This window comes from Shewanella sp. OMA3-2, assembly GCF_021513195.1.
Classification (GTDB): Bacteria; Pseudomonadota; Gammaproteobacteria; order Enterobacterales; family Shewanellaceae; genus Shewanella.
The window spans coordinates 1,182,743-1,240,413 of the sequence record NZ_CP090974.1; the positions used below are offsets into that span (position 1 = coordinate 1,182,743).

At 40.6% G+C, this 57,671-nt stretch carries 42 protein-coding genes and 3 pseudogenes (1 of these 45 cut by a window edge); 22 read left to right on the plus strand and 23 right to left on the minus strand.

All coding sequences use genetic code 11. From position 1 onward, the window contains the following. The 7 genes from L0B17_RS05255 to L0B17_RS05285 form a co-directional block, all read right to left on the minus strand. Positions 1-833, minus strand: partial view of a GGDEF domain-containing protein gene (locus L0B17_RS05255; protein WP_235088128.1) — the 5' portion only. The gene continues 169 nt to the left of window position 1, outside the view; the window shows 833 of its 1,002 coding nt (coding positions 1-833); the start codon lies at positions 831-833; its stop codon lies off the left edge, out of view. 199 nt (positions 834-1,032) lie between these two features. Then, positions 1,033-2,238 (minus strand): serine hydrolase domain-containing protein, encoded by a 1,206-nt coding sequence (locus L0B17_RS05260; protein ID WP_235088130.1) that lies wholly within the window; start codon positions 2,236-2,238, stop codon positions 1,033-1,035. 136 nt (positions 2,239-2,374) lie between these two features. Next, positions 2,375-3,160 carry a polysaccharide deacetylase family protein gene (locus tag L0B17_RS05265; RefSeq protein WP_235088132.1) on the minus strand — a complete coding sequence of 262 codons (786 nt, stop codon included), beginning with the start codon at positions 3,158-3,160 and terminating at the stop codon, positions 2,375-2,377. Positions 3,161-3,177: 17 nt separating this feature from the next. Continuing rightward, a complete protein-coding gene (locus L0B17_RS05270) occupies positions 3,178-3,858 on the minus strand; it encodes a PilZ domain-containing protein (protein WP_235088134.1) in 681 nt (226 codons plus the stop codon). Between the two features lie 99 nt (positions 3,859-3,957). Then, positions 3,958-4,461 (minus strand): GDYXXLXY domain-containing protein, encoded by a 504-nt coding sequence (locus L0B17_RS05275; protein ID WP_235088136.1) that lies wholly within the window; start codon positions 4,459-4,461, stop codon positions 3,958-3,960. Beyond that, a complete protein-coding gene (locus L0B17_RS05280; RefSeq protein WP_235088137.1) occupies positions 4,458-5,621 on the minus strand; it encodes a DUF4401 domain-containing protein in 1,164 nt (387 codons plus the stop codon). The genes L0B17_RS05275 and L0B17_RS05280 overlap by 4 nt, the downstream gene beginning before the upstream one ends. Beyond that, positions 5,614-6,795, minus strand: a complete 1,182-nt coding sequence (locus L0B17_RS05285; RefSeq protein WP_235088139.1) for a DUF2157 domain-containing protein — start codon at positions 6,793-6,795, stop codon at positions 5,614-5,616. Before L0B17_RS05285 ends, L0B17_RS05280 begins: the two co-directional genes overlap by 8 nt. Before the next feature lie 367 nt (positions 6,796-7,162). Here L0B17_RS05285 and L0B17_RS05290 point away from each other — a divergent pair, with 367 nt between their 5' ends. Beyond that, positions 7,163-7,411: a DUF3297 family protein gene (locus L0B17_RS05290; protein ID WP_235088141.1), complete on the plus strand. Its 249-nt coding sequence runs from the start codon at positions 7,163-7,165 to the stop codon at positions 7,409-7,411. A gap of 445 nt (positions 7,412-7,856) precedes the next feature. Here the strand turns inward: L0B17_RS05290 and L0B17_RS05295 are convergent, their stop codons facing one another. Further along, positions 7,857-10,013, minus strand: coding sequence for a M3 family metallopeptidase (locus L0B17_RS05295; RefSeq protein ID WP_235088142.1), 2,157 nt, complete (start codon positions 10,011-10,013; stop codon positions 7,857-7,859). A 287-nt stretch (positions 10,014-10,300) separates the two neighbouring features. Between L0B17_RS05295 and L0B17_RS05300 the strand changes: the two genes are divergently transcribed. Beyond that, on the plus strand, positions 10,301-10,561 hold the full coding sequence (locus L0B17_RS05300) for a DUF5062 family protein (protein ID WP_235088144.1): 261 nt from the start codon (positions 10,301-10,303) through the stop codon (positions 10,559-10,561). Between the two features lie 260 nt (positions 10,562-10,821). Here L0B17_RS05300 and L0B17_RS05305 read toward each other — a convergent pair whose 3' ends face one another. Beyond that, on the minus strand, positions 10,822-12,813 hold the full coding sequence (locus tag L0B17_RS05305; RefSeq protein ID WP_235088146.1) for a methyl-accepting chemotaxis protein: 1,992 nt from the start codon (positions 12,811-12,813) through the stop codon (positions 10,822-10,824). Between the two features lie 243 nt (positions 12,814-13,056). Between L0B17_RS05305 and L0B17_RS05310 the strand changes: the two genes are divergently transcribed. Next, positions 13,057-13,689, plus strand: a complete 633-nt coding sequence (locus L0B17_RS05310; RefSeq protein WP_443019924.1) for a LysE family translocator — start codon at positions 13,057-13,059, stop codon at positions 13,687-13,689. Between the two features lie 104 nt (positions 13,690-13,793). Here the strand turns inward: L0B17_RS05310 and L0B17_RS05315 are convergent, their stop codons facing one another. Both L0B17_RS05315 and L0B17_RS05320 read right to left on the minus strand, forming a co-directional pair. After that, a complete protein-coding gene (locus L0B17_RS05315) occupies positions 13,794-14,402 on the minus strand; it encodes a protein-disulfide isomerase (protein ID WP_235088147.1) in 609 nt (202 codons plus the stop codon). Between the two features lie 424 nt (positions 14,403-14,826). Next, positions 14,827-15,954, minus strand: coding sequence for a Na/Pi symporter (locus tag L0B17_RS05320; protein WP_235088149.1), 1,128 nt, complete (start codon positions 15,952-15,954; stop codon positions 14,827-14,829). A gap of 242 nt (positions 15,955-16,196) precedes the next feature. Between L0B17_RS05320 and L0B17_RS05325 the strand changes: the two genes are divergently transcribed. Further along, complete coding sequence (locus L0B17_RS05325) at positions 16,197-16,586, plus strand: ribosome recycling factor family protein (protein ID WP_235088151.1); 390 nt, start codon at positions 16,197-16,199, stop codon at positions 16,584-16,586. A 110-nt stretch (positions 16,587-16,696) separates the two neighbouring features. Here L0B17_RS05325 and L0B17_RS05330 read toward each other — a convergent pair whose 3' ends face one another. Both L0B17_RS05330 and L0B17_RS05335 read right to left on the minus strand, forming a co-directional pair. Continuing rightward, positions 16,697-17,575 carry a substrate-binding periplasmic protein gene (locus tag L0B17_RS05330; protein ID WP_235089600.1) on the minus strand — a complete coding sequence of 293 codons (879 nt, stop codon included), beginning with the start codon at positions 17,573-17,575 and terminating at the stop codon, positions 16,697-16,699. Positions 17,576-17,969: 394 nt separating this feature from the next. Next, entirely contained in the window at positions 17,970-18,830 is an 861-nt protein-coding gene (locus L0B17_RS05335; RefSeq protein WP_235088153.1) for a PA4780 family RIO1-like protein kinase, read from the minus strand. Between the two features lie 465 nt (positions 18,831-19,295). Between L0B17_RS05335 and L0B17_RS05340 the strand changes: the two genes are divergently transcribed. The 5 genes and pseudogenes from L0B17_RS05340 to L0B17_RS05360 all read left to right on the plus strand — a co-directional run bounded on the left by L0B17_RS05340 (position 19,296) and on the right by L0B17_RS05360 (position 24,785). Further along, positions 19,296-19,793 (plus strand): VF530 family DNA-binding protein, encoded by a 498-nt coding sequence (locus L0B17_RS05340; RefSeq protein ID WP_235088155.1) that lies wholly within the window; start codon positions 19,296-19,298, stop codon positions 19,791-19,793. A gap of 575 nt (positions 19,794-20,368) precedes the next feature. Then, the gene (cspE, locus tag L0B17_RS05345) at positions 20,369-20,578 is read left to right on the plus strand and encodes a transcription antiterminator/RNA stability regulator CspE (RefSeq protein ID WP_226411051.1); all 210 of its coding nucleotides are present in this window, start codon (positions 20,369-20,371) and stop codon (positions 20,576-20,578) included. 491 nt (positions 20,579-21,069) lie between these two features. Next, entirely contained in the window at positions 21,070-22,002 is a 933-nt protein-coding gene (gene rluF / locus L0B17_RS05350; protein WP_235088157.1) for a 23S rRNA pseudouridine(2604) synthase RluF, read from the plus strand. Between the two features lie 188 nt (positions 22,003-22,190). Next, on the plus strand, positions 22,191-22,421 hold the full coding sequence (locus tag L0B17_RS05355) for a hypothetical protein (protein ID WP_235088158.1): 231 nt from the start codon (positions 22,191-22,193) through the stop codon (positions 22,419-22,421). A 183-nt stretch (positions 22,422-22,604) separates the two neighbouring features. Then, positions 22,605-24,785: pseudogene (locus L0B17_RS05360) on the plus strand (OsmC domain/YcaO domain-containing protein). Between the two features lie 241 nt (positions 24,786-25,026). Here the strand turns inward: L0B17_RS05360 and L0B17_RS05365 are convergent. Beyond that, a complete protein-coding gene (locus L0B17_RS05365) occupies positions 25,027-27,129 on the minus strand; it encodes a winged helix-turn-helix domain-containing protein (RefSeq protein WP_235088160.1) in 2,103 nt (700 codons plus the stop codon). 119 nt (positions 27,130-27,248) lie between these two features. Between L0B17_RS05365 and L0B17_RS05370 the strand changes: the two genes are divergently transcribed. From L0B17_RS05370 to L0B17_RS05385, 4 genes are all read left to right on the plus strand, one after another. Beyond that, positions 27,249-28,202, plus strand: coding sequence for an alpha/beta hydrolase family esterase (locus L0B17_RS05370; protein WP_235088162.1), 954 nt, complete (start codon positions 27,249-27,251; stop codon positions 28,200-28,202). A gap of 225 nt (positions 28,203-28,427) precedes the next feature. Then, a complete protein-coding gene (locus tag L0B17_RS05375; protein ID WP_235088164.1) occupies positions 28,428-29,246 on the plus strand; it encodes a hypothetical protein in 819 nt (272 codons plus the stop codon). Positions 29,247-29,665: 419 nt separating this feature from the next. Beyond that, positions 29,666-31,249: a methyl-accepting chemotaxis protein gene (locus tag L0B17_RS05380; RefSeq protein ID WP_235088165.1), complete on the plus strand. Its 1,584-nt coding sequence runs from the start codon at positions 29,666-29,668 to the stop codon at positions 31,247-31,249. 171 nt (positions 31,250-31,420) lie between these two features. Beyond that, positions 31,421-32,080, plus strand: coding sequence for a nitroreductase family protein (locus tag L0B17_RS05385; RefSeq protein WP_235088167.1), 660 nt, complete (start codon positions 31,421-31,423; stop codon positions 32,078-32,080). Positions 32,081-32,429: 349 nt separating this feature from the next. On the opposite strand, the gene L0B17_RS05390 is transcribed toward L0B17_RS05385, so the two are convergent. Continuing rightward, on the minus strand, positions 32,430-34,499 hold the full coding sequence (locus L0B17_RS05390; RefSeq protein ID WP_235088169.1) for a M13 family metallopeptidase: 2,070 nt from the start codon (positions 34,497-34,499) through the stop codon (positions 32,430-32,432). A gap of 210 nt (positions 34,500-34,709) precedes the next feature. Further along, on the minus strand, positions 34,710-35,303 hold the full coding sequence (locus L0B17_RS05395; protein WP_235088171.1) for a hypothetical protein: 594 nt from the start codon (positions 35,301-35,303) through the stop codon (positions 34,710-34,712). A 419-nt stretch (positions 35,304-35,722) separates the two neighbouring features. Here L0B17_RS05395 and L0B17_RS05400 point away from each other — a divergent pair. The 3 genes and pseudogenes from L0B17_RS05400 (at position 35,723) to L0B17_RS05410 (ending at position 39,987) form a co-directional block, all read left to right on the plus strand. After that, positions 35,723-37,554, plus strand: a pseudogene (locus tag L0B17_RS05400) (DUF885 domain-containing protein). Positions 37,555-37,706: 152 nt separating this feature from the next. After that, complete coding sequence (locus tag L0B17_RS05405; protein ID WP_235088172.1) at positions 37,707-38,678, plus strand: LysR family transcriptional regulator; 972 nt, start codon at positions 37,707-37,709, stop codon at positions 38,676-38,678. A 97-nt stretch (positions 38,679-38,775) separates the two neighbouring features. Then, a complete protein-coding gene (locus L0B17_RS05410) occupies positions 38,776-39,987 on the plus strand; it encodes a dicarboxylate/amino acid:cation symporter (RefSeq protein ID WP_235088174.1) in 1,212 nt (403 codons plus the stop codon). A gap of 364 nt (positions 39,988-40,351) precedes the next feature. Here L0B17_RS05410 and L0B17_RS05415 read toward each other — a convergent pair whose 3' ends face one another. The 3 genes from L0B17_RS05415 to L0B17_RS05425 all read right to left on the minus strand — a co-directional run bounded on the left by L0B17_RS05415 (position 40,352) and on the right by L0B17_RS05425 (position 45,781). Beyond that, positions 40,352-41,827, minus strand: a complete 1,476-nt coding sequence (locus L0B17_RS05415) for a hypothetical protein (protein ID WP_235088176.1) — start codon at positions 41,825-41,827, stop codon at positions 40,352-40,354. Between the two features lie 146 nt (positions 41,828-41,973). Continuing rightward, a complete protein-coding gene (locus tag L0B17_RS05420; protein WP_235088178.1) occupies positions 41,974-43,434 on the minus strand; it encodes a hypothetical protein in 1,461 nt (486 codons plus the stop codon). Positions 43,435-43,951: 517 nt separating this feature from the next. Further along, positions 43,952-45,781 (minus strand): monovalent cation:proton antiporter-2 (CPA2) family protein, encoded by a 1,830-nt coding sequence (locus L0B17_RS05425; protein WP_235088180.1) that lies wholly within the window; start codon positions 45,779-45,781, stop codon positions 43,952-43,954. A 172-nt stretch (positions 45,782-45,953) separates the two neighbouring features. Between L0B17_RS05425 and L0B17_RS05430 the strand changes: the two genes are divergently transcribed. After that, on the plus strand, positions 45,954-46,334 hold the full coding sequence (locus L0B17_RS05430) for a hypothetical protein (protein ID WP_235088182.1): 381 nt from the start codon (positions 45,954-45,956) through the stop codon (positions 46,332-46,334). A 122-nt stretch (positions 46,335-46,456) separates the two neighbouring features. Here the strand turns inward: L0B17_RS05430 and L0B17_RS05435 are convergent, their stop codons facing one another. Then, positions 46,457-48,007, minus strand: a complete 1,551-nt coding sequence (locus tag L0B17_RS05435; RefSeq protein ID WP_235088184.1) for a DEAD/DEAH box helicase — start codon at positions 48,005-48,007, stop codon at positions 46,457-46,459. A gap of 296 nt (positions 48,008-48,303) precedes the next feature. Between L0B17_RS05435 and L0B17_RS05440 the strand changes: the two genes are divergently transcribed. From L0B17_RS05440 to L0B17_RS05460, 5 genes and pseudogenes are all read left to right on the plus strand, one after another. After that, a complete protein-coding gene (locus L0B17_RS05440) occupies positions 48,304-49,371 on the plus strand; it encodes a DUF3626 domain-containing protein (RefSeq protein ID WP_235088186.1) in 1,068 nt (355 codons plus the stop codon). Between the two features lie 202 nt (positions 49,372-49,573). Beyond that, positions 49,574-51,334 (plus strand): heme ABC transporter permease/ATP-binding protein CydD, encoded by a 1,761-nt coding sequence (cydD, locus tag L0B17_RS05445; RefSeq protein WP_235088187.1) that lies wholly within the window; start codon positions 49,574-49,576, stop codon positions 51,332-51,334. Continuing rightward, positions 51,334-53,060 (plus strand): annotated as a pseudogene (gene cydC / locus L0B17_RS05450) (heme ABC transporter ATP-binding protein/permease CydC). The gene cydD and the pseudogene cydC overlap by 1 nt, the downstream one beginning before the upstream one ends. Positions 53,061-53,512: 452 nt before the next feature. Next, a complete protein-coding gene (locus L0B17_RS05455) occupies positions 53,513-53,941 on the plus strand; it encodes a hypothetical protein (RefSeq protein WP_235088189.1) in 429 nt (142 codons plus the stop codon). A 2-nt stretch (positions 53,942-53,943) separates the two neighbouring features. Continuing rightward, positions 53,944-54,375 carry a hypothetical protein gene (locus L0B17_RS05460; protein WP_235088191.1) on the plus strand — a complete coding sequence of 144 codons (432 nt, stop codon included), beginning with the start codon at positions 53,944-53,946 and terminating at the stop codon, positions 54,373-54,375. Between the two features lie 434 nt (positions 54,376-54,809). On the opposite strand, the gene arsJ is transcribed toward L0B17_RS05460, so the two are convergent. The 3 genes from arsJ to L0B17_RS05475 form a co-directional block, all read right to left on the minus strand. Further along, positions 54,810-56,027: an organoarsenical effux MFS transporter ArsJ gene (gene arsJ, locus L0B17_RS05465; RefSeq protein WP_235088193.1), complete on the minus strand. Its 1,218-nt coding sequence runs from the start codon at positions 56,025-56,027 to the stop codon at positions 54,810-54,812. 104 nt (positions 56,028-56,131) lie between these two features. Next, on the minus strand, positions 56,132-57,148 hold the full coding sequence (locus tag L0B17_RS05470; protein WP_235088195.1) for an ArsJ-associated glyceraldehyde-3-phosphate dehydrogenase: 1,017 nt from the start codon (positions 57,146-57,148) through the stop codon (positions 56,132-56,134). A 143-nt stretch (positions 57,149-57,291) separates the two neighbouring features. Then, positions 57,292-57,639, minus strand: a complete 348-nt coding sequence (locus tag L0B17_RS05475; protein ID WP_235088196.1) for a metalloregulator ArsR/SmtB family transcription factor — start codon at positions 57,637-57,639, stop codon at positions 57,292-57,294. Between the last annotated feature and the right edge of the window lie 32 nt (positions 57,640-57,671).

Sequence of the window (57,671 nt, forward strand, 5' to 3'; positions counted from 1 at the left end):
ATTTGTTGACGAATCGATTCAGCTAATGCTAATGCCTGGGCGAGTTCTTTGGTTTCAACGATGACACAAAATTCTTCGCCGCCAATTCTAAAAGTACAATGATGATTAGCGATTAAGCTAATTTTTGCTGCACACTCTTTAAGAATAATATCCCCTGTTTCATGACCATAACTGTCATTTATTTCTTTAAAGTAATCAAGGTCTAACATTAGCATGTACATTGACATGTTAGGTTTTGTGGACATTTTTTGAAACTGTTTTGCTAACGCTAAGCGGTTATAGCTTTGGGTGAGAGGATCGAGCAAAGCTAATTCTTGTAGTTCTCTTTCTGAGTTTTCTCTGTTAGTTTCATAGACATAAGATACAATCCACACCATAAGATAGCTGCATGTAAAATTAACTATCATGGACGAGAACATCACTGCTGATTTTACACTGATATCGAACAGTGAAAACACCAGTAAAATACAGGTAGGAATAGTGGCTGACTTTTTACCCAGTATAAGGAAAAACAGAATAGGAACAACCAGTGCCCAACAAAATCGAAAACTAGTTAAGTCCGCAATATAAATAGCAAAAATAATCAGTGCTGTCAGGCCGTAAACATATAGATGTACTTCCCAAATTTGATGGCGATCGTTTAATGCACGGAACATTAATAGCAGCGACAACAAAGAGTATATAAGCTCAAATATCGCTAATACTGGGCTAGCCTCTATCTTGAGTAAATTAAAAAAACCTAAAAATATGCCAATGATACTTAATAAACCACAGGCGCCTATTAACACTTTTTTTCTAAGGCGATAGGTTTTATCCAACTCTATCCTATGCATAGCGCTTCCATATCAGACTAATTACCATCATATTATTTCATCATAGCGTTATTTGGAACAATGAGTTAGTGAGCGTGTATAAAAGTAGGTTTTTCCTTTGTTAAACGCTGCAAATAAGGTGCAAATTTGATGGCTCGCCGCCTTTATTATCTGAATGCTGATCTTATTGACTTCAATTGCCAACTTTTCTGATAAACACCTATCGATGAGGTGACTCCAATGACGCGACAATTTCTCGGAAAAAGGCAATGGTTTCATGCTTAGAGATTAAGCTGTCTTGAAAGCCTAAATCGGCGCTGTTTTTGACTATGACGACATTGTGCTGTTGGTTTACATAAATATATTGTCCGTAAACACCGACGCAAAAAAACTCACCGGCTTCTGCGCCTGGTGGTAGCCAAATTTGGTAGCCATAACCGAGCTTATCTGCTTGTGGTTGTAAGTAATCAGCCTGCGCTGTTGTGGCGGCCTTTATCCAGTCTTTTGAAATAATCTGTTGGCCATTGTAAACGCCATTATTAAGTAATAAACGGCCAAAGCGGGCATAGTCACGGGTCGTTAAATTTAAACCGCCTAATGCGAAAGCAGAGCCTTGGGAGTCGGTTAGCCAATAAGCATCGCTTTCCATGCCTATTCTGTCCCACATAGTGGTTTGTAAAAGCTCGACTAATGACTTACCAGAAACACGCCTTGCTATCATACCAATGACATGGGTATCCATACTGACATAACGAAACACTTTACCTGGCGGGGACTGATTAACCCGTTCACTGGTCATTTGATCTAACGATCCTCCAATGGCTAGCACGCGGCCCATTTTATTAATGTCAGAATAGAAGTCCTGATAATCCTCATTCCATTTAACCCCTGATGACATTTGTAAAACGTGTTTGACTTTCACATTGGCATAACCCGAGTTTGCCAGTTCCGGTAGATAAAAATCGACGCTTTTTTCGATATCAATTTTGCCTGCATCAACCTGTATGCCGAATAATATCGACACGAATGATTTTGCCATTGACCATGAGATACGTTTGTCATCACTTTGGGTGCCTAGAAAATATTGCTCGTAGGTGATGTTGTCGTCTTTAACTACCAGCAAGGCTGTTGTTGCTCGGCGCTTTAGAAATGCTTCAGCGTTGGTGGTGGTGTTTCGATAATTAAATGTCTTTGGTAACGGCGTTAAGTTGACACCAAAGGGGGAAGGTTTGCCGTGTTGGTTAATTTTCTGGTTAAAGAATATATCATTCATGTGTGAAAAATTATCGACGATTAATGTGTCATCAAATAGTGTAATAACACTGTATAAGCGATTAACGCTTTGCCAATTAAATGCAACTAGCAAGCCGATAACAATCACAATACTGACTACTGCAGCTTTGATGTACTTAAACCAGTTAGACATCGAGGTTTCCCAATAGGTAAATTAATGCTTGTTAAGTAACCTATCGTCATACCTAAGATAAATCAATTGATTCATATATATGGGGGCAACTGGCAATGACTATAGCGGTGTTTTCCCTGAAACGGGTTGAGGTTAGTTAGTTTTTGGCGGCATACTTCATCAAATTAATATAGCTGTCGACATAGTAAATATTATTATTTAGGGCTAAAAAATTCACTAGCTCAGCATGAGCTTCGGCTGATACCGATAAGTAGTCGCTTCCTACACCATGAAAAATCATATTTACTAATAAGGTATCACTTGGTAGCTGTTGAATATATTCGATAAGTTGCTTACCCGTTTCGCCAGTGGGATAAATGATTGGCGAAAACCTAAGGTTACTATTATGACCTTTTATGGCGACAAAAAGGTGCCTGATTTTATCGAGGTATGGCTTATCCCCAATCAATAAATCACCGCAGGGCACGGTATAAGTCCGTTCTGTTTTTCCATCAATGGTGGTTAAAAAGGCATTTGCCTGTTCGAGTTCTGTCAGCATCTGCTTAACAGTGTAGCGGTCAAGATTTTGTGCCTGCTGTACCCACTCTCGGTTGGGTAATGAAGCGCTGCAAGGGTGGTTTACGCTATGGTTGCCAAGCTCGTGGCCATTCAAAGCAGCGGCTTGCCATTCGGCTTTACGTTGCAGCAGTACTGGTGAGCCAGTCACCACATAAAATGAAGCTTTGAGATTATATTGATCCAATACAGGAATAACATTATCTAACTGACTATTTAAGGCATCATCATAGGACAGACTCACGGCTAGCTGACTGCCATTGGGCCAGGTGAATTTATTGTCTGGCACCTCGGCATAGCTAACGGCAGAGCACATCAAAGCTAAGGCAATCAGTAAACACGGATTTATTTTAGTGATGTTGAACATTAGGTTATCCGACAACATTATTTTTCCGATAACAGGGCTAGACGGATAATAGACTCGATAGAGGCAGATTGCTCCGCTTCAAACTCGACCCCAAACTCAACGCCTTGCTTAAAAGGTTTAAGGTTACATACTTTGCAAGATACGGTGAGGGTGGCTTCTTCGTCATCGTGTTCACAAAATTTGACGCTGATTATTATGTCTTCTGTAATGCTATCGGCGCCGCCCATGGCAAGGCTAATATGACACCCCGATAATGACACATCTGTCATTACAGCTTCATACTCTTTACCATTGACAATCACTGAACAGGCAAGTGCGGTGAGCACTCGTTTAGTGGAACGTAAATTATGGATCATCATAGTGTCGGGAAAATCTAACACTAACATTTTGCTCGGGGTGCTTAAGGTCTGCCTTAAGGTAGTTTGAAAGGCGATGACTGAGGCTTCGTGTCCCTCAACTAATCCCCGCACTGTAATAGGGGCGTTTTTAACAATGTATTGTTCATGTTTGCCAAGCTTGGTTGAGTCGGGAGATTGGATAAGAATGAATTGTTGTGGCAGATAACCAATAAAGGTGGTTCTAAAGCGCCCGAGTTCACCCGTTGGTGTGACGATATCAATATTAACTGACGTGCCCGCTAATAAAAACTTAAATGCGTTAGTGTGATTATTGTTGGTGCTGACTTGTTTGGTAGCCATATTTTGTCCATTTTGGGCTGACACGTTCGGAGCATTCGCTCAGTGTATAAATCCTAGCAGATAATGAGTATCACTTTGCTGGATTAATATGGGCGGCAATTAAATCCGTTTAAAGTCTTTATCTATCATATTGCTTAATAACAATTGTCCCGCCTGGTTGACTCTAAACTCGCCATATCTTGCTTGTTCAAATTCTTCAGCTCGACCTTCTTCAAAGAAAAAAGCGTTACTGGCAAGTTTTACCCTGCCTTGGCGAATGCGGTATTGAATAAGTCGCTGATCAGCGGTGAGAGTGCCGCCGCTGTAAAGACTATCGAATCGGGCAATGCGATGGTTGTCTAGAGTGACGACCAAAAAACCATCTTGATTATCTTGAGCGTTTGGGTATGGATCAACTGATAAACCAATGGCGGTGGCGATGTCATAATTCAGCGCCATATAATCGCCCTGCATTAACGACCGTGGATCGACCGGTGCTAGTTCAAATAGTATGACTTCACCATTGGCGAGTAACTGTTCTTGCTGGTAAATATTGTAGTTAATGAAGCCGAGTATGATGAATGCACTGGCTAATACCGCCAGCGAGCTTTTACTGATTGTCATTCGCTTAGCTCCTTACTTGTTGTTCTGGTCTTCACACCTATTGTTATCTTCATGCCTATAACTAATCTCATCAGCAAGAGCATCACGCCGCTAGCAATTAACCACATCGATTTTTCAAATAAGTCTATGTGAAGTGAGTAATAATATAGGCCGATAAAGGCGAGTAAGGCACATACTGACAACATGATCAGCTTACGTTCATTATAGAAGTAACCTAGCAATAACATTAATAGTGCGGTACTTAGTCCGCTCATGACAATGGACAGCAGGCTAATTAATATTGCGCTCAGGATAATCATTAACGTGGTGCGAGTGAGTGGAGCCAGAGTTTTATGATTATTGATATCGCGATTGAGCGAATTAATGATGTTATTCATTAACCACAGTGCAGACAGTAAGGTGATTGTTATCGCAATATAATGGCTAAGGTTTGAGTCTAATGCCATTAACACAATGGGCAGATCCATTATTTGGCCCAGCCCTGTTAACGATAAATTAACCATTAGTATGTTGATGGCTATCGCGTAACCTAGCATTCTAAGACGCTGATAATGCCAAGGCCATCGATACATTTGTGTCCAAATCGAAATGATACTTAGCACTAAAATAGGCAAAACAAGAAGTGATAATTGGTTCAATACGAGTATTGCTAATAGGCTAGGCACCATGCCAAAAGCTGCTACAAACTGGTTAGTTCTGTGGGGGATAACCGCCCAGTGTATGGCAAACGTTAACACGTAAATCAACGCGACTAGGGTGTCGTTGTGTGATTCTAAACTGTCATAAACTCCCAATAACCACATGATTTGGCCACATAGACTGAATGCAAACATCATTTGCACAACAAATTCTTGACGGTTGTCGCTTAGGCGATAATACAGTAAACACCCTAGCATTAACGCTGCACCAAAGCCGATAAACGATTCGTTAATATCTCCTATGATAGAGCCACTGACCAGCACACAGGCCAGTAAAAATAGCGCTGCCACCCAGCCGCCAATCATTTGTGCCACCATCATATACCAAGGGTTGGTTAATACCGTTGCTGGTGGGCTATCGGTGCTGACGAGTGCTTGATCAAATAATGACTGCCATAGTTTGCCCTTAATATTGAGGTTAGCTTCAGTATTGAGGTCTCCCCTAGCATTGAAATTACTCATGGTCGGCCTCCTTATTGTTAGCATTACCGCCAGTGTTGGCGCCCTTAAGTATTACTGGCTGATTGAACTCTTTTTGTAATTTTTTTAGCCAATGCAAACAGCCACTGGTTAAGCCGATCACGACCATAGCAATGACAAAAAACATCGGTATAGGGTCATTTGAGTCTAATAAGGCTCTGGATAATAGTGCAACAATAGCAGCGCTTATACTCGTTAAGACTAAGGTGAGTGGGTATAAGGCCGGCGCTTTGTATCGATACCAGGCAAATACTCCAGCAAGCGTAATGAGGTACAGTAGCGCATAATGAGTTTCATTTACGCTATTGTCAGCGTAGAAACTGAAGTCAAAAATGACCCAGATGATTAACCAACTGAAGCCGATAATGCTAGCCAATAAACTACAGGCTTGCACAATAGGGCTTTTAAAACGGAGTTGTCCGCGCCATTGGCAGCGATTAGCGACGGTAAATACCAAGTGAATCGCTAAGTTAGCTAAGCTAAACGCAGCGATTTGTTGTAGGCCTTCAACTAAAAAACCAAATAAAGCGTCAAAGGATGCTAAATAAAGCCCTAAGCTTACATTGAGTAACACAGCCACAAGTAACCACAGAAGGTCAAAGCCTGCAATGTAAGCAAAGGGTAAAATTAACACTGCCCATATGGCAAACAGTTGCCAAGGGTCTGCGCCGGTTTGGTATGTTTGCCCAACTAACGCCAGTAAAGCCCCAAGCATAATGCTGGCACCTAGTAACATCGCATTGGCGACGTTCCAGCCGTACTTATTTGGAGTATTTTCAATAAATTTACTTTTGGGGAGACCGCTAGGGTTAGCGCTTGGGTCATTATGCTGTTTATTTGGCAAGCCAGATGTGGAGTGTGATTTATGTTGAGCGCAGTTAACTAAATAGAATCCTGCGATAAATAGGCAAAATAAGACTTCGACTATGGCAAACTTATTCAGGTGGGATAATGCATCCCAATTGAATGCCATGAAAAATATTACCCCTGCACCCAGTAACAATACTCCGAGATAAAGCAATATATTGGCGATTAATTGCAGCCACTCTATTTTGCTTGGATAAGGAAAGGCGACTAACATTGCTGGGTTAAAGTCACTGGGATTTATTTTTCCGTCAATAAACCAGTGCCAAATGTCTGAACGTTTTTGAGTCATGGTCCCTTTTCCTTGGGTTGTTATCTATTGCGTAAGTGTAGGGAAAGGTTTTACTTAGCCCCTAATGTAAACTCAGTTTATTTATTGCGACACATATTGAAAAATCTATGACAACTTGAAAATAGGAATTATATGTCGCCCATCATTACTTAGCATTAAATGCGCCTTAGCCTGATTAGGTGTGACTTATGTGGTTCTGACCTTAACCGATATAGATTACCGCTATCAATCACTATTTACTAATATCAAGCAAATTTGGCTAACCATACCATTGTGCAATAATGGCGACATTTATGAAGGTCGCTCTTGAGCATAAGGCGGGTATTGCCTACAATAGCGCACGCATTATTCAAAGCAGACCATAACCATGACCGACACTACATCTAAACCCGCTTTACCCGATCGTCTTTCTATCAACCCGCGTAGCCCACATCATGTTGCTGCAATTTTCGAGCACGAGATTGGAATTATGTTCAACGGCAAAGAGCGTGCAGATGTCGAAGAATATTGCATTAGCGAAGGCTGGATTAAAGTCGCATCGCATAAAGCATTAGACCGCCGCGGCCAACCGCTAACGGTTACAGTAAAGGGTAAGATAGAAGCATTTTATAAGTAGGATTAACTTACTATTCTACTGTTAAAAGCTAAAGGCTAGTCGTTATTATTTAAAAGCGTATCAATACGTTTTTTCATTATTGATGATGTTTGTGAACAGAAATGTTAGTCGATTAAAAAAAGCGAACCTTTGGGGTTCGCTTTTTTGTGTGAATAAATCACGTTATTCAGCGCTAGTTAACTCTTGCAGTCACTTTTTGTCAGGATAGTACTCACTAACCTCAGTTAGGGATAATAAGCGTTTATCAAACAGCCGCTTGCCTTGCTAACTGCGTTATTTTTTACGCAAAAGTACGTGCAATAGGCCAGCGATTGACGTGTTAGTACGCCTTGTTTCCAAAACCAATAACAAGTTTGCTACAAAATAAGCTAAATCTGTTGAATTTAGCTTATTGAGCCCATCTTTAAACCCGAGTTGAGGTTAACTAGAGTGGGCGCTAGAGAAATTAGTTAACTAAACCACGACGCTTTAATAGCGCATCAGTTGAAGGTTTTTTACCGGCAAAGTCGATATAACTTTGCATAAGATCCTGGCTATTACCTTTTGACAACACTGCATCACGGTACTTTTGGCCATTTTCTAGAGTTAAGCCACCCTCTGACATCATGTGCGAAAACGCGTCTGCGGCAAACACTTCCGTCCATAAATACGCGTAATAGCCCGCTGAATAACCGCCGCCGAAGCTGTGGCTAAAGTAGGTCGTTTTATAGCGAGGTGCTACTGGCGTGTAATCTAAACCGTGTTTAGCCAACGCTTGTTTTTCAAAGGCGGTAACATCAGTAATTTCAGTCTCCGCGGCAATTGAGTGCCATTCCATATCAAGTAACGCTGCGGCTAAATATTCAACCGTACCAAAACCTTGGTTAAAGGTATGCGACTTTAATACTTTGGCAAGTAGCTCTGCTGGAATAGGCTCGCCGGTTTGATAATGCTTAGCGTAGTTTGCTAGTACTTGTGGCTCTATGCTCCAGTCTTCGTTGGCTTGCGATGGAAACTCAACAAAGTCACGCGCGGTTAAGGTGCCTGCTAAGCTTGGGTATTTTACCTGTGAGTATAGACCGTGAATAGCATGACCAAATTCATGGAACATGGTGCTCACTTCGTCAAATGTCATCAGTGTAGGCTGACCTTCGGCAGGCTTTGGGATATTCAGTACGTTATAAACCACTGGTTTGGTATTTTTTAAGAATGACTGGCTAACTAATTCATCCATCCAGGCACCGCCGCGCTTACCTTGGCGTGCATATGGGTCTAAATAGAATAGGCCAATTGAACTGCCGTCTTGATTAAATATTTCATATGCAGTCACATCTTTATGCCACACAGGTAAATCAGTGCGTGGTTTAACTGTGATGCCATAAAGCTTATTCATCGCGAAGAATAAGCCGTCATTTAATACGGTGTTCATCTCAAAATAAGGTTTAACTTGAGCGTCGTCTAGGTCATATTTAGCAGTTCGTACTTTTTCTGCGTAGTAAGCCCAGTCCCATGGTTCAAGGGTAAAATCTTTACCGTCTTTAACAATTTCAGCTTGAATATCAGCTGCTTCAATTTTGGCTTTTACCAGTGCTTTTGGGGCTAAGTCGTCAAGTATGCCGTAAACCGCTGCTGGATTTTGGGCCATTTGGTCACCTAGGGAGTAAGCAGCCCAGGTTGGATAACCTAATAATTGCGCTTTTTTTGCCCGTAGCTGCGCTATTTTAATGTTTAACGGCGCGTTGGTTTCCATGGCGCGATAAGCAGACGTTTCCCATAGTTTTTTACGTAAATCACGGTTTTTAAGGCTAGATAAAAGTGGCTGAGTTGTGGTGTTCACTAAGGTGATCATGTAACCCGTTTTACCCGCAGCTTTTGCCGCAGAGGCTAATGCTGCAATGTCACTATCTGATAAGCCATCAAGCTGAGCTTTATCTTCAACTAGGATCACGTCATCTGTGAATGATTTCAACACGTTTTGTGAAAAGCTGGTTTCAAATTTAGCTAATTCACCGTTTAACTGACGCATTGTGCTTTTATCTGCATCAGACAATTCAGCGCCTGAGCGTACAAAGCGGTCGTAATAAACTTCTACTAAGCGTAAGTCTTCGCCTGTGAGCGTGGCTTTGTTTTTATAAATAGCTTGAATGCGGGCGAAAAGCTTTTCATCAAGATAAATATTGTCTTGGTGTGCCGTTAGCTTAGGGACAATTTGTTTTTCAACGCTGATGAAGTTATCGTCTGAAATGACTCCGGTAAGATTAAAAAAGGCACGTTGAGTGCGGTCTAAAATTGCGCCAGTTTTTTCTAATGCCACTATGGTGTTGTCAAATGTCGCAGCTTCAGTGTTATTGGTTATCGCAGCAATTTCAGCTTTGTGCTCTTGCATACCTTGTTCAAATGCAGGTAAGTAATCACTTGCTTTTAGCTTGTCGAACTGCGGTGCCATATATTGTAAAGGGCTTGGCGTTAATAGCACGTTGTCGGCAGTGGCAGGCGCTTTTGTCATTGTTGTTGATGCCTCTGCGGTCGTTTTACTGGTCATTGCTGTGTCTGCAGGTTGTTCTGAACACGCGCTAAGCATTAGTGCTGCGCTTACTGCTGTTGTTATAAGGGTTTTACGCATTGAAATATCCTTGGGTCTTTGCCCGATTGAGGTGTTTTACGCCTATTCAAAAAGTGATCGTAGCGTTGAATAGTGGCCGTAAAAACATAAAATAATAACCCTCATACAATACCAAGCCTTCGCCTTATCGCATAGGGTAATGATATTAACTAAGATTAATTTTTAAAATCTATGTCACCAAGCGGTGATATTTATTCTCTTTTAGGTCGTTAAGCCACAATTATAGTGGTATTACACAGATATTCGCGTACTTTAATGGTAATAGATAAACGGTATAAGGGTGTTATATGAAAGCGGGTAAGCATGATACAAAACTGCTCAAACTTGCAATGGAAATAGGCATGGGCTATGCACACAAACGCGGTTTTGCTGACTTTGGTAAGGGCATATCACCTAAGGATAAAGTGGAGTGTATTTATCGGTTACTGGTTGAAGATAACTTGATTCAACCTTTAGCAGAAGATAAAGATGATGGCCCGAATCGCAAGCATAAGTTGATATTATGGATCAGCAAACAACTGCCTAAAGAACATGAATTACTTAACTGATTTTCTCCAAGTAAGGGTTAATTAATTATCGGTACTGCTATTGTTACATTGTAGCGATTTTAAATTTCAGTAAAAAAGCGAGCCTATAAGAGCTCGCTTTTTTGTGAGACGACTTATGGTGCCTCTCACCTTGAGTTACCGATAACTAAAAGGTGAGGGCATTTAATAATCGTCTATTTACTTTATGTTACAGCCGGTTTTATCGCTTATGAGAGCTAAGCTATTTGTGCTAAATAACCTTGGCGCTCAATTGATTAATACTAAGCATAACCTTTACTTAATTCATACAAACGATTTGACAGCTCTGACGATGAACTACTGACTTTTGCTAATTCAAGCGCATCTTTAGCATTTAAGTCATTACTGACTCGGATGTTCTCAGCAAGTTGGTTAATTTCTCCCGATACGTTTGATTGCTCACTGGCTGCCACCGCTATTTGCGAAGTACTGCGGCTGATGCCGCTAAACACCTCGATAATTTCATTAAACCCAGCGATCACTTTGTCTGACCGAGTTAAAGACTCAACCGATAACGATTGTGAGCTGATAATGATATTCACACCTTGGGTAGCTGAGCTTTGTAGCTGAACTATCATAGCTTCAATCTTACTCGCAGACTCTTGAGAGCGGCCAGCTAGGGTTCTTACTTCATCGGCGACCACTGCAAACCCTCGTCCTTGTTCACCCGCTCTAGCGGCTTCAATTGCAGCATTTAATGCCAACAAGTTAGTTTGCTCTGAAATACTCTTGATCACATCTAATATGGTGCCCATATGTTGGGCGTCCGATGCAAGGCGATTAATGATGTCAGCCGTTTGTTGTAGTACTTCCGACAATGCTTGGTTAGCTTTACTATTTTCTTTGACATCCTCCATGCGTCGTTGAACGAGACCTTGTGATTCGTCGACTGTTTCAGAGGTTGATCTTGTATTGCGTGCAACCTCGGCAGCGCTGGCTGACATTTCTGTGATAGCAGCAGCTAGCATGTGGTTTTCTGTTAGTTGTGACTCCGCGCGTTGTTTAAGCATAGAAGACATATCATTTAGTTGTTTGGCTCGGTCTTTAGCCTCTACCGCTTCGTTTGCTATCTGACCAAGCAAGTCTTTTAGATGTTCGCTGTATTGGTTAACAGCTTGTTTTAAATTACCTATTTCGTCATGACGCTCTATCTTAAGCGTGGCTGCAGAACCACCACTAGTTAACATACGAATTTGCGCCGTGGTTTCATTCACCCATTGCATTACTTTATTAGCATTAAAAATCAGAATACCAACAAAGATGAGCAGCATTGGAATAAGTGTGGCATATAAGCTTAAGCTCAGATCACTGATTGGTTTTTGAATAATTGGATCAGGTAAAATGATACCAATTTTCATGCCTTCTTCTGCCATATTCATTATGGCCAACATTGAACCACTGCCTTTGACAACACCATCTGGCAGTTGGATTATAGACTGGCCGCTGTTAATAGCGCTTAATAATGGTTGTAAGCTGCTATCTTGTGCGGCAACATCACTGAGCTTTTTCATATCAAGAGAAGATGAACGAATACTTGGAAAACTGATAATTTGATTATCTTGGCCAAGCACAAAGTTGAACCCGCTCGATTCTTGGTTTTGGTGCTTAACCAGTTTATCTAAACCTGCTAGCATTAAATCAACGGTAGCGACTCCCCAAAACTGACCAGCACGATTAATTGCCACGGTACAGGTGACCATGGCAGTACCACTGACCGGATCTTCATAAGCTTCAGACCAACCGCATTGCCCGGTCTTCAGTGAGCGACCAGTAAGATACCAAGCTTCATTGTGATAACCTGGACCATTTGGTTTATTGTAATCATCAATTTTTTCCAATTGCCCTGCAGTATTTCGTGCCCAAAAAAAGGATTTTAGTGCCGTACTTGAGCTAAAAGCGTTAGGTTCTGGCCAAATACCACCGCCAGCGACATTGGCATTACCAAATTGATCAATTATGTGAGGAAATAACAGTGAGAATTGTTGTTCATCTAAAGGCAATGTTTCTGCTAACGAGGCTAAGCTTTGGGTTAAGACAGAACCTTTACTGAGTTCAATTTTTACCTCGTTGACACTGGCTGAAATGCGCAGTAATTCTTTCTTTTCAACTTCTTTTTGAATAACCGGTAGTGCTAATGTTTGCATTACTACATAAATAAGCACAATGACGGTGACTAATAAGCCTACACTCAGATATGCTGCTTTTTGTGCAATCAATAACGTTTTTTTTTCCATTAGGAATACCCTGTACAAGTTCACTGAACCGAATGTTATTTTCGCTTTGGCAGCGCGAATTAACCCTAGTCACATTATAGTCGCTATCTTTTATCCTGTTGGTTATATCGCCGAATATACTGATACGCGTAAGCAAATTTACCAAAGTCACTTTTTACTTTTAGTTGAAGATGATTTTAATTCATCTTGGTTAGCTGTAGAATCCGCCCCTTCTTTTGCTGTTCACCTATTATTTGTGCATTTATGATGATTGACTTCGCTTTACTGCCTGTTTATTTAACCACTGTTATCGCTCTTTTATTAATCCCAGGTCCTGACATGCTGCTGATCGCCAGCTCTAGCCTCAGCTATGGCCGCAAAGTAGGGGTGTATGCCAGCTTAGGTAATGCAACTTCTGGGCTTATTTTAACTCTGCTTGCGGCTATGGGCGTATCTGCATTGGTTGCCATGAATCCGATGGCGTTAGAGTTATTACGCGTATTGGGTGGTGCTTATTTACTGAAAATGGGCTGGGACTGTATGCGCAGTGTTGCGACTGAAACTCCTGAAATAGAACAGCAAAATAACTTGGCTAAATTACTTTATCGCCGTGCCGTTACCAGTAATCTGCTTAATCCTAAGGCTCTGCTGTTTTTTGTGCTTTTTTTACCGCAGTTTGTGTCTACTCAGCTCAGTGCCAGTTCAGGCGAACAGATGCTGGCATTAGGATTATTACTTAATGTGATGGGATTGTTGTTTAATCTGTTGCTGGTCGCTTTAGTGGGCAGTTTAGGCAAACCCCTGTTGAAAAATGAGAAGTTTCGCACATACCAAAACAAGTTTATGGGGCTGATATTTTTTGCTTTGGCTATTTGGTTACTGGCCTCTCAAATATAGGGGACGGCTAAACGCTGTGTCAGTTGCTAAATAATAAAAAAACCACGGCTTATAACCGTGGTTTTTTATTTTTGCTTACGTTAAAGGTATTGATTTCTTACTGACTATTTAATTGCCGCGATTTCTTTTTCAACTGCAGCGACTACAGCGTGAGGGCTGCTTAGGTATTGTGAGTGGTCGATAAAAATAGCGTTGTCATCGACAGTCATTACCATAACAGGGAAGCCTGCAGTGCCGATCACTTGTTGAATTTCTTCAATACTTTCTAGGACGTGCTCTGCATCGATACTCAGCTCATCTTTAAACACTTTATTTGATGGTGACAGTTTAAATTTTTCGACAATAGCATTGAAATCGTGTTTGTTATCTAACGGGTTGCCTTCAATGAAGTGGGCCCTTTGTATTGCATTTAACACATCCAATTGTTTGCTAGCTTGTTTGCTTTGAACCCATCCCATTAGATTTGCGGTTTTTACAGAGTTTTTAGGGCTGTTTACATAGCGAATATGATCTCTGCCAAACTTAAGCCCACTGATCCGTGCAGCGGCTTCCATCTGTTCTTCGCCAGCACTGTCTTGGCCTATGTAATGTGCGCTGTGCAATAAGTGAACAATCATTTCAGGGTAGGCTGCTTGCAATGCATTTACCAAAGGTGTGGCTGCATAGCTCCAAGGGCAGTGTGAGTCGTAGATAAAATAAAGCTCGGTGGTCATTAAAGTCATTCTAGTTGGCGGCTGATAAACCGATCCTAAATAGTTTATTGGTATTATTCAATCATTGAATCAGTGGTGATTGTGCAATGACTCACTCTATTGATTGGGCAGGGTCATTACCATTTGATTATTTATACGATTTGAACATCTAATTATTTTAATCGTGCGACGACATATTATGAATTTTTTAGTATTTCTAAGAGTGATAATGTCGCTGATTTTTAATAACAAATAGGTGCTTTAGTCTTAGGGTGTTGCTTGGCGATGGCGATGGCGATGGCGATGGGATATCTGGTTTGGTTTTCTTCTAGTACAGCGACTTAAGAGTCAAACTAAGTTAAAAGTGGGGGTCAGATTTTTTGTTTGAACCCCACCAATATACAATAAGCTTAACTTACCTCAACTCAACTCAACTCAACAAGGGTCAATGCGTCATTGTAATCAGCGCTGCAGGAATAATGAAGAATACTGTAGCGATATAAGCTACTACAGTTAATTTATTTTGCTGGGCTTTTTCAGCTAACCATTCGGCACAATGAATCGGAACATTACGGAACAAAGGGATGCCGTAAAGTACGAGTACGCCTAATACGTTAAAACACAAATGCACCAGTGCGATTTGTAATCCTAATATTGCGTGCTCTCCCGATACCGCCATTGCAGCTAATAGCGCGGTAATACAGGTGCCAATATTTGCGCCTAGGGTGAAGGGATAAGCCTCTTTAAGAGTAATAATATTATTACCTATAAGGGGCACTATCAAACTTGTGGTAGTGGATGAAGATTGTACTAGCACAGTGACCGCTGTACCGGCGGCAATCCCATGACAAGGGCCACGACCCAGCGCCGTTTTTAGTATTGTTTCAGCACGTCCAACCATTAAGGTTTTAAGTTGTTGCCCCATAAATAGCACAGCAAAGAACAGAATGAATATCCCTAACCCAATGACAATCGCGCCATTAATTATCGGATTTTCGAACTGTAATTGTGTGGTAATAAATTGAGTTACTGGCTTGGTCATTGGTTTGATAAAATCGAAGCCAATGCTGCCAGAGCTGCTCATTGTTGCAAAGGGAGCGACTATCCAGCTACTTAACTTTTCCAGTAAGCCAAACATAATTTCTAATGGTAAGAAAATAGATACGGCAAGTAGATTGAAGAAGTCATGTACGGTTGCCCCCGCAAAGGCGCGACGAAATTCATGCTGGCAACGTAAGTGTCCTAAGCTGACTAAGGTGTTGGTTAATGTGGTGCCAATGTTTGCTCCCATTATCATGGGAATGGCTATTTGTAGCGGCAAACCGCCAGCAACTAAGCCGACAATAATACTGGTGGTGGTGCTGGATGATTGGATTAATGCGGTAGCGGTTAAGCCGACCATTAATCCGGTAATCGGATGTGAAGCAAACTCAAACAATGCCATTGCTTGTTCACCGCTTGCTAATTTAAAACCTGTACTTATCATTGCGACAGCAAGTAATAGTAAATACAGTGATGCAACTAAACTGAACCAACGCAATGTATTGCCAATTGGTAAGGGAGAAACGCTCATGCAACAACTCCAAAATGACACTTATGTGACGCGGCGCATTCTATCAGAAGGCCGTAAAAAGTAATCAGTTTGCCTGGTGAAATTGAAAATATATTTCTAATCAGAAAATTTATTTTCTCGTATAAAAATTATCAGCGTTGCTTGTATTTAAGCTTTTTAAATTATTGGTTATATGTAATTTTAGGAAGTGTTAACTTATTTAGATTGGGCTAAGGATGTCAATAATCTGGGGATGAATTTTAATGAATGAACCGATTACTATCGCATTGCCCTCCCTTATTCATCGAATAGGGGGAGACAATGTTAAACATGCTAAAGCCGTCGCCTTGTTATGTGATTGTGAGCTAAAGCGTGTGCGTCGTTCGAGGAACTGGTTAATATTAGGGCAGGCGATTCAGGTGCAATCATTTTCAACGCAGATAAAAGCGGACAGAAGTGAGGTGTTTCGTTATCTTATTCAAAAAATTGATGTTGGCTTACTTATCCATACAGACAAGCTAGAATCGTTAGAGGACAAGCTGAAACGTTTAATCACTCAAACCCCTAACATTACCTTAAGTGAGCTCATGCAAGTTACCGATTGCACCGTAGCGCAAGCTAGGGTGGCACGTTTTAATGCTGATTTATATTAAGTTTACTCAGTAGACGCTTCATCAAACTCCAACGTCTAACTCTAACGTCTAACCCTGTCACTTTACTTGAAGCTACTCAAGTTTAAAGCTGCTGTATTGATAATGGATTACTAACGGCTTAGTAAACCTTGCCCCGTATAATTGAAAGCACCATTACTGTCTATCATAGTAGGCGTTTTGGCTGGTGCTGGGGTTTGAGCAACAGATATATTCTGCCATTTATTAACCACCTTTGCTAACGCGCCGTGATTTGATAGGGTTGAAATAGCATTGTTCATTTCTTGTAGTAAAGCTGGTTTTTTTGTTTGCTTACTCAACATAAAGTGGATTTTATTCGTGTTCACAATTAAGGGTAATGGTGCTAGTGCAAGACCTTCTGATTGATTTGCAATATAAGGTAAAGAAATGGAGTCTCCAATCAAAATATCACCTCTTTTATAGGCAAGCATACGTACAGATTGAGCTGCATCCTGGCTAATAACTAATAGGCCCTGATTTTGTAATTCTGCTTTTGATTGTAAATAGTCTTTTCCATACCAACCATAAGTAGGGGCTAACAGCTTTAATTTTTGACTAAAAATATCCTGCCATTTATCTACGCTGATTTGGGGTAAGGAATCAGCTTTGGTAAACAATCTTATCTCTTCTTTTCTGTATGATTGGGTAAAAAAAGCATATTTCTCTCGCTCTTTTGTGTAACTGGCCCCCATCATCATGTCTAAGGTGCCAGCTTTTAACATTTGGTGGGCACGTTTAATTGGCATGTTGATAAAATGTATTTGGCAACCAAGATTATTAGCAACAAGAGTCAGTATGTCTATGTCCAGCCCAACAGCGTGACCAGAAGCATCAATCCAAGAGTAGGGGGCCCAATCATTAAAGCCGACTTTTATTGGTTCAGGACAAACAGATTCGGCATTATGACCAAAAACAAGATAAGACTGACAACAGAATAGCAGGGTAAATAACAATGTATTTTTCAATATCATATTGGCCACTAATTTTGCTTTGGTATTGAGCGTGAAATGGATTTCCCTAGTGAGAAATAAATATTTTGTTAGATCTTTTTAATCCTAGCCTTCTATCTCGAACATCGCTAGCGCCAAAGATGATTAAATTGGATAATATTGGTTTAGTTTACTTAATCACATGATTAATTGAGAGAGGGGATTAATTTCCCCTTTCTTGTTTTACGAGAAGCTTTATTTGCTTTGAGATTGTTTATATCGGATTGTTTATTTAGCTATTACTTTTTTGAAAGTTAGTTTGCGCTAGAAAATAGCGGGTAACTTACGTTATTCTAAGCGATTAAGAATAACTTCTGTGGTGGTGCCTAGTGACTAACCATCAGTAACATTGAACGACTATTTGGCACTTTATTGGCTAATCTTCATCTGAGTTTGCGTCAACAATTCGCTGTAAACGTTCTTGCTCTTCTTCCCTGGCGGCATTAATTTCTTCTAGAATCGCACCCACATCGGCAATATGTTCACTTTCTTGGAATTCGCCAGTCAGCTTAGATTGAGGAGTTAACTCGCCCGCTTCAAATAGTGCCCACATTTCTTTGGCATATTTAGTCACAGCAAGTTCTGGGGCGAATTGGCTATAATAGTTTGTCATGTTGTTCACATCGCGGGCAAACATCCATTCTGCATTGTTATTGGCAGCGGCATCAACCGCTTGAGGTAAATCGATAATGACGGGGCCGTTACTATCTACCAATACATTAAACTCAGACAAATCGCCATGAACTAAACCTGCACACAACATCAGCTTGGTATATTCAATCATGCTGGTATGATCACGAATAGCGTCTTCGGTAGTCATTTCAACGTCATTTAGGCGCGGAGCTACCATGCCGTCATCATCAGTGACTAATTCCATCAACAACACGCCTGAATAACAGCCATATGGCTTAGGCACTCGAACACCTGCATCGGCTAACCTATACAGTGCATCGACCTCGGCATTTTGCCAAGCTTCTTCTTGTTGATCGCGGCCAAATTTAGATCCCTTTTCCATCGCTCTAGCACGGCGACTGTTGCGAACTTTACGGCCTTCTTGATATTGCACCGCTTGTTTAAAGCTTCGCTTGTCTACATCTTTATAAACTTTGGCGCAGCGAATATCCTCGCCACAACGCACGACATAAACAGTAGCTTCTTTGCCACTCATTAATTGACTGAGGACTTCGTCCACCAAGCCTTCTTCAACCAGAGGTTGGATTCTTTTTGGGATTTTCATTGCGTCCTTATACCGTAATTATGCGCAGGATGGAATGCCCAGGTGAGGCTTTTTCTACATTGAAGGTGATGTGGTGTTTATTTGTACTCATCGGCATGTTTATGATGTGCCTCAAATGTAATGTTTTTATTTGATGGAGATATTATATTTATCCTTGCTACTATTTGTAAATTTTTAATCTAAAATTGCACAAATACTCGTCCATTATGAGAGAGTTGCATTGAGTATAAAAGCAGTCGATTGTCGCCGTGTTGATAAATATTTTACTGGTGCTGCTGTTTATTGTTGCTAGGTTTTATCAAAGCCCCCTTTTTATACTGAGTTAGCCAATCAAGGATAATAGCTCAGTGATATGATTATTTGCTATCATAAGGTATTCGGCGGCTCATATTAGATGAATTGATATTGATACCGTTGTCGTTTGGGCTACGAAAAAAACCGAAAACTCGGTTACTGGAACTCTTTATGATTGAATTACAACAGAATAACCCACTACATGGTTTAAAATTAGAAACCATGGTGACTGAGCTAGTAGATTTTTATGATTGGAAAATTCTTTACGCAGCATTGCGTTTGGAGTGCTTTCATACCAATCCAAGCATGGAAGCTGCTGTGAAGTTTTTAAAAAAGACTGAATGGGCTAGGGAACGAGTAGAAAACTTTTATCTTTATCGGTTTAAACGTATGCCTAAAGGCAGTGCGGCTCAGTTTGAGTTAAAACCTCGGGAACGCGGATTCTTCGATGGTATTGTGGCCCGTAAGCCTCAAGAGTTAACCGTGGAGTTAATTGCTGAGATGCGTGACAAAGCGACGTCTGATTATCAAGAGATGAAGCGTAATAATAGTCGTCCTCAATATGGTAAAGATAAACCAAAAACTCAAGATGCTTATGCACAGAACAAGCGTTCTAGCAGCAATCGACCAGCGCCATCACAAGATCCCAAAAACCCTTGGGGTAACTAGTGTCTGTTGCTCTTCGCGGCAAAAACAACCTTGAAAGATACAGGCCTTAGTCGTACGACTAACTTAGTTGTCGGTTAACTTGCACAGGTTAGCTTAATGTATAACAACAAATTAGCGCCTTTTTTAGGCGCTAATTTTTATCCCATCAAAGCCCTTTATATTCGATGACTTTTGTCACAATACTCGTCCAGCAAATCAATTTACCAGCCTTTAGAAGTATGCTCCCCCCCATTTGTGATATTAATCATTATTATTGAATATTCTGCCTAGGCTTAAAATTCAGTAATCATTGTATAAACAGTGGCTTAATTGAATTGCCTTAAAAATAAAGACGGTGTGTTTTAAAATTTTATCAATTAAGTCTTTACAATAATCAAAATTGAGGTATTATGTAGCTTGCTCTGGCAAACAGAGTTATTAATGAATATTAAGTAAAAGAAAAGCTTTAGATCTCTTCGTTATCGTTGTTATCCACAGTGTTTCCCTTAGCTTTATAGTCACATTCAATAATTCAAGCTTCAGTGCATCGCATTTTCGCGATAGATTTATTAATTTATTATATAAGGGACACAAAAATGTCTAAAACAACTGGTTTAGTAAAATGGTTTAACGAAGATAAAGGTTTTGGTTTCATCACTCCTGATAATGGCGGCGCGGACGTTTTCGTTCACTTCCGTTCAATCACTTCAGATGGTTTCAAAACTTTAGCTGAAGGCCAAAAAGTATCTTTCGAAGTAGAACAAGGCCAAAAAGGTCCTCAAGCAGCTAACGTTACTGCTGAGTAAGTTCTTACTTTAGTAAGATAGCGCGAATAGTCTAACGACTGTTTGCGCTTTTTTTTGCTTTAAAATTACCTTATCCCAAGCTTTCTTTATAAGATTGTGTCAACTACACCATTTATTTTTCATTTCTGTATTCCTCTTGCCTCTTTTAGCTGAATTTATGTAAATTGTCGCCGATACAATTTCTATGGTTAAGCTCTACTTTCTACAACGGCTGATCAATGCTTTGTCTTTTATTGCTAAAATACATCAATTGGTTAACCAGCATCATTGAGCATATAAAACCTTAGCTGAAGTATAATGTGTATAATCAATCACTTTAATATCGCCTTTATAGTGTATTCAGGCTTAGGCAAGGCATGCAAAAATTGATAAACTCAGCAGCGACATTAAGCCTGGTTGTTCCCTTATATTTATATTTCAGTGATGTTGATTTTTAAATTGCTACACCATGACCGTATTGATTGACAAATTTTACCTATAGGAATTTTAAAGTGACAGATTCAGCTATCCGCCTAAATAAATACATCAGTGGAAGTGGCATTTGCTCAAGACGTGATGCAGACCGTTATATTGAACAGGGTAATGTATTTATTAACGGTAAGCGTGCCCAGGTAGGCGATCATGTTACAGCGGGCGATAAGGTTAAGGTCAATGGTCACGACATAGAACCTAAAGATGTAGAAGATTTAGTATTTATTGCGCTGAACAAGCCGGTTGGTATTGTCAGTACTACAGAAGGTGCAGAACGGGATAATATTGTTGATTTTGTTAATCACTCAACACGTATCTTTCCTATCGGTCGCTTAGATAAAGACTCGCAAGGGTTGATATTTTTGACTAACAATGGAGACTTGGTTAATAAAATTCTTCGCGCTGGTAATAATCACGATAAAGAGTACGTAGTCACGGTCAATAAACCGATCACCGAGAGTTTTATTAAAGGTATGGGGGCTGGGGTGCCGATTCTTGGTGTGGTAACGAAAAAGTGTAAGGTTGAACAAGTTGCACCATACGCGTTTAAAATTGTACTTGTGCAGGGGTTAAATCGTCAGATCCGGCGTATGTGCGAACATTTTGGTTTTGAAGTGACCAAGCTTGAACGTCAAAAAATTATGAATGTTAGCCTTAAAGGGTTACCCATTGGTGAGTGGCGCGATTTAGATAAACAAGAACTCGATGTATTGTTTGGTATGATAAAAGACTCCTCATCAGAAGATAAAAAGTCTGTGGCCAAGAAAAAGCCAAAACCTAAGGCTAAAACCGAATCATTGCGCGATAAAATCGAAGGGCCTGAACATTTTATGCAGCATAATCGCAGCACAAAACATAAAGGTCAGGCCAAGGGAGCGCCAAGGGGGCAAACTAAAGGTCAGGCGCAAAATGGTAAAGGTAAACCTAGCCCGTCTAGAAAGACTAAACGTTAATTTATGGCTGACAGATTATAGAATTGGAAATAGGCGACAGTATTAATACTGTCGCCTATTTTTATTACTATATTTATTTGCTATAGGTGTCGATTTTTTCTGTATTTTTAGCGATATTACATCATGGAGTTAGATCGGTAATAATTGGGTTAACTTCAGTTATATATAGTTTTTTGGGAGTAATTACTGTGGTGGATAAAAAATTAATCCTTATTTTAAAGACATGTATCATCACAGGATTTAGTCTTATCTTGCTAGGTATTTATCTACACAACTTTAATGAAACCGTTGCAGCTATGGGGGTAAAAGGTATTATTATCAGCGCAATGTGCGTTGCCTTTGGAATGGTGCTGTCACTGCCCACCAAAATGTACCTGACGTTTCTTTTAGTCATGTGGGAGTCTGATAAAAATAAATAAAAGTGTTAACTTCCGATTGTATACTTCTGTTCCCCCTTCGCTTTTCCCTATCACGCTCTTAAGGAATCTGTTTAGTTCAGATTTTTGTTGAATAAACCCAAGACTATTGGGTCAAAAACACCGATAATTCATCTTAATTAGATAATTTGGCCATTTGGCCGTGAATGACTGTAGGCGTATTCAATGGAAATCAAAGTAAATTTTCTCGACAATTTAAGACTAGAAGCCAAGTTCGATGACTTTACCGTCACGGCTGATCAACCTATTCGCTACAAGGGTGATGGTTCGGCGCCGAGTCCTTTTGATTACTTCCTTGCCTCATCAGCCTTATGTGCCGCCTATTTTATTAAGGTGTACTGCAAAGCACGGGATATATCGACTGAAAATATCAGGTTATCGCAAAACAATATTGTTGACCCTGAAGATCGCTATAACCAAATTTTTCAAATACAAGTTGAGTTACCTGCTGACATTTCTGAGAAAGATCGACAAGGCATCTTGCGATCAATTGATCGCTGTACCGTTAAAAAAGTGGTGCAAACGGGGCCGGAATTTAAAATTGAGACCGTTGAAAATTTAGATGCGGATGCCAATGCAATGTTAATGGGGCAGACTGAAGGTGATGGCAGTACCTTTATTTTGGGTAAAGATTTACCTCTTGAACAAACCATTAAAAATATGACCACCATGTTAGCTGACCTTGGGATGAAAATTGAAATTTCATCGTGGCGTAACATAGTGCCAAATGTATGGTCTTTGCATATTCGTGATGCTGCCTCACCAATGTGCTTTACTAACGGTAAAGGGGCCACCAAAGAAAGCGCATTGTGCTCCGCTTTAGGTGAGTTTATTGAACGTCTTAATAATAACTTTTTCTATAATGATCAATTTTATGGTGTTGAGATCGCCAATAGCGAATTTGTCCATTATCCGAATGAGAAGTGGTTTGCATTAGAAGAAGATGATTCACTGCCGGCAGGCCTATTAGATGAGTATTGTTTAGATATTTATAACCCAGATGATGAGCTAAATGGCTCGCACTTGATTGATACTAACTCAGGCAATATTGCTCGCGGTATTTGCGCTATTCCCTATACGCGTCAGTCTGACGGTGAAACGGTATATTTTCCGTCTAATTTAATTGAAAACTTGTTTTTAAGTAATGGCATGAGTGCAGGTAATAACCTACAAGAAGCGCATGTGCAGTGTTTATCTGAAATTTTTGAGCGTGCAGTAAAGCGTCAAATTATCGAACAAGAAATTGTACTGCCAGATGTGCCAATGTCTGTACTTGAAAAATACCCCAGCATTCTAGCAGGCATTAAAGGCCTTGAAGAACAAGGTTTCCCTATTGTGGTTAAAGATGCGTCATTAGGTGGTCAATTCCGGTGATGTGTGTGACGTTAATGAACCCGAGAACCGGTGGTGTATTCGCCTCATTTGGCGCTCATCCAAGTTTTGAAGTGGCACTAGAGCGCAGTTTAACTGAGCTGTTACAAGGCCGCAGTTTTGAAGGTTTAAACGATGTGCCAAAGCCAACATTTAATAGTATGGCAGTGACTGAACCTGAAAACTTTGTTGAGCACTTTATTGACTCAACCGAGGGTAATATCTTGGCGTTTCTTTAGCAGTAAATATGACTACGAGTTCTGTGAATGGGATTTTTCTGGCAGTAGCGAAGAAGAAGCTAATGGGTTGTTTGGTATTTTAGAGGCCATGGGTAAAGAAGTGTATATCGCTGAGTTTACTGAGTTAGGAGCTTCAGCTTGTCGTATATTAGTGCCGGAATATTCAGAGGTGTACCCAGTTGATGACTTGATATGGGATAACACCAATAAGTCGCTAGCTTATCGTGAGGATATTTTAAATCTGCATTCGTTAAGCACTAAAGCCTTAGGTAAGTTAGTTAACCGTTTAGAAGAAAGTCAGCTTGATAATCATACTGATATTCGCACCTTAATTGGCATTGTATTTGATGAAAATACCGTTTGGGGTCAGTTAACCATTATTGAGCTCAAAATTCTGATTTACTTAGCATTAGGTGAGCATGAAGAAGCGATTGAATTGGTGGCTGAGTTTTTACAGTTTAACGACAATACCGTCCAGCGACGTTTATTCTTTCAAGCTGTGCATGCCGTGCTTGAGGTAACTTTAGATGAAGACTTAGCGCTAGAACATTTTATCGACAACTTTAATAGAATGTTTGGTGTTGAGGTGATGGACAATGTGGTCGGTTCTGTCTCGGGTAAAGTTCGTTTTTATGGTTTAACTAAAACCAGCATTAATTTAGAAGGGATCGAGCCGCATTTAAGGCTGATTGAAAGTTACAAAAAGCTTCATCAAGCGCGCCAGCAAAAGTCATAAGCATCAACAAATAATAATGCCAGTAGTAACTTTTAAGTTAGCGCTGGCATTTTTTAGTTTGTTTTGACTATACAAATATAGCGCTAGTTTAAATTTAGCTCTAATTTTTCTCGCAATCGCTCTCATGTGTTCAGCGAAATAAACTTGAGTATAGGCAATGATATAACCTCTATTTAGATGGCTAGAATAACCATGCTGCTATAATTGATAACACAACATGAGTGACAAGCCCTTGGTTTTATCACGAATCCGAAAGCAGTAGTTGCCAAATATTACTATGACTTAACTCTATTTGATCACAGGCAAAAAAATCGTGCCGATAAGCAGTATTGCAGTGATTAGGCATACGTCCAGGAAATTCAAACAGTGTCAGTGTCTCTGAGTTGTTTACGCTTAATTTTCTGTACTCCTTATCCAACAAATAGTAAATGTCATCATCACGTAATTGCCAATGTCTCCACCCTGCAATCGGAAAGTCATTAATCAATCGTGTTTCACTGCCGGTGTGTAAATCTAATTGGTATAACCTGGGATGATTAAATTTAGTGAAGTACAACAACTGGCCGTTACTTTGGGCGCTATATCCTCCTTTTGTGGTTAATTGAGTGGCTTTGCCTGTTTCTGGCCAAAGTTGCCAAATATTCCATTGGTTATCTACTTCAGCACTAAATAATATAGACTGTTGTGAATAGGCAACGTGATGTACCTTGGAAAATTGTTGTGCCAATAGTTGCCAGTTTCTATTTTTTACAGAATAGCGATATAAGCGATTATTGATACTGGCAATAAGATCTTGATCATCGGCAGACCAAGCCATTGCGCTAATATGTTCTATATCGTGATTAAACTCGGCAGTATAAGCAGCTTGGTTTTCCGGTTGAATATAGACCTTTTCTTTACCGGTACGATTAGATTTAAATGCTAGGATGTTACTTTTATTGCCTAAAATAGGCTGTTGGCTAATCCATGAGCTAGCGGTTAGTGCAATGGATGACGAGTCTTGCAGTGAATAGCTGAAAATGTTCATCCTTGTTTGGCTTCTTTCTGTGATGATTGAATGTGAATCATCACCGCTAGCTAGCCTGCCGAATTGATCACTTTTTTCTACTGTGGTTAGTATCGATGTGTTGATATCAAACTCAAACAACCCTTCACTATTAGATGCCAGCAATTGATGCTCAGTAAGCCATTGTAAGCCATATACACCATCAATAAAGGGGACATTGGCAATAATATTATTGTCGTTAATATTTAATAGCTTAAGACTATCGAGACCATTATCGCGGTACTCGACTACTGCTAGAGTTTGGTTTTTTGCAGACAAGGAGAACGAATAGTCTCCGAGATTATTACCTATTTGTTGAGGGTGGGTTAACTGTTGTTTCCTACCGGTATCCAATTGATATGCATAAATAGCATAAGGTTCAGATATGCTTGGCCGATATTGGTAAATCAGTCTTTTGCTCTGTATATCAAAACCTAATTGAGTCACGACTCTTTGGCCACAATCTAATATTATCTCTAACTGTTTGCTTGCCGGGTTCAATTTTACAATTTCACATTGCCTTTGTTGTAAATTATTTAACCGAGATGCATAGATAAAACCATCGGCAGCATAGATCACATCTGTGTAGTAATAGGTATCATTAGTCATGGCGATCGGCGGATTATCGGCTTGCTGCATAAACAGCTGAGCATAATCGTCAGCGCTTGCTCTATACAAAAAAACCAAACCTTGAGTCTGTGGATCGAATGATGGATTAAAGGCGCTGCCCTGAAGGGCGGTTTTCGGTTGTCTATCTAGAATTTTAAGTAATGGTTTTTGAATGCTCGACTGGCTAGATTGATAAAACGTTACCCCTACGATGATAAATAAAATAGCGATGACAATACTCAATACCGTTGGGTTGAAGGCGGTTAATAATGTGCCAGATTTATGAATCTTAATGTCAGTTGCTTTAGGCTGAGGGAGTATTCTAGCCTGATTGTTTGAGTCTGTTTTGGTATTTTCTGCATCACTTAAATTGGGGGAGGTCAATAAACTAGGGCGCGCTGTAAAAATATAACCGACTTTACTTACCGTTTTTACCCATGTTGGAGATGAAGGCATGTCTTCAATGAGCTTTCGCAGTTCACCAATTGCACGATTTACCGCAGCATCACTGACAATTCTCCCCCCCCAAACTTGTGTAATCAGTTCTTCTCTGGATATCGCTTCTTGAGGATGATTGCAAAAAAAGACTAACAGTTCAAAAACTCGTGGTTCGCAAACTAGACAAACGTTGTTTTTTACTATTTCTACTTTTTCAAGGTCAACGGTAATATTACCAAATACAAAGCGCATCTATATCCCTATGATTCTATTAAGCATTATCATTTCATTATCAAACCATTCTTACCTCTTTATTGTTCCGGATCAAGGTGGTGGCACACTTAACTCACAAAAACGATAAAAGGATTATCATGAAGATTACATCGAATAGCATTAAGTATCATACCCAAAAGGTGAGTATTGCACGACATTTGGTTCAATCACTGACAAGGTTACCTACAGTGTCTTTAGCTTTGTTGAGTTTATTAGTCGGGTGTGGAGGTAGTCGTGACATTCCTAGCACCCCAGAAATTCCAGTAGTAAAGCCGCCACAAATCAATACTTGTGCTGGTGCATCATTACCAGCCGATGCTAGCTGTATGACGGTTAATGCTCGTGATGCAGTTATTTATAAGCCAAATGCTGAAATAAAAGGTATCGCCTTATTCCTACACGGCGCACCGGGAACACCACAGAAAGTGGCGGGAATTTTTGATGCAAAGAGTTTAACAAATGAAAGGCAATTATTATCAGTCTCACCACAAGGCAGTAATAACGCTTGGGGGTGGGACAGTGAAAATAGTGACAATGGTGGAACTATAGATACTGACTTTATCAGTAGCTTACTTACTCAAGTTAGAGCGGAGAATAATATTACCAGCGATAAAGTGTATGTTTTTGGTTATTCGGCGGGTGGATTTATGGGGTATAAGCTCGCATGTGAAATACCAGAACAAATAACCGCAGTTGTTTCACTAGCAGGTCAATTTAGAGGGAGCTTTGACCAATGTACAACATCTACAGCTGTCACACTGCATCACTTTCATAGCCCGCAAGATTCTGATGTGCCCACTTGGGGGCGTACGGTTGGTAATATTCAGTCGGTAACAGACACATTAGCCCATTGGCGACAAATTAATGGTTGCAGTGATACAGTTGCTTCAATTGAGCACCCAGCGGTTAATAATGCTAGTAATGGCACCGAAACCTCGGTTTGGCAAGGTTGCTTCAAACCGGTCAGCTTTTCGCAAATCAATAATGTGTCACATGAAGCCATTTATGATTCTGAAGCATTAAAGCAAATATATGCACCAATATTTAACTAATTCTATTTCGGATTAAATGAATGGATAAATACGCCAAATCAGCATATTTATCTATTCTATTTCGAACTTGTGGTTTTCTTGTCGGTAAAGTTCGATTTGAAGTGATTACTGTACTAATAGCAAGTCAATTACACGCAGTTTGCGGGGGATTGACGGCTTTGTAAAAGTGTTCGGTTGTTCACTAAGTTTATGAAATAAAATTTAAATTCATTAATCGGAGGCGTTATGAACTCAAAAAATTCTGCTTTAATATACGTTGCGATAGTCTTATTACTGAGTTTATCGGCATGTGGTGGTGCATCGTCATATATTGCTCCTGTTGCAGATAATCATCAGGATGAAGTGGATGTTGAGCGGCCAACAAGTAATTTACCAATACCTGATAATCGTTTTGCAAATGAATATAAAATCCTATTCTTTGGTAATAGTCATGTATCTGGCCAACCGAGTTTGATCAACAGACTAATCCAAGTGGGTAATAATAACTCACAAGTTACTACATTTAATGCTGGAGGAGGCTTTTTAGATGATGCTGCAAGCCAAAAGCGGCGAGAAGATTTATTAACAACAGAGCCCTGGACGCACGTTATCTTACAGGGGCAAAAATATTCACAGTCTGGCACAGTGAATTACCCCACTTTACCTGCGCAGGTTTGGATAGCGAAGGCCAAAGGTAAGTCAATTACTCCAATTCTTTTTCCAGAGCATCCGCAAATTGGCAGGGACGAGGAAGCTAGACAAGTGCACCAGCTGCATTCCAGCATAGTTGCGGTACAGCAATCTTGCATTGCGCCGATAGGGCTTGCCTGGAACAAAGTTTTGATGATATCACCAAAACTTAGGCTGCACATGGCTGATGGTAATCACGCCTCACTAATGGGCAACTTATTAACAGCGTTGGTTTTTTACGAGGTGATCACTGGACATTCGGCAGACTTATTACCTTATATAGCTGATATAGCCGTTGACGAGCCTACTCAACAATTACTTGGGCAAATCGCTTCTGAAACCATTCAGGCTAACGTACCCTGCACTTTTGGCTGATAATGAGAGTCATGTTTAGTTGTTGATACGTTTCATAATATTAGCGTAAGTATCACACCGATTTTGATACGGGTAAAGGCATGTGCCAAAGGCTAGATGGTAAAACTCAATCACTATATATATCTGAGGTCACATGTTTTTTGAACTGGAGTAGACTACATTTTGAACTAAAGCTGTTAAAAAAAACAAGTGAACTTCAGCTAGGATAGGTGTGACTTAGTCACTTGGACTTCCAGTTTACAAAGCCAATATTGATATCCTCATCTACCGGCTAGATAAATCTTAATGATAAAACATCAATAAAATAAAGAAAAACTACGCCAGCTTATGGATATAGATAAAATATGTTTAAAACTAATAATTTAAACTATATTCTAAATATGTAGGATTTATTTAAAATTGAATATCAAGGATGTAGTATGCGCGACAATCAACCGGTGACACAAAAGTTACATCTTTTTAAACCACATTTTCGTTTGATTTCTGGTACAGATGCCCGTGGTCACATTATCTACTGTAATGACGAATTTGTTGAGGTGAGCGGTTTTGAACGAGAAGAGTTGATTGGCAAGCCGCATAATCTTATTCGGCATCCTGATATGCCCAGCGCCGTATTTAAAGCTATGTGGTCTTGTATTTCTAGTGGCAAAGTTTGGATGGGCTTGGTTAAAAACAGACGTAAAAATGGCGATCATTATTGGGTCAGTGCGTTCGTAACCCCCGTGTATGAAAATAATAAAATAGTAGGATATGAATCTGTCAGAGTGATCGCTCTGCCATCAGAAATTGCACGCGCAGAAATAATGTATGCTAGGTTAAGAAAGAATTTACCCCCAAGGGCGGCTATCGCAAATGCGTTGCAACTCATTAAGTCTTTAGCGCCTGTTTGGTTACCGTTAATGCTATTAAGTATTGCTGCAGCAGTAGTGGGAGGGGTAGTAGAATGTGTTTTGACTTTAGTCGCCATGATTGTATCGAGTCTTTGGACTTATTATCGTAATGAGTCAGATTGGCGAGAAGTGTATACGCTAAGTCCTGATTCATTTAGCGATTTACTAGTCGCGATGACTTTTTTCAATGATATCGGTGGAAAGGCACGAGCCAAGCTTTCATTAGGCTCTGAAATAGCCCGCTGTAGGACAGCGCTAACTCGGATTGAAGACTCCGCTCGCTCTTTAGATATTATTGCTGATAAAACACAAACTCAAGCTGAGAACACTGCAAAGGCTGTGACCTTGCAAAGTCATTCTACTCAACAAATTGCCTCAGCAATTACTCAAATGTCTACAGCGATTCAAGAGGTCGCTGGTAATGTTGAGCGTAATGCTTCTAGTGCAAAACAAGCTCAGATTACGGTTCAAGAAGGAGCCGAGTTAGCCAACTCAGCCAAAGCGTCGATAGATAATTTAAATGTATCTGTTACTGATATTGCAAAAACGGTCAAAGAACTGGTTGATTCAACTAAAGAAATTAGTCAAGCCGCCAGTTTAATCTCTAATATTGCAGATCAAACTAATTTACTTGCGTTAAACGCAGCGATTGAAGCAGCAAGAGCTGGTGAGCAAGGCCGAGGATTCAGTGTAGTTGCTGACGAAGTGCGAGCGTTAGCTTCAAAAACCCGAGAATCCACAGATAAAATTCATGATATTGTGAAAATACTTTCTAAGCGGGCTGAAAACGCACTAGAGGTGTCTAGTAAAGGTGAGCTAGCAGCAGCTCAAGGTGTTGAAATAGTGGAGAAAACAAGACTTAAACTTATCTTAACTAGTGAGTCGGTTGAGTTAATTACTCAACTATCATTAGATATGTCATCAGCTGTTGAACAACAAAGCGCTGTTGCTGAGCATATTAATCAGCAGATTATTGAGATAGCGGATGCTTCAGAGGCGACTAAAATATCATCGGAGACATCTTTGCAGATGAGTCATGATTTACATCATTCTGTTACTGCCGTACGTTCAATTATTCGACGTTTTGCTGTGAATACTGTAGGTGAGAAATAAGACAACTATATTTTGACTTTAGATACGATTTCTCACTGAATAATCAGGCGATATAGTAGTGATTATTGTGGTGTTTTTTGTCCATTAATATTGGGTTTATCGGTACTTATAGGCCAGTGATAAATCCTTTACTATTCTCCTCATTAATATAGCACTATGAGGAAACTATTTATGTCTCACCCTATTATTCAAGATTTAGAGCGTCGTTACACTGCAAAAAAATACGATTCAAATAAACGTATTTCAGCTGAGAATATTGCGGTACTACAACAAGCTATGCGCTTGTCAGCCTCTTCAATTAACTCGCAGCCTTGGAAGTTCATTATTATCGAAAGTGATGCAGCAAAACAACGTTTACATAAGACTTTTGCTAATAAGTATCAGTTTAATCAACCACATGCAACTGAAGCCTCACACGTTATTTTATTTGCACATAATCCTGCCTATACCAAAGACGATTATCGTAAGGTAGTTGATGTTGAAGTATCTTCTGGCCATTTGGCTGCTGAAATGTATGACAATATGCTAAATGGTGCATTTACCTTTGCTGAAGCAAATACCAATGAAGCGGGTATTAATGCACAGTGGACTAAGGCTCAAACTTATATCGCCTTGGGTAATACTCTGCACATATTAGGGCGTTTAGAGATAGATTCTACTCCGATGGAAGGTGTCGATTCTGTGCTTATTGGCGAAGAGTTTAAACAAGAATTAAACGGGTATGTGGTTGACGTAGCATTAGCTATTGGATATCACAAAGCTGGGGAGGATTATAATCATGGCCTGCCTAAATCACGCTTGCCAATAAAAGATATCTTCACCACATTGTAATGAACACAATCTGATACGGACTAAATAATGCCTATTTAGTCGGTGTTAATCAGTAATTGGATTTAATCGCGAATGACTTATCTAAGTGACTTATCTGAGTTAGTTGAATCAATTTTATGAATCGTTAAATCAGTGCTATAGAACTCATCTTATTAGCTTAATTGTAAACACTCATTTATTTATTGGTAAAATAAGAGGCCGAAATGTGGCAGGTGTAAATTGTTGACCACTAAGTCTTAACAATAATGCCAGTCAACTAGCTGACTGGCATTATTATTGTGTTGTGACTTATAGGGGAGCGTATTTTAGTAAGCGGACACCAGACTGTGCCAACTTACATCCATATCTACTACCAAATACGCACGCGTTCATCTTCAGGTAAATACAACTTGTCGCCAGGTTTAACATCAAACGCTTTGTACCAAGCATCGTGGTTACGAGGCGCTAATGCACGGTAATGTCCTGGTGCATGGGTACCGGCTTTCAGTTGGCTCAACATACTTTGTTCGGTACGCTTTTCTTTCCAGACTTGTGCCCATGCAAGGAAGAAGCGTTGATCGCCTGTTACGCCATTGATAACAGGTGCTTCTTTGCCATTTAAGCTTAATTGATAAGCGTGATAAGCCATAGATAAGCCACCTACATCGCCAATGTTTTCGCCTAGACTATTGCGACCATTAACAAAGTGACCGGTAATCGGCTCGTATAGACTGTATTGTGCAGCGAGTTGGTCGGCTTTAGCTTCAAATGCCGCGCGATCAGCATCAGTCCACCAATTACGTTGAATACCATTAGCATCTGATTTAGAGCCTTGGTCATCAAACCCGTGGCCCATTTCATGGCCAATTACAGCACCAATACTGCCATAGTTAACCGCTGGATCGGCATTAGGATCAAAAAATGGCGGTTGTAAAATAGCGGCAGGGAACACAATTTCATTAAATGAACTATTGTAGTAAGCATTAACATATTGCGGTGTCATACCCCAACGATTGCGATCTGTTTTTTCAAGTTCAGTTGCTACGCTGTCAGCATGAAAATATTGACGCAGTTTATGAATATTGCCTACTAAATCCTGATTTGAAAGGGTTAAACCATCAAATGTTTGCCATACATCTGGGTAGCCAATTTTAGGCTTAAATGCTGCAAGTTTAGCGTGGGCATTCACTTTAGTGTCACCACTCATCCAATCTAAACCATCAATACGTTGACCTAGCGCGGTTCGAAGGTTTTCAACTAAATCTGCCATTTTTGCTTTTGATGATTCAGGGAAATAGCGTTCTACATACACTTTACCAATAGCGAATCCCAGCGATTCAGTGGCTGACATTTCATCAACGGCACGTTTCCAGCGTGGGCGAGGTTCTTCCTGACCATCCAGTTCTTTGCCATAAAAAGCAAAGTTAGCGTTGAACACCTCTTCAGCCAGCAAACCAGCATTATTGCTTAGGGTATGGTAGGTTAAGTAATCCTGCCATACGTTAATTGGCTGCTGATTAACTAATGCAATCATGGCTTTAATTGGTTCTGGTTGAGACACATTAAGTTGCGGAATGCTGTAACCAGTCTGTTCAAAGAAAAGATCCCAATTAAAGTTTGGGTACTCTTTTGCTAAATCAGCACGTTTGATTTGGTTGAGTGTCAGATCGCGATCGCGACGTTTTTCACGCGGCCACTGACCTTGGGCTATTTGGGTTTCAAGTGCCAAAATAGCTTCTGCACGGGCTTGGCCATCTTTAATACCTGCAAAAGCAAGCATTTCAGTGATATGGCTAACATAAGCACTGCGAATGTGGCTAAAGCGCTCACTGTCTTCTAAATAATATGAGCGGTCGGGAAGCCCTAAACCGCCAGCGCCAATAGTGAATTCATATTGATCAGGGCCAAGTCTGTTAAACCACATTCCGCCAGATATTGGTGAGTCAGCATTTGTAAGCCAGACATTACCAAAGACTTTGGTTAAGTCATCAGTGTTTTTAATGGCATTAATTTGATCGAGCGTAGCCTGAATAGGCGACACACCAAGCTTATTGATGGTGTCTGTATCCATGTATGCATTGTAAAAATTGGCAATTAATTGCTCTTCAGGCGTTAAGTTTTGACGACTGGTGATGTCATCAATAATGGCTTTAACTTGGTCTTCACTGCGCTCAGCCAATTGGGTGAATGCGCCATAGCGGGTTTTATCTGCTGGCATTTCAAAGTTGTCATACCAAGTACCACTGGCATACATAAAAAAGTCATCGCCTGGTTTAACTGCTTCGTTTCGTGCAGTTAAATCAATCCCAAATTCACCTAATTCTGCTTTTGCTGCTGGTGTGGCTTCAACAATCGTGCTGTTAGTTTGTTTAGGGTCTGATTGGCCACATGCAGTTAAAAATGTACCTGCTAATGCAATAGCAATTAAGGATTTTTTCATTATTATCGTCTTCCTCTCTGGGCTTTTATCATAAAATTTTTGTTATAAAGTCTGCTTGATTTTCTAAGACTGGCCGAAAATGTCAACTTATCAATTGTTAGCAAAGTTTATAATGTAAGCGTTGGTTATTAATTTGAGCTTAAGCGTACTGGCAGAAGGGAAGTGGAGATTGATGCGGTGGCAATACGCTATTAACGCACGATTGAAATACTAATATTGAATATTAAAACGGGCAAAACGTGTCAGGGCACGGATTATGGGGACTTTACTGCGCTTATCAATAAAAAATTGTTTTTGGGTAGAGAACTTTTTGAAGTGGCGAATATCATCCACAATATGTACCGGACGGCACTCAAACTGATTTGATAGGTTAAGTAATGTTTCAGCATTAAAGGAGAATGATTGCAGCATTTTATTTGAAATGTCGTTTTTTCTGGCTACTGTGAGTGCTGATCTGCGATTAATTTGGCCATTAATTCTGTCTTTCAAACGCTTTTTATGCTTTTTCCAGATTTCTTTGGTAGCTAAAGACTGTATATCTTCAATAATTTGCTTGGAATCACAATCAAATTTTCTAGCAATACTTGCTATTTTCTCCATAGAGATAATGTTCACTCCTTTAATGGTGAGATAAACAAGATAGTCGCGGCGATCATTGGCTTTTTTAATTTCAGCATGGGTTGGGTTTAATGCTGCGTTGGCCTGGTTTTCAGTTTGTTCTACAGATGCAAGCAAGTCTTCGAGTGAAAGCGTTACAGCTTCTGCATCGGCTTGTGAATGTTGATATTCATTCTGTTTCTTCATCTTTAAGTTGCTACTTTTGGTTACTCAATTTTTGTATTTTGCTTGTTGAAAATGCTATTCAGTATGCCATCAAGTTACTTAGGCGACTAGGCAAATAGTACGTGAAGTCCTTTATTGTGGGAATACAAAGTCGATACTAAGTGCATATTTTTTTATTTTGAATCTTCACTTACGTTATTTTGGTTACTTTTGTTATCGAGTTGATTTGAGATTTATTCTCGCGTTATTGGTTTGTTATGGATGCTTTGCAAGGCTAATCATAGCGACATCACACTCTGTTACTTTTTATATGGCATAAAGTACATCAAAATTCAGCAAGCTAACTTATTGCGTGTTAACTTACTGTTAACATTGGAGCTCGTCATAGGTGTGATGAAAACCATAACAATTGTTATATGTGATATTTCAAAGGCAGGGATATGATTAAAAAGTCATTAAAATGGTTTGGTATAGGCACCTTAGGTCTAGTGACATTGGGGGGAGGGTTCGCCGCACATGAATGGTATGCAGAAAAGCCATTTTTTTTTAGAGCTTATTTAGACCGTGCAATGGTTAAAATGGCCTTTGAAGACCCTGAAACATTAACCTCCTTAGGCTTTCTTGAATCCGTGGGTATAACAGGTCATAACGCTCATTTAGATGATGTTGACCCAGCTAAAGATCAGGCTATGTTTGATGAGTTAGTCGAGTTTCGTAAAGGATTAATGCAATATCAAGATGCTGATTTAGATGAGAATCAACAGATATCTAAACAAGTGGCTTTATATTTGTTGGATATGTTGGATGAGTTTGAAAAGTATCAATATCATAATTACCCAGCTAATCAGATGTTTGGTATTCAAAGCGCTTTCCCAAGCTTTATGGAGTCGACACATCAAGTTAATAGCCTCGAAGATGCGCAAAATTATTTATCCCGATTAGGTGAAATTAATCGAAAGTTTGGTCAATATTTAATTGGACTTAAAAAACGTGAACAAATGGGGGTTATTCCACCAAAATTTGTGATTGATCGTGTGTTAGATGAAATGCGTGGCTTTGTTGCCACTCCTGCGACAGAGAATATTTTGTATACCTCATTACAAACTAAAATGGATAAAGTTGAGGCGTTTAGCGATCAAGACAAACAGAATATTCTGGCTCAAACAGATGTGGCTATTCGTAATTCGGTTTACCCAGCTTACGGCTTATTTATTGATTACTTTGATAACTTAAAAGCTAAGGCGGGCACTGACGATGGTTACTGGCGTTTACCTGATGGAGACAAAGCTTATAATTTAGCATTGCGATTTTTTACCACTACAAACTATAGCGCTGACTATATCCATGACTTAGGGTTATCTGAAGTGGCGCGTATTCATCTTGAGATGATGACTCTTTTTGCAGGTGAAGGCGTTGATGTTTCAAATGGGTATTTGGCTGCAATGAATGAGTTTTCTGCCCGACCTGAGTTTTACTATCAAGATTCAGATGAAGGCCGCGCGCAAATTTTAAAAGATTATCAAACAATTTTAGATGAAATTGACCAGGGGCTGGGAGATACATTTAATATACGTCCTAAAGCGGGTATGGAAGTGGTGCGTATTCCGGAATTTAAAGAGAAAACTGCCCCAGGCGCCTATTATCAAGGGCCTTCATTAGATGGTTCTCGTCCTGGGCGATTCTTCGCTAATTTGTATGATGTCAAAACCACACCCAAATACGGTATGAGAACTTTGGCTTATCATGAAGGGATCCCTGGGCATCATTTTCAAGTGGCGATTGCGATGGAATTAGAAGGTATGCCACTTATCCGCCGCTTTGCTCCTTTTACGGCTTATATCGAAGGCTGGGCACTGTATGCTGAACGTTTAGCTTATGAGCAAGGCTTTCAAAAAACACCTGCGGATAATATTGGCCGTTTAACTGATGAGTTACTGCGTGCGGTAAGGTTAGTTGTCGATACCGGATTACACGCTAAAAAGTGGACTCGTGAGCAGGCTATTGAATATATGGCTAATAATACCGGTCGTGCTGAGCGCGATGTGGTGTCTGAAATTGAACGCTATATTGTCATGCGGGTCAGGCGACCTCTTATAAAGTGGGGATGATGAAAATTCTCGAGCTGCGTCAAAAATCGAAAGACAGCTTAGGTGATAAGTTTGACTTGCGTGAGTTTCATGATGCCGTTTTAAAAAATGGCGCTATGCCATTAGATTTACTTGAACGAGTGATTGATACTTATATCGCAGCAACGTTAGCTGAAACTAAGTAAGTTATGGTTTAAAGCTAGACTAACTATCATAATCAGCATACTGAATTGATTAGCGTGTTAAAAACCAGTTGAATTACAACTGGTTTTTTATTTATGAGACCGCAAAATGATTTATTCCTTAATCTCACCAACTTAATAATGCAGGCGGGTCAATGGCTTCTTTAACTAAAAGGCTGGGGTTATTTTTAGATGTCGTGCAGCAAGGCTCGTTTAGTCAAGCGGCTGCACTTCATGATATGGATAATTCATTATTATCTAAGCAAATAAAAAAGCTGGAAGCGGACTTAGGGGTGCAGTTACTTAATCGCTCAACGCGGTCATTTTCATTGACATCGGCAGGGGAAGATATACTTGAGCAAACTCAGATACTAATGGAGACATTAACTCAAATTCACAATATTGCCGACTCGTATCAATCAAAACCTAGGGGCAATATTCGCATTACCTCATCGATTAACTTTGGTCAGCAATATCTGCAACCCGTGATCAGCCAATTTATGAAACAATATCCCAATGTGAAAGTGACTTTATCTTTAGATGATAAGCGGGCTGATATTATTTCGGACCACTTTGATGTGGCATTTCGATTAGGTAAGTTAACAGATTCAAATCTGGTTGCTAAAAAAATTGCTAGAACGCACTTTGCCATTGTTGCCTCGCAATCCTTTATTGCTCAGCATGGAAAACCGACCACACCGGAAGCTTTAGTGCGCTTACCTGCAGTGATTTATAACAATGGCAATGTATGTTTAGATCAAATTTTACTCAGTATCCCGCCCCATACAGACGGATATAAAGCATATAAAATGCAAGGTAATTATCACGTCAGTGATGTACGCACATTAATTAAAGGCGTCACTGATGGATTAGGTTATGCGATGATTGAGTTATTTAATTTAGATAAACCAATAAGTGAATCAGGACTGGTTCCATTACTGACTGAATATGGCCTATCAACAATGGACACTGGCATTTATGCTATTTATCCACATCGTAAACCGACTTTGTTAATTAGTGAGTTTATTAAAGCGGTACAAAACCACATAGGTACGCCGCCATTCTGGGTGGAATATATACCTGATTATCACAATATGTACATTGGCGACAACAAAGGTAATAAGTAAACGGATTAATTGCCTTCAGCGCAGAATAGTTTACGTTGTGAATTTGTTAAATTTCACTTAACTTAATATTGATTAAAATAACTCACTTGGAAACAACATGTGGAACACATTTCGTGCTTATCAATCTTCAATCATATTATTAACCGCCTTGATGTTGGGCGGTGCATTAGGGCTATGGTTACCTGAGTTTGCATTAAAGTTAAAACCTATTGGGCAAATTTTTCTGAATCTATTGTTTATGATCATAGTGCCATTGGTGGCAGTGAGTGTGATGTCTTCTATTGCGCGAATGACAGATTTAAAAAAGTTAGGCGCGATTTTAATCTCTATCATGGCTGTTTCTATTGTTATGGCAATGATCCCCGCGGTAGGCGTTATCTTGTTAGCATTGGCATTTGATCCCGCGCAAGGGGTGACATTAGCATTAGCTGAAACGGTAGATAATACCGGTGGCAGTATGGACTTTGTCAGCTTGCTAACAACCAATGACTTTGTTGGCCTGTTGTCTAAATCCAATATATTGGCGTTAATCATTATGTCGGTAATCAGTGGTATCGCCATAGGACAGTCAGGCGAGGATGGCCGTAAAGTTGCTGACTTATTAGCTAGCCTTAATACGGTAATTATGAAGGTCATTGCCATCATAATGCACGCAGCACCGATAGGGTTAGGGGCGTACTTTGCGGCAACGATGGCAAGCCAAGATGCGGCATTAATGGGCACATTTGCACGTGCCGTGGGACTATTTTTTATTGCGACAGCGCTATACTTAACTGTGGGGTCAACATTGTATGCCTGGCTAGGCGGCGGTGTTGAGGGAATAAAACGTTTTTGGCAGAACATGTTAGAACCAGCAGTCACGGCGTTAGGCACCAGCTCATCGTTAGCGACCTTGCCTGTCACAATTCGCAGCGCGAGTAAAATGGGCTTGAATGAGCAGATAGCTGAAATTAGTCTGCCTTTATTAGTTAACTTGAATAAAGGTGGTGCAGCTATGATCACCGCACTAAAGATAGTCTTTATATATTCATTGTTGGGTTTAGATTTTAGCGCCGATGTATTTATGATTACCATTCTGATAGCGGTCTTGTCGGCATTTATTATTGGTGGCGTACCTGGAGGGGCATTTTTAGGTGAGATTTTTATTGTAACCACCTTAGGTTTGCCACTTGAAGTTATCCCTATTTTGGTGGTGCTTGGGGCGATAACTGATGCAGCATCAACAGTCATTAATGTGGTGCATGATTTAACCGCAACCCAAATTATTGAGCGACTTAACGGTAAGCATTACCAACATAAAGCACAATAGCCTATATAAACGAGAGTGCTAAACCATGGCGAGGCAAGTATTACAGTGCGTGCAGTGTGGGGGGGAGCGCCGTCGATGAGAGAAGTGCTAACTCTAAAAGGGAGTCGCTCAACCATTTGCTGGTAATCTGGACTGCGCTATCGGCGTCAAGGGTAGCAATGTGGCAATATGGAGAATCACTATTAGATCACTTAGTTTAGTGAGCAACAATGTGCTTATGAACTAGCGCTTGTTTGTTTTTAAAGGCCAATACTGATGGATGACTTTGCCGGATAAACTAAAAAAGCATAAGCTCGCGCTTATGCTTTTTTAGTTTAATACTTTGTTAAAATCATTTTATAGTCAAAGTGTGCGACTTGAATAATTAAAGCTTGGTAGTTGACGCTGGGGCTGCAGCACTTTGGGTTAAACTACAAGGTGATTCGCCTGGACCAACAAGTAGCGATGGGTCGATATTGGCATGGCACTTCCAGTTAATTAACCCTACATCATTAGTGATACTTGGAGTAAAAGTCAGCTGTGAATCATCGCCATAATATTTGGCTAATTTCACAATAACATCACTTTGCTCTGATAGATAAATATCATTGATTAACGGATGTGCTTTAAGGTCATTAATAGGTAAATCAATGTTATCCGATGGTTTTGGTAGTCTTGATTTTTGGTTATAAAATTGTGATACCGACATTTTAGCCAGTTGGGTTAAATCAACAATAGAGTTTAACTGCAGCTTAAGATTCAGACCATTATAATTAGTTTGTGAGTTTTGCTTACTTGCCACTACCTGTGCCGTAGCAGGTGCATTTATTGTAGGTGCATTTATTGCCGGTGCAGCTATCGCAGGAGTAACCGTTTGTCGCACTACTTCATCAGCTTTGGATGCAGCTTGCTTAGGCTGTGTTTGCTGGGAAACAGTTTGTTCTGGCACCACAGGTGTAGCTTGTACCGTTAGGGCAGCCGCTTCGGTGTTATTGGGCTTAGGTTGGGCTATCTGCGATACCACTTGCTGGGTTATCGCCTTTATATTTGACGGTGCTTGTTGAGCTGCAATTAATTTTTGTGTTACTTCATCTATTGCATCATCAGCGTTTAATGTTGCCCGTAAGACTTGAGATGCACTATTTGATGGCGTATTTGGGGCTGTCTCAGTCGGAGTATTAATATCGGCTGATTCGATATTGAGTTCTGCTCCTATGTTTGGTTCAGGCTCTATATTTAGTTTTGCTAGCGTTCGTGCTGCTAGCGTTAGTTGAGTAATTTCTGGCTCTGTCGATATAGGTTTTGCGCTCAAAGTTGATACCGCTTGGTTTGAGTTTACCTGTGTTAGGGCAAGATTTGTTTGAGCTTCTGCTACGGTCTGCTTTTTCTCTGCAGTGACCTTTGCTGTTGGCTTAGGTGGTTTGGCGTCTGCAATAAGCTCAACTGGTGCGATTGAGGTGACTTGAGGAACTGTCGCCTTAGTATTTGTAATCTTAGTATCTGTAACCTTAGTCTCTATTGCTTGTATATCTTTAGGTTGCTCGATAAGCGCTGTTGTTTCTTGGGTGATTAATTGGGGTTCAACCGGTAATGTATTATTAGCCGTTGTTGACGGTGTTACGTCTTTTTCAGGTACGGTAGTTACCTGCTTGTCTGCGCCAGAGGTGTTAGCTACCGCGATATTTATTATCTCGGTGGTGGCAATATCTGTATCGGCGATATCAATACTTTCTGCATCAGTTATTTCAGTATTGGCAGAAGCCGTTTCAGCTTTAATATCTTTAGCTTTAATCGCTAGATCAGGGAGAGGTAGTGCCTTTATGTTGCTTAGTTGAATGAAAGCCTCATCTAACACTTTCATTAGCTTTGTGTCAGAAATTATGACTGGTACAGTCGCTATAGCTTCAGTTGCTAATGTATCTTTATTTTCAGCTTCGACATTGGCGGCACTAATATGGGTGTCATTCTGGGCTATGTCAATCGCATCGACAACAGCGGTTTTAGCTGTTAATTCAGGGGGCTTTTTTCAGTATTAGAAGGCTGTTGCGCTGTCACTTCTATAACGTCTGCCACTTCTACCGTCTGGGTTGCTACTTTCTGTTCAGTGCTTACTACTTCCGCTATGGCATCACTGTTCACTGTTGAGGCTAAGGCGATTGCTTTATCTGCCTTGTCTGATACGTCTTTAATAACTGCAATGGCGTCAACTTGAGTGTTATTGACATGAGCGGTACTGCTTTTTGTAACAGGATTTTTTATAAGAGATTTTTGTTCAATAGGGTGTTCTATAACAGGTTTGTTGGTTGCAGTGATACTCGCTATTTCATCAGGAAGCGCTGCAATAGTCGCGTCTTCAATAACTGCTTTTGGTGTAACAACATCAATCCCTGTATTAGCGATAGTATTTGCAGTTGTAATATCACTGCCGGCATTTGATAAAGCCGCTTTTTCTAGCTCTTCTTCAACGGTAGTGCCTTTGGTCATCGCATTTTCAATGACTTTATTGGTTACTTGAGGCGCTGCTAGCGCGAGGGTCTGCTCCGTTTCTATAGGTGCTTCAGCGATAACGGCTTGTGCTTTTGCAAGAGTGGCTTTACTTGATGGTATAGAAGTTGGCTTTGAGTCTGATTCTGTATCAGATGTTGAAGCAATGTCGTTGTTGGCGATAAGGTTTTCTTTTGTTTCTGCTTCTTTTGTTTCTGCAGCGATGTCTGTATTGGTTGTTTGAGTCACTCTTGTTTCTGCAGCGATGTCTGTATTGGTTGTTTGAGTCACTCTTGTTTCTGAAACAGGGACCGCTTCAGCAAGATTTTGCTCTGCAATAATTATTTCATCTTCAGCTTGCACAACCTCATTATTACTAACTGTTTGAATATCTTCTTGAGGTAATAAATCTTTTGCTGATTGGATAATAGAAGACAATGTTTGTGATGCTGACGCTTCAATTGCGGCTGTGTCGAAATCTTCAATACTGAAAGGGAGATCTGGTAAGTCCTCAGCGTTGGGGATTAACGCTAACGCCGAATCGACAATGCTACTAAAGGTGTTGGTTGCCTCTTGTTGCAAGGCACTAAAATCTGTAGAAGCTATTGTTGTCGCAAAGGTTTTCTCGCTAGGATCTTTTGGGCTGCCATCATCTAAAAACACCACTTTGACAATAACACTGATAATGAGTAATAACGAAATGTTAATTAACCATTGATTAACATCACGCTGTTTATTTTTCTGTCTTTTTGGCGGTAGCACACGGGTGATATTTTTATGCTTAGCAATGACATCACGTGCGATATCTTCAATTTCCTCACGATCGATTGAGGTCACCTCGTCTAAGGCTTCAATATAATCGAGTGGTAATTCGATATCTTCAGGATGCTGTGTTCCATGACGAAGCGCGTCTACTTCTAGGACGCGGTTTTTAATTTCTTCGATGATGGTGTTCTGTTGGCTAGGTTGACTAGCTTCGTTCATGGTGCTTTATCCTTGCAAATCTTCAATCGATAATGATAAGTTTTTATTGTTATTCTATTTATCGTTATATTCGTTAACCTATCCCGAGGCTCTGTTTGTTGATAACAAAGCTGCCCGCAATAGTGTTTTCAGAAGCGTATTTTGCACAGTAAGGAAAAAGATTAATAAGTTAAAATTATTATATTACAATGAATTACTGTATTAATATCTTCCATGACATTTCTATGTAGACACTTTTTCCAAATGCTTGATGCAAAATGAGCGCATATACACTTCTTTTGCAAGGCACAAGATAACCTAACTAGGCTCATACATTCAAATTTTTTAACAAATTATTATCATTTGCTTAGGTGGATGTGTCATAAAGATGTCTATAGATATTTACAACTATTAAATTATCAATAAAGACAGTGGTTTGATAAGAAGGGGTGAGCGCCATTATTTTGTTTTATATGCGCTCAGGTCAATACCTCGCTAGTTTTTGCACTCTATAATTAGTTGATGTTTATTTAAGGCGTTAACAATCCTCACCATGGCAAGTATTGAGTTTGTCTTGTTGCTGCTTATCTTTCGCCAGAACTTGGCGTAAATCTTCGCTACGTTGTTTTACTGCGACGCCATAACTGTGGTCATCACCCCATAAGTCGGCGAGTAAGCTGAGTGATTCATTATCGTGTTTAGAAAATAATTGCCCTGCTCGTTCTGAATCGGCCTGGCTGTGACCTAACAGTGTTAACGCATCGACACCTAAGTTTAATGCTGAGTCAAAGGTTTCCCGTTTAAAATGGCTAACGCCGATGCGAATGAGTTCATAGGCATGGCGCCTATCAACCGCGCGGGCAACAATTTTTAAATGGGGATAATGTTTGCGTGCGAGTGTGGCGATTTCAATAATTTTGTCGGCATTATCTACTGCGATGACAAGCATTTTGGCATTTTTGGCGCCAGATGCTTCAAGCAAGTCTTGTCTTGCTGCATCACCATAAAATACCTTATTGCCAAAGCGTCTTAACACTTCTATTTGGCTTGGGCTGTGGTCTAGCACTGAAATATGATAACCCTGTGCGGACAGTAAACGTCCGACAATTTGTCCAAAACGACCATAGCCTGCAATGATAACGTGTTGGGTGGCTTCTATATCGGCTGGTTTATCAAAATCAGCTTGCTCTGTGTCCTCGTGCTTGTTAATAACTTTATCGTAAAAAATCAATAATAAAGGGGCCATAAGCATAGAAATAGCGACGACTAATGTGGTCATTTCACTTTGCTCAGGGGAGAGTATTTGCAGTGAATTGGTCAGTGATAACAATACAAAGGCAAACTCACCACCTTGGGCTAAGGCTAATGTAAATAACCACTTTTGCTTGGTTTGCATCTTAAACAGTTTGGCCAACATAAATAGCACGCTGGCTTTAATGGCTATTAACCCTATGACTAGCATCAATACTAAAGCCAACTGTTCAAACAGTAATGGGAAGTTTATTGATGCGCCAACCGTAATGAAGAATAACCCTAGCAATAAGCCTTTAAAAGGTTCTATATCCGCTTCTAATTCATGTCTAAACTCGCTTTCTGCTAATACCACTCCCGCTAAAAATGTACCAAGTGCAGGTGAGAGGCCAATACTTTGCATAATGAAAGCGATTGAAATAACCAAAAATAGCGCAAATACCGTGAACAATTCTCGTAAGCGAGTATCAGCAATGTATCTAAATAATGGCGCTGATATGTACTTGCCGGCTAAAATAATACCGATGATCACAGTAATTGAAACAACTACTTGTAGGTAAGCAGGCAAGCTTGCTGTGAGGTTATTGTGTGCTGTTGTGGGTGATAAGTCGGTAAACGCCAGCAAAGGCAATAGGGCAAGAATAGGGATAACGGCAATATCTTGGAACAGTAATACAGAGAAGCTATTTTGGCCCGCTTCCTGCTGTATCCAACCTTTTTCCGATAAAGTTTGTAATACAATCGCGGTAGAGGACAATGCCAGCATTAAGCCTATTGCTAAGGCGCTTTGCCAGGGTAATTCGAAGATAAATAAACAGCTGCTAAATATCACCAAAGTGGTGATGCTGACCTGTAAGCCACCAAGACCCAGTATTGAGTGTCTTAATTTCCACAGCCTTGATGGCTGTAATTCTAAGCCAACTAAAAATAGCATCATGACTACGCCAAATTCAGCAAAGTGCATAACGTCTGTTTGATCGCCGACTAAACCCAATAAATAGGGGCCAATTAGCATTCCTGCAATAAGGTAACCCAGCACTGAGCCTAAACCGACTCGTTTAGCTATGGTGACTGAAAATAATGCTGCAGCTAAATAAATTAAAGCAATCTCTAACATGTAAATCTCCACATTACTCGATGTACTACTATAGACTTTATTTTATAGCAATTGACCTATTTTTCGTTAAGTGCGACAAATCGCGGACGATTGACTGCATTTAACGAGGCGAATAACAGTTTTTTAATTTAATTGACGTACAATATAACGCTATTTGTTGTTGGAGAGATGCGTGTTGATCAAAATCATTATCACTTTGCTGATTATTATTGGGGCGTCTTTTTACCTGCGCCGTGGGAAGTCATCTTCCAGTAAAACCGCCCAAGCAGTGACGCAGCATTCATCGCATCCTATCTTTAATAAACGGGTCATTTACAGTTTCATCATGGTGTGTATCTTGTCGACAGCGGTATTGTGGGGCTGGGGGTGGTATGACGATAATCAAATTGTCACGGTAAAAATATCTTCACCTATAGAGGCTATGTCTAGCCAATATCAGGTGCGTAAAAAAGACATCCACGCCAGAAAAATAACCACAATAGAAGGGATTGAAATACGGCTGTCTAATCAAGAAAGAGTCACTATTTCAGCATCAGCATCTACAGATAAATAATGTGTTGTGGGTAAATGGCAGATATAAAAATGGAGGCCAATAAGCCTCCATTTTTATATCAATTTTTTACTGACAGCGAATCAATAGCACATCAACTATTCATCAAATGCATTAACTCAGTATCAATCTTTTGCTTGGAACTTAATCTTTGCATTAGCATAAGGATCAACTTTATTTGTTGATGCAGGGCTAGGTTTAGATTCGCTAGGCTTAGCCTGTCTAGGCTGCGATTGCGGCTTAGGTTGGCTTGCTTTAGCTGGCGCTTTGCGCTCGCCTGAGTCGTTGTCACTTGGCTTAGGTGTTTGTGCTCGGTTAGCAAATTTAGCACCTAAATCAACTAATGGCTTTTGGCGTCTAGGCGGACGACTTTGTGTGGTCGCCCCTTTTGCGGCAGTGCCATCAGTATTTTTCTTCTGCTCATTATTACCCTGACGTCTTTGGTGGATTTTTTTATCCTGTCCTGAACCTGAGGTTTTAGTGCGACTCGCGCTAGACTTTTGCCCTGTTGAAGAACCCGTTAATTGGGTTTCAGGTAAGGTAAAGTTCGCTTCAAAGCCGATTAGCACCTTACGGGGAAGTTGGCGTTGAATCAGTTTTTCGATATCACGTAATAATTTGCCTTCTTCATCACCGACTAAAGACACAGCTTCGCCTGAAGCACCTGCACGGCCAGTTCGACCAATACGGTGCACATAATCTTCTGGTACTTGCGGTAAGTCAAAGTTAACTACAAAAGGCAGTTGGTCGATATCAATACCACGGGCAGCAATGTCGGTCGCAACCATCACTTGAGCCGCACCGCGTTTAAAGTCTGCTAAGGCTTTAGTACGTGCGGTTTGACTTTTATTACCGTGAATCGCTACGGCTGAAATATCAGCTGACTCTAAGCTTTTGGCTAAACGGTTAGCGCCGTGCTTAGTGCGGGAAAATACCAATACCTGGTTCCAGTTATTGATTTTAATCAGTTCGATTAACGCAGCTGACTTACGGGTTTTATCTACAGTGTAAATACTTTGCTCAACGCTGTTGGCCGTACTGTTACGCGGGGTAACAGAAATTTCAACAGGGTTGTTTACCAAACCTTTTGCTAGCTCACGAATGTCGACAGAAAATGTTGCAGAGAACATTAGGTTTTGTCTTTTAGCTGGCAAGAATGACAAAATTTTACGAATGTCACGAATAAAGCCCATATCTAACATGCGATCGGCTTCATCGAGAACTAAAATCTCAAGATGATCAAAGTTGATCGCACGTTGTTGATATAGATCCAATAAACGTCCAGGCGTTGCCACTAAAATATCAACACCATTTTTAAGTGATGCCAGTTGTGGTTGAATAGACACACCGCCAAATACAACAGCCGATTTAAGCGGTAAATGTTTACCATAAGTCGCGACACTGTCTTGAACCTGCGCGGCAAGCTCACGGGTAGGTGTTAATATCAAAGTACGGACATGACCGCGTTTAACCGGCGTACCTTGGGATAATAATTCTAGAATAGGGAGAGTAAATCCCGCTGTTTTACCTGTACCTGTTTGCGCTGCAGCCATTACATCTAGACCGTTTAGTACTGCAGGAATGGCTTGGGCTTGAATAGGGGATGGGGTGTCATAACCTTGTTTGGCAACCGCTTTTAAAATAGCAGCACTTAGTCCTAGGTTTTCAAAACTCATAGATTACATCTCAGTTAACAGCCTAGGGCGGTTAAATATATTAAGGTAGCCAATATCGGCGGGCGTGCATCTTACCTGAAAAGGGATATGAGTGCTATCTAAACACGTCTTTCAGCATCGTGAAAAAGTCTTAATCTTCAGTGCCAAACAAAGAAATATTGCATACAATGAATTGCTTGGTGCATTCTATAACTGTAATTAGCTATATCGCTACCACCCTTGAGTTAGTTGTTATACTAATTTGTGGGTAATTTTGTAGCTACTTTTCGTTTCTATTTTGTCTTATAAGGCAGTTCATGACCCCAAAACAGGCGGCTCTATCACATATTGAAAAAATTGCGCTAGTGCTGCGTGACCCCGCCCATGCGTTGATAAAAAACGTACTGTCAATGTCAAATATCTCTATGGTTTCACTGCAACTTGCGATGCGCAGATTAAATCAGCATGGCCGAATTGCGCTGCACTTTCATCCAGATAGAGTTGATAGTCGTGGTTTAAGAGTGGTTGAAGGCCTGATAAAAGACGGTGTTTATAAAAGCCAGTTTGAAACTCATATTTCTAATGGGCAATTATCGCCCGAGTTAGGCGGGCCAAGAGACCATTGGGAAAACCAGCTATTTGGTCAATGTTATTCGGGCATCAAACATCGGCCTAAATATGGCGCTCTCGATTTAGGCTTATGCTCATTAGGGCCGGCACCACGATTTGGCAGTTGCTACTTTCTGACCACCCCACAAGTGTTGTCGCGCAGTACATTCAGCTATATGGACTCTTATCGATTACCAAAAGAAAAGGGCACCATAAACTGTTTCGACGGTGTGTTAGCGGCATTATTAAGTGAAAGTTTTGAGCGTCATTATGCGTTAGGTATTCAAGGGCTTAAACCAGCTAAATTGATTGAGTATTTAACCACAGATTTAGCCAATGCCACCATGGGGAGATTTACTCGTTCGCCAAGTTGTAACCTTGACCATTATATTGAGGCACAGATCCACGGTGACGTATCCTTAGATCATGATATCGAAATATTGGTAGCCGACCCCAGTTTCAAAGACACGCAAGTGGGGAATTTGTTAGAAGCTTTATGTGATGAGTTTGATATTCAGTTGCTATGGCATGGTGGGTATCAGTTATCGGTAGAAGATGTACCAAGTGATTTTCGGGGGGCTAATATGCCTATGTTGGCACAAAGCATTGCCCAGAATAATATTATCGATGCCGCCATTTTAGGGCAAGCGGCCTATACATTATGTAAGCAACCTACAAGCTGGAGCGAGCGCTCAAGCCATGCGAAAAAAGTGCAAGAATTAAAACTGCTTTGGCATGTGTTGGTGAGGTACGGCGCAATAAATCCTCAAGAGTGAAACCATTTATCTAGCAGGATTCGTCTCATCAATAAATAAAATATGCACCAGTTAACATTATTAGCCGACTCATTGTATTTAGGTGAATGACAACTGCGATACTGCATTTTAAAACTATTATCTATTTTTATTATTCTATTTCTTCTTAGTGTTGGGCCTTTAATCTAGCCAGTAGGGCATCAAGAATTGTTGTTGGAGTTTCATGGATAAGTCGTTAGAAAAGTCATTAGCCACATGGCTTAAAAGTCAGCAATCAGCCTGCGGTATATACCTTAAATTAGCTACCTTACTCGGACTGTTAAATGGCGTGGCCATCATAGGTCAGGCTTACTGTATTGCTAATATTTTGCATGGGGTGATTATGACGGGATTAACCGTCAGTCAATTACTGCCATTTTTTATTGGTTTAGCCACATTATTACTCTCCCGCGCAGTTTTAGTGTACTGGCGCGAACGATTCAGCTTTGAGGCGGGAAGATTACTTCGCCAAGACATCAGGCAAGCGGTATTAAATAAGCTAGTTGCCTTAGGGCCAGCATTTATTAACGGCAAGCCCGCGGGTGCCTGGGCGAGTATTGTGCTGGAGCAGGTAGAGGATTTACATGATTTTTACAGTAAATATGTACCACAAATGCTGTTAGCAGGGTTTATTCCGGTGTTTATTTTAGTGCTGGTTTTTCCCTTAAACTGGGCCGCTGGAGTGATACTGTTAACCACAGCGCCACTTATTCCACTGTTTATGATTTTAGTGGGCATGGGCGCTGCTGATGCTAACCGTAAAAATTTCAGTGCCTTAAGCCGATTAAGTGGCCATTTTATGGATCGCTTACAAGGTCTGAGCACCTTAAAATTATTTTACCGTGGTGAAGCTGAGATTAAACAAATCCATCAAGCATCAGAAGACTTTCGCAGCCGTACTATGTCTGTATTGCGGCTGGCATTTTTAAGTTCAGCGGTGTTAGAGTTTTTTGCGGCAATATCTATTGCTGTATTGGCAGTGTATTTTGGCTTTAGCTATTTAGACCATTTAGATTTTGGTCATTATGGTTTAGGGATCAGCTTATTTACTGGCATGTTTGTGCTTATGCTCGCACCTGAGTTTTTTCAACCACTACGAGACTTAGGCACCCATTATCACGCTAAAGCGCAGGCGATTGGCGCAGCAGAGTCTTTAGTCGAGTTATTAGATTATCCTCTTTCTCATGTTCACTCTGATGGCAATCAAACGCCTGATCTTAACAAGGTTAGCATCAGGGCGACAGATTTACGGGTGATGAGTATTGATGGTCAATGCTTGCTTGGGCCGGTTTCATTCACTATTACCGCTGGGCAACATGTGGCGATTGTAGGCGCTAGCGGCGCGGGTAAAACCAGTTTGCTGCAAGCCTTGTTAGGTTTTTTACCCTATGAAGGCGAGTTACTCATTAATGACCAACCCTTTGACGCTATCAGTCTAGCCCATTGGCGCAAACACCTTGCCTGGCTAGGACAAGACCCGCAGTTATTCCATGGCACAATTGCTGAAAACGTGGCATTAGGCAGACCCGAGTTAAGTGAACAAGACATTATGGTGTTACTTGAACAAGCTCAAGTTGCTGATTTTGTGACTCAGCATCCGCAAGGGTTACAGTCGATAATAAGCGATCAATCATCTGGCGTATCAGTTGGGCAAGCCCAGCGTATCGCTTTAGCCAGAGCGCTCAGCCAACAAGCCAGTGTGTTTATACTGGATGAGCCGACAGCAAGTTTAGATGAACAAAGCGCTGAAGCCGTTATGGGCACTTTATCTGAAGCGATAGCGGCTAAAACCACCTTAATGGTGACGCATAAATTAAATGAGTTAACCCAAGTGGATAACATTATCGTCATCGACAAAGGCAAGCTGGTGGAACAGGGGGATTATCAAACATTAATGGCAGCCCAGGGCAGCTTTTATCAATTGCTGCAACAGGAGGTCAATTAATGAAAGTGCTATTACCTTTTGTACATTTATTTAAGCGCCAATGGTTAATGATGCTAGTGGGGTTATTACTCAGCTTTATTACCCTACTTGCTGGCGTGGGCTTATTGTCGTTATCGGGCTGGTTTTTATCCGCCACCGCAGTGGCTGGGCTAACCGTTGCCACCGCGCAGGTTTTTAACTTTTTTACCCCCGCTGGCGGAGTGCGATTTTTTTCTATCGCCCGCACTGCAAGTCGATATGGTGAACGTTTAGCGACCCATGAAGCCACCTTTAAGTTGTTAACTGAACTAAGAGTGTGGGCGTGGCAAAAGCTATTACCCCTTAGTGCAGCTAATTTAACTGGTTTGCGCCGAGGCGATTTATTAAATCGCTTAGTGGCCGATATTGATACTTTAGATCACCTTTATTTACGCCTTATTACCCCTATCAGCGCATCATTATTGATGATTGCTGCCCTGTATGCGTTTATCGCCTGGTTTGATGCTAGCTTAGCGTTAGCGCTGTGCGGCTTTTTGCTTTTAGTTTTATTGATATTACCGAGTATTTTTTATCAATTGGGCAAAGCCCTGGCCAACAGTTAATTGAAACTAAACAAAGCTTTAGAGTACAGCTACTGGATGTTATTCAAGGCCAAGCTGAATTAAGCTTATTTGCTGCTAATTCACGTTATTTAGCCAAAGTGCATCAACAGCAACAAACCTTTTTTAATAGCCAAATTGCGATGGCAAAAATTACCGGTTTAAGTCAGGCGCTATTAATTTTAACCAACGGTTTTGCGGTATTGTTGATGCTGTATTTAGCCGCAAATGGCGTGGGCGATGCGGTGCCGCCAGGGCCATTATTTGCCTTGATCATATTTGCCACTATGGCCTGTTTAGAAATGATGATGCCAATAGCGGGCGCATTTCAGCATTTATCTAGCACAGTATTAGCGGCCACAAGGGTCACGGCTATTACTGAGCAAGTTCCAGCGATTCAATTTGGCAGCAACGAAGCTATTAATGAAGCAATTAAGGCTAAAACGGGCGCATTGGTTATCAGCAATTTACATTTTGGTTATCACGCTAATCAGGTTGTTTTACAAGGCCTGAATTTGAATATACCAGCTGGACATAAAGTGGCTATTGTCGGTAAAACTGGCTGCGGTAAATCAAGCTTATTACATATGATCACCCGCGAATGGCAAGCAAACTCAGGCAGTATTACTTTAGATGGTCAGCCGATTGAAAATTATAATGAGGCAAACTTACGCGCATCCATGTCAGTCGTCAGCCAACGAGTGCATTTATTTAGTGGCACATTGCGTGACAATTTAGTGTTGGCGTTACCTTATGTTGCCGCTGAAAAACGTAAAGCCCACGATGACAAGTTAACTTATGTGTTGTCACAAGTTGGCTTAAGTCATTTATTACAAGGTGATAATCCGTTAGACATGTGGATGGGCGAAGGCGGCAGGCAATTATCTGGCGGCGAGCAGCGCAGAATTGGCGTAGCCCGCGCTTTACTGCGTGATGCACCACTTTTACTGTTAGATGAACCCACAGAAGGATTAGATAAGCGCACCGAGCGAGAAATACTTGCCACCTTATTCGCCTTTGCTGAACATAAAACGGTGTTGATGATCAGCCACAGAACCACAGCATTAACGCAAATGGATGCTTGTTATCAGCTAATTGATGGGCAACTATCGAGCTTGATGGATGTTGATGTTAACGGCAGAACATAGGCAAAAGAGTATTGAAAACTTGGAGCCTCATTAGGCTTTATGCGCAAACGCTTCTGCGGCACGCCACAAGCACATCCCTGTGGGCTCTACGCCAGCATCCATGCTGGCAAAGGCCGCAGCCGCGTTTACACAGCGCCACTAAATCTCTTCGATTGGACCTAAAAGTTATTTATCTGCACAAGTCGCTACTTCTTTTTATGCATTTATCATTGATGTATATATTACGAGAAAATTCTACTTTTGAAATCAGCTATTTTTAGGGGGGATTACCTTTCTATAAAAATACAGACTAAAGTGGGATTGTCTGAAGCGAACCAAACTGATAAGTTACTAAAAATATTAATAATTAAATCGATATGGATGTTGTGTTTTGATTTGCTTCTCAGGGTGTTTATTGAGTTCACTCTCATAGCCGTTGCATTTAAATCATTAAACTAGAAAGGAGTTCTTAAATGAATATAACAAGAAGTGAAGTTAAAATTACGATTGCTAAGTTTCTTGAGGTTGCTTATTCCAAAGATAAAGGGTTAACAACTAATATAATGGTAGAAAAGGGAAAAGCTAAATTAGTCGTAGATCAAAATGGAAATGCAACACTCTCTGGGACTGCAGGTTCTTTAACTTTTAGTGGTACACCAGTATTGAATAAATTAGGTGTTAAAATTAAAAGGGTAACGGTTGATTTTGAAAACAAAGGTGCTATGAAGGTAGGCTATAATGCTACTTTCAATTTAGAAGCAATTAGCTTAACTGTTATGGGGGATTTTGATTTAGAAGATTTAATTACTTCTTGTTCGGGTCTTTTATGTAGAGCAGCAAGAGCTCTTAAAGGGAGGCATAACGCTTATGATGTGGAATTACAAAGAATTATGGGGAGGTAATCATGAGACTTTTTTTATTAGCGTTAGTTTTCTTACTTGGTGCATGTGTTACACATAAGGCTGAACTTACTCTTTATTCTACTTTTGTAGATTATAAATCGAATACTAGTGGAAGTAACATAATCGAGGTCAGTCCTAAGTTTTTTAGTAAACAGTTATTAAGTGGACTAAACCTTGATAGTTCAGGCGTTATAGACCAATTGTTATTCAAAAATTATATGGACAGCGAAGTTAATCATTTAGAAATTATTGGTGATGACTTTAGTTGTCTAACAGTGAATGGTTATGACACAGAAAGTATGCCTATATCATTCAATCTTAAGTTTATTGAAAGTAACCACCGGTGGTTAATTGATGAAATAAATGTGCTTTTTATTAATAGCGAAGTTGAATTTAGCCAAGTAGCTAAATGTCCTAGTGCATATAATAGCTAAAATGCTAATAAGTGATTATGGCGTCAAAGTTTAATTTAGCTAAAACAGACTGTTATGCAATAGAACCTTCTAACCCGCTTTTGTCCAAATCTTAGATGGTCAATTAGGTCTTGGATACATAATATTGGTTTGTTTTTTAAAGCCAAAAGGTTACGCAAATCCTGTAAAGGTGAACCATTGGTGTTTGCGAGACGACCGTCTGACCCATGGAAGGGGCGGCTGAGGTTATAGGGATATACTTGCGGCGTCTAGTCGGATCATTTGCACTTGAAGTCACCTTTTACGCCCATGTACGCCCATGAAAGTTTAATTGAGTTTAAATTGAGTCTGCTCAGTGTAACTAACCAGAGTGATTACCGCTTAGAGGTTTATTGAGGTTAGATATCCTAGGCCTTACCAGCTCAGGCGTTATCTCATCTAACCTCACAAATCATTTACGCTTGCTGATGCCTTGGCAGTTTGATTGAAATAAGCGCGGCGAGTGCAATAAAAATGGCTGATATCCACAAGCACGCTGCCATTCCATATAATTGATACACCCAACCCGATAATACAGTGCCGATTAAACGTCCCATTGCATTGGCCATATAGTAAAAGCCGACATCTAATGACACGCCATCTTCGCTGGCATAGCTGACGATCAAATAGCTGTGTAGTGAAGAGTTAATGGCAAATAATGCACCGAAAAGCATTAATCCCCACACGAGTATGTAAGCTGCATAAAAGTCATAACTTATTGCCAGTGCGATAGCTGCAGGCACTAGGCTTAATAGCATTGCCCAGCCTAAAGCACTGCGCCCATCGGGGACTTTACCTTGGGTTTTACCGGTTAATCGGGGCGAAAAAGCTTGCACGACACCATAAGCGATGACCCAAAGTGCCAGAAAACCACCGACATACCAATGATCCCAGCCAAAGGTTGATGCCAGATAAACGGGTAAGGCGACCACAAACCATACATCTCGTGCACCAAATAAAAACATCCGCGCCGCTGAAAGGGTATTTACCGGCTGACTTTTTGAAAATATTTCAGTGAACTTAGGTTTGTTTTTGGCTTTACCTAAATCGCGCTTCAAACTGAATAGACTGAAAATCCATACCAGCAATAATCCCACCGCCATGCTGAGCACCGCATACTGAAAACCTAATATGGTCAGTAAGGCGCCGCCTAAAAAGAAGCCCGCTCCCTTTAAGGCATTTTTCGATCCGGTTAATATCGCAACCCACTTATACAGTTGCCCCTGCGCATCGGCAGGCACTAATAATTTGATGCTACTTTTGGCGCTCATTTTATTGAGATCTTTTGCGATACCAGACAAAGCCTGCGCTGCCATGACCCAAGGGATGGTTAGTGCAGCTGCGGGAACTAATAGCATGCTAAGGGCAACAATTTGTATAAAAAGACCGATATTCATGGTCTTATTTAGCCCTAAACGTGCACCTAACCAGCCACCAATTAAGTTAGTGACTACCCCAAAAATTTCATAAAAAAGGAATAGCATGGCAATATTTAGCGGGCTATAACCTAAACCATGAAAATACAGCACCACTAGCATACGTAGGGCACCATCGGTCAGCGTGAATGCCCAATAGTTGCCCGTAACGACTAGGTATTGGCGAGTTTCTGGCGACAGTCCTGTCAAAAGTCCCATAGAGTTCTCTTTATTTAAGCTGATGCTTTATCCATTTGGCCAACCATACGGGCGATTTCAGCGGCACTATTCACCTGTCAAAAGTCCCATAGCGTTCTCTTTATTTAAGCTGATGCTTTATCCATTTGGCCAACCATACGAGCGAGTTCAGCAGCGCGATTTGCATAACCCCATTCGTTATCATACCAGGCATAAAGTTTAACCTGAGTGCCGTTAATTATCATGGTGGACAGGGCGTCGATGATGCTTGAGCGTGGATCGGTTTTGTAATCGACCGACACTAAAGGACGTTCTTCATAACCTAAAATATCTTTTAAAGGCCCTTCAGCAGCGGCTTTAAATAAGCGGTTAACTTCTTCTTCTGTGGTTGGGCGGCTGACCTCAAACACACAATCGGTTAATGACGCATTGGCAAGCGGAATACGCACTGCATGGCCGTTGAGTTTGCCTTTGAGTTCAGGAAAAATATGAGTAATTGCAGTCGCTGAACCTGTAGTTGTTGGAATAAGACTTAAGCCACAAGCTCGAGCACGGCGAAGGTCTTTATGCGGCGCATCTAAAATGGTTTGGGTATTGGTAATGTCGTGAATCGTCGTCATAGACCCATGTACTATGCCTATGTTTTCGTGAATGACTTTGACGATGGGTGCTAAGCAGTTAGTCGTGCAAGAGGCCGCAGTAACAATTGAATGAATCGCCTTGTCATAAAGCTGATGATTCACGCCCATTACAATATTTAATACATCGTCTTCTTTCACCAGGGCTGTGACCACAACGCGTTTAACACCTTGATCTAAATAAGCTTGTAGTACTTCTTTAGTCTTCATTTTACCAGAGGCTTCAATCACCACATCACAGTTTGACCAATCTGTTTCGCCGATAGTGTTGTTGCGGGTGCAGGCAATGCGTTTACCGTTGATGATCATATCATCCGCTTCGGCGCTGGCCTCGTGCTGCCAACGGCCATGAACTGAGTCGAATGTAAGTAAATGGGCTAAGGTGGCGGTATCTCCGGCAGGGTCGTTAATTTGCACAAACTCAACATCATCCCATTGCCAAGCTGCTCTTAGCGCTAAACGTCCCATGCGGCCAAAGCCGTTAATTCCAATTTTAATTGTCATGTAGCATCCTTAGATTTTTATTTTAAATAGGTATTAATACCTTAAAGCTTGAAGTCGATTTTCACTCAGTGGCAAACTTAGCCCAAATAGCGTTTATTGGTGTTATGGCTCGGTAGTATTGTTATTCGTTTTTATCTACATCATTAACAACACGCTTTTAGGCGTTCAGGTCGTCCACCCATTTTGCATAAATTGCTGAGGTTTTCTGCTAAAAAAAGCGCATTTTGCTGAGTAGTTTCGCTTAGTACTAACAGGCTCCATTCAGGTAAGTCAGCATTAATGCTATAGAACACCCACTGACCTTGACGGCGATCGATCAAGAGACCGCATTTACGGAGTTGGGCTAAATTTCGTGAAATTTTGGGCTGAATTTCTTGTAATGCTTCGGTTAGTTCGCAAACACATAATTCCCCTTCCTGCTGAATAAGCATTAAACAACGCAGTCGTGTCTCGTCGGCTAAACATTTAAAAAATTGAGTTGGGGTAATCATTGTTAGCCTTAGGTGTTAATTATAAAGTGAGA

What these genes read in the sequence shown, in the direction of transcription:
- L0B17_RS05265 (WP_235088132.1), bottom strand. Translation starts at nt 3,160, where the DNA reads ATGTTCAACATCACTAAAATAAATCCGTGTTTACTGATTGCCTTAGCT.
- L0B17_RS05455 (WP_235088189.1), top strand. Translation starts at nt 53,513, where the DNA reads ATGAATATAACAAGAAGTGAAGTTAAAATTACGATTGCTAAGTTTCTT.
- L0B17_RS05285 (WP_235088139.1), bottom strand. Translation starts at nt 6,795, where the DNA reads ATGACTCAAAAACGTTCAGACATTTGGCACTGGTTTATTGACGGAAAA.
- L0B17_RS05405 (WP_235088172.1), top strand. Translation starts at nt 37,707, where the DNA reads ATGGCTTCTTTAACTAAAAGGCTGGGGTTATTTTTAGATGTCGTGCAG.
- L0B17_RS05395 (WP_235088171.1), bottom strand. Translation starts at nt 35,303, where the DNA reads ATGAAGAAACAGAATGAATATCAACATTCACAAGCCGATGCAGAAGCT.
- L0B17_RS05320 (WP_235088149.1), bottom strand. Translation starts at nt 15,954, where the DNA reads ATGAGCGTTTCTCCCTTACCAATTGGCAATACATTGCGTTGGTTCAGT.
- L0B17_RS05420 (WP_235088178.1), bottom strand. Translation starts at nt 43,434, where the DNA reads ATGAACGAAGCTAGTCAACCTAGCCAACAGAACACCATCATCGAAGAA.
- L0B17_RS05370 (WP_235088162.1), top strand. Translation starts at nt 27,249, where the DNA reads ATGAAGATTACATCGAATAGCATTAAGTATCATACCCAAAAGGTGAGT.
- L0B17_RS05325 (WP_235088151.1), top strand. Translation starts at nt 16,197, where the DNA reads ATGAATGAACCGATTACTATCGCATTGCCCTCCCTTATTCATCGAATA.
- L0B17_RS05375 (WP_235088164.1), top strand. Translation starts at nt 28,428, where the DNA reads ATGAACTCAAAAAATTCTGCTTTAATATACGTTGCGATAGTCTTATTA.
- cydD (WP_235088187.1), top strand. Translation starts at nt 49,574, where the DNA reads ATGGATAAGTCGTTAGAAAAGTCATTAGCCACATGGCTTAAAAGTCAG.
- L0B17_RS05290 (WP_235088141.1), top strand. Translation starts at nt 7,163, where the DNA reads ATGACCGACACTACATCTAAACCCGCTTTACCCGATCGTCTTTCTATC.
- L0B17_RS05470 (WP_235088195.1), bottom strand. Translation starts at nt 57,148, where the DNA reads ATGACAATTAAAATTGGAATTAACGGCTTTGGCCGCATGGGACGTTTA.
- L0B17_RS05390 (WP_235088169.1), bottom strand. Translation starts at nt 34,499, where the DNA reads ATGAAAAAATCCTTAATTGCTATTGCATTAGCAGGTACATTTTTAACT.
- L0B17_RS05475 (WP_235088196.1), bottom strand. Translation starts at nt 57,639, where the DNA reads ATGATTACCCCAACTCAATTTTTTAAATGTTTAGCCGACGAGACACGA.
- L0B17_RS05330 (WP_235089600.1), bottom strand. Translation starts at nt 17,575, where the DNA reads ATGATATTGAAAAATACATTGTTATTTACCCTGCTATTCTGTTGTCAG.
- L0B17_RS05270 (WP_235088134.1), bottom strand. Translation starts at nt 3,858, where the DNA reads ATGGCTACCAAACAAGTCAGCACCAACAATAATCACACTAACGCATTT.
- L0B17_RS05415 (WP_235088176.1), bottom strand. Translation starts at nt 41,827, where the DNA reads ATGAAAGTGTTAGATGAGGCTTTCATTCAACTAAGCAACATAAAGGCA.
- L0B17_RS05310 (WP_443019924.1), top strand. Translation starts at nt 13,057, where the DNA reads ATGATGATTGACTTCGCTTTACTGCCTGTTTATTTAACCACTGTTATC.
- L0B17_RS05425 (WP_235088180.1), bottom strand. Translation starts at nt 45,781, where the DNA reads ATGTTAGAGATTGCTTTAATTTATTTAGCTGCAGCATTATTTTCAGTC.
- L0B17_RS05275 (WP_235088136.1), bottom strand. Translation starts at nt 4,461, where the DNA reads ATGACAATCAGTAAAAGCTCGCTGGCGGTATTAGCCAGTGCATTCATC.
- L0B17_RS05435 (WP_235088184.1), bottom strand. Translation starts at nt 48,007, where the DNA reads ATGAGTTTTGAAAACCTAGGACTAAGTGCTGCTATTTTAAAAGCGGTT.
- L0B17_RS05280 (WP_235088137.1), bottom strand. Translation starts at nt 5,621, where the DNA reads ATGAGTAATTTCAATGCTAGGGGAGACCTCAATACTGAAGCTAACCTC.
- arsJ (WP_235088193.1), bottom strand. Translation starts at nt 56,027, where the DNA reads ATGGGACTTTTGACAGGACTGTCGCCAGAAACTCGCCAATACCTAGTC.
- L0B17_RS05300 (WP_235088144.1), top strand. Translation starts at nt 10,301, where the DNA reads ATGAAAGCGGGTAAGCATGATACAAAACTGCTCAAACTTGCAATGGAA.
- L0B17_RS05335 (WP_235088153.1), bottom strand. Translation starts at nt 18,830, where the DNA reads ATGAAAATCCCAAAAAGAATCCAACCTCTGGTTGAAGAAGGCTTGGTG.
- L0B17_RS05340 (WP_235088155.1), top strand. Translation starts at nt 19,296, where the DNA reads ATGATTGAATTACAACAGAATAACCCACTACATGGTTTAAAATTAGAA.
- L0B17_RS05365 (WP_235088160.1), bottom strand. Translation starts at nt 27,129, where the DNA reads ATGCGCTTTGTATTTGGTAATATTACCGTTGACCTTGAAAAAGTAGAA.
- L0B17_RS05385 (WP_235088167.1), top strand. Translation starts at nt 31,421, where the DNA reads ATGTCTCACCCTATTATTCAAGATTTAGAGCGTCGTTACACTGCAAAA.
- L0B17_RS05440 (WP_235088186.1), top strand. Translation starts at nt 48,304, where the DNA reads ATGACCCCAAAACAGGCGGCTCTATCACATATTGAAAAAATTGCGCTA.
- L0B17_RS05305 (WP_235088146.1), bottom strand. Translation starts at nt 12,813, where the DNA reads ATGGAAAAAAAAACGTTATTGATTGCACAAAAAGCAGCATATCTGAGT.
- L0B17_RS05315 (WP_235088147.1), bottom strand. Translation starts at nt 14,402, where the DNA reads ATGACCACCGAGCTTTATTTTATCTACGACTCACACTGCCCTTGGAGC.
- cspE (WP_226411051.1), top strand. Translation starts at nt 20,369, where the DNA reads ATGTCTAAAACAACTGGTTTAGTAAAATGGTTTAACGAAGATAAAGGT.
- L0B17_RS05295 (WP_235088142.1), bottom strand. Translation starts at nt 10,013, where the DNA reads ATGCGTAAAACCCTTATAACAACAGCAGTAAGCGCAGCACTAATGCTT.
- L0B17_RS05260 (WP_235088130.1), bottom strand. Translation starts at nt 2,238, where the DNA reads ATGTCTAACTGGTTTAAGTACATCAAAGCTGCAGTAGTCAGTATTGTG.
- L0B17_RS05460 (WP_235088191.1), top strand. Translation starts at nt 53,944, where the DNA reads ATGAGACTTTTTTTATTAGCGTTAGTTTTCTTACTTGGTGCATGTGTT.
- L0B17_RS05380 (WP_235088165.1), top strand. Translation starts at nt 29,666, where the DNA reads ATGCGCGACAATCAACCGGTGACACAAAAGTTACATCTTTTTAAACCA.
- L0B17_RS05410 (WP_235088174.1), top strand. Translation starts at nt 38,776, where the DNA reads ATGTGGAACACATTTCGTGCTTATCAATCTTCAATCATATTATTAACC.